The sequence below is a fragment of the Massilia forsythiae genome, assembly GCF_012849555.1.
GTDB lineage: Bacteria > Pseudomonadota > Gammaproteobacteria > Burkholderiales > Burkholderiaceae_D > Telluria > Telluria forsythiae.
In genome coordinates this window covers 4539148-4596818 of sequence record NZ_CP051685.1, presented here as the reverse complement: position 1 = coordinate 4596818, position 57671 = coordinate 4539148, and the positions used below count along the sequence as shown (strand labels likewise).

Below are 57671 nucleotides of genomic sequence, written 5' to 3'. Positions count from 1 at the left end.
GCGCACGTGGAAGCGGTCTGCAAGTCGGTGAGCATCGGCGTGGTGGTGTACAACCGCGCCCAGTGCCGCCTGAATGCCGACTCGCTGCAGAAGCTGGCCGACCGCTGCCCCAACCTGATCGGCTTCAAGGACGGCCTGGGCGACATCGAGCTGATGATGCAGATCTGGCGCCGCATGGGCGACCGCTTCAGCTACCTGGGCGGCCTGCCGACCGCCGAAGTCTACGCCGCCGCCTACAAGGCGCTGGGCACGCCGGTGTATTCGTCGGCCGTGTTCAACTTCATGCCGAAGCTGGCGATGGACTTCTATCAGGCCGTGGCCGGCGACGACCACGACGCCCAGAACCGCATGCTGGACGAGTTCTTCCTGCCCTACCTGGAAATCCGCAACCGCAAGCCGGGCTACGCGGTCAGCATCGTCAAGGCCGGCGCGCGCCTGGTCGGACACGACGGCGGTCCGGTGCGCCCGCCGCTGACCGACCTGACCGAGCAGGAATGCGATATGCTGCACAAGCTGATCCTGACGCAAGGCCCGCAGTAAGTCCTGCCGGCGCCGTCCGCGGGCGGCGCCGCGCGCGCCGATCGATCACCGATTTGAGCGATATTGCGCGCGCAAGCGCATTACAGTAGCGGCAGTACATCGGCGCGTCATCGTGCGCGCCCGCGGGTGGAGGAGACGCCGCCCGCGACCCACGTCATGCAATACCAACGATAAAGACGAGACCATGACCCGGAACGCTATCGGCAACTACAGGTGGACCATCTGCGGCCTGCTGTTCTTCGCCACCACCATCAATTACCTCGACCGGCAAGTCCTCAGCCTGCTGGCGCCATCGCTGACCAAGGAATTCGGCTGGTCCAACACCGACTACGCCAACATCGCCGCGGCCTTCCAGTTCATCTATGCGGTGGCACTGCTGTTCGCCGGCCGCATCGTCGACCGCCTCGGCACCAAGCTGTCGTATCACCTGGCGATCCTGGTGTGGTCGCTGGGCGCCGTCGCGCACGCGTATTCGATCGCGGTCGGCGAAGCCGTCAACAGCCTGTTCACGTCGATCGGCCTGGCCGCGGTGCCGGTATCGGTGGCCGGCTTCATCGTGGCGCGCGCGATCCTGGCGATCGGCGAGGCCGGCAACTTCCCGGCGGCGATCAAGGCCACCGCCGAATATTTTCCGAAGGCCGAGCGCTCGTTCGCCACCGGCATCTTCAATTCCGGCGCCAATATCGGCGCCATCCTGGCCCCGCTGTCGGTGCCGATCATCGCCTCGATCTGGGGCTGGCAGGCCGCCTTCATCTGGATCGGCGCGATCGGCTTCCTGTGGATGGTGTTCTGGGCGATCTTCTTCGACGAGCCGGCGCAGCAACGCCGCCTGAGCAAGACCGAGCTGGCCTACATCCAGGCCGACGTGGTGCAGCAGACCCAGGAATCGCCGCTGGTCGACACGCCGCAGCGCAAGCCGGGCTGGGGCGAGCTGCTCGGCATGCGCCAGACCTGGGCCTTCGCCGCCGGCAAATTCCTGACCGACGGCGTGTGGTGGTTCTTCCTGTTCTGGCTGCCGAAATACCTGTCCACCACCTACGGCATCAGCACCACCGACATGGTGCTGCCGCTGACGGTTCTGTACAGCATGACCATGGTCGGCAGCATCGCCGGCGGCTGGTGGCCCTCGGTGTTCATCCGCCGCGGCGATGCCGTGTTCGAGGCGCGCATGAAGGCCATGCTGCGCATCGCCTTCTTCCCGCTGGTGGTGCTGCTGGCGCAGCCGCTGGGCGCGATCAGCTACTGGCTGCCGGTGCTCCTGATCGGCGTGGGCGCCTCGGCCCACCAAGCCTGGTCGTGCAACATCCTGACCACCACCTCGGACCTGTTCCCGAAGCACAGTGTGGCCTCGGTGGTCGGCATCGGCGGCCTGGCCGGCGGCATCGGCGGCGTGCTGGTGACCAAGCTGGGCGGCCTGCTGTTCGATTACTACGGCGCGCTCGGACAGATCCAGACCGGCTACATGATCATGTTCACCTTCTGCGCCACCGCCTACCTGGTCGCCTGGTGCGTGATGAAGCTGCTGGTGCCGAACCGCACGCTGCCGACGCTGCCGGCGACGGAGCTGGCCAATGCGCGCTGAGCACGCGGCCGTGGCGGACGGCTGGCGCGGCATCGAGCGGGTCGACGCACCGGCCTGCGCGGTGGGCGAAAGCCCGGCCTGGAGCGCGCTGGAAAACGCCTGGTACTGGGTCGACATTCCGGCACGGCGCGTGTGGCGCCTGGATGCCGCAAGCGGCGCCGTGGCTTCCTTCGCCGCGCCGGAGATGGTGGCCTGCGTCACGCCGGCCGCGGGCGGCGGCCTGGTGGCCGGCATGGAAAGCGGCATCTTCGCACTACGCTTAACGCCGGACGGCGCGCTGGACGCCACGCTGTTGGCGGCGCCGCCGACGCTGGGCCCGGGCCGGCGCTTCAACGACGGCCGCTGCGACCGCCAGGGGCGCTTCTGGAGCGGCACCATGTGCATGGACATGGGCGCCGCGCGCGCCGACGGCCTGCTGTACCGCTACGACGCCGTGCGCGGCCTGTCGGCGCCGCTGGCCGAGGGCCTGGTCACGCAGAACGGCCTGGCCTGGTCGCCGGACGGGTGCACCATGTACCTGTCCGACTCGCACCCGTCGCGCCAGTTGATCTGGGCTTTCGACTACGACACCGTCGAAGGCGTGCCGCACAACCGCCGCCTGTTCGTCGACATGAACGCCTACCCCGGCCGGCCGGACGGCGCCACCGTCGATGCCGACGGCTGCTACTGGATCGCCGCCAACGACGCCGGCCGCCTGCTGCGCTTCACGCCGGACGGCCACCTGGACCGCGAACTCGCGCTGCCGATGGCCAAGCCGTCGATGTGCTGCTTCGGCGGCGCCGGGCTGGACACGCTGCTGGTCACTTCCATCGATCCGTCCGCGGCGGGCGGCGGCGCGCCGCAGGGCGGCTGGGCCGGCGCCACGCTGCTGCTGCGGCCGGGTGTGACCGGCATCCCGGAAACGCCGTTCGGCGGCTGAATCATCCTTTCTTTCTGCGATACCGATGACGAAACCCTTCAAACGCATCCTGATGACCGGCGCCGCCGGCGGCCTGGGCCAGCGCCTGCGCCCGCACCTGGGACAATTTGCCGACATCGTGCGCCTGGCCGACATCGCCGACCTCGGCCCGGCCGGGCCGGGCGAGGAAACCGTGCGCTGCGACCTGGCCGAGCGCGACCAGGTGCTGGCCATGTGCGAGGGCGTGGACGCCATCCTGCACTTCGGCGGGGTCTCCACCGAGGTCGAGTTCGCACCGATCATGCAGGCGAACATCCTCGGCATGGCCAACCTGTACGAAGCGGTGCACAAGCTCGGCATCCGGCGCGTGGTGTTCGCCAGCTCGAACCACACGATGGGCATGTACAAGACCACCGACACGGTCGACGCCACCATGCCGCCGCGCGCGGACGGCTACTACGGGCTGTCGAAGGTGTTCGGCGAATCGCTGTCGCGCTACTACTGGGACCGCTTCGGCATCGAGACCGTGTGCATCCGCATCGGCTACTGCTTTCCGGAAGCGACCAATCACCGCCAGCTGGCCACCTGGCTCAGCCTGGACGACCTGGTCCAGCTGCTGCGCCGCTCGCTGTTGACACCGCGCGTCGGCCACACCGTCACCTTCGGCATTTCCGACAACGACGGCAAATGGTGGGACGCGCGCCATTCGCGCTTCCTGGGCTACGCGCCCAAGGACAGCTCGGCGCAGTTCGCCGACCAGGTCTATGCCGGACAGGTCGACTGGCGCGACCCCGACGACATCACGCTGGTGTACCAGGGCGGCGTGTTTCTCAACAACGGCCCGAAATACAAACCCTGAAATTCGGGGTCAGAGCACAATTCGGGGTCGGAGCACATTGTAGAAACATGGTTTCCTGACCACGCCGCCATCGTCGGGCAGCGTGGAGGCGACAGTATGCAGGTAGCGCTTGCCCTGCACGACGCCATCCAGTTGGCAGCGTCAATGCAAGACACCGCTGGGAAAATTTCCTCGAATTGTGCCCTGACCCCGAATTGTGCTCTGACCCCGAATTACCGTTCACTCGTCCAGGCGGGCGCGCAGGGTGGCGAAGAAGCGGGTCTTGTCGAACAGGCTGACGACGGTGTCGGTGCCGTGCTCGCCGGGGACTTCGAGCACTTCGTCGAGGTCGCGGCGCATGTCGGCGGCCGGATCGCCGGTGCGCGCCAGGCGCGGGGCCGGGCGGCGCTGGCTGTCGGGCAGCGTCAGCAGGCTGTCGACGCGGTCGACCACCACGCCGTAGCACTCGCCTTCGTGCTCGAGCACCAGCACGCGCCGCTCGGCGCCGGGTTCGCCGGCCGCGGGTTCGCCGGCTGTCGTTTCGCCGGCCTGCGCTTCCAGCGGCGCCATGCCGTACAGCGTACGCAGGTCGATCACGCAGATCATCTGCTGGCGCAGCTGCACCATGCCGTGCACGAAGGCCGGCATGCCGGGCGCACGGACCAGCGGCGCGCCGTGCGCCACGATCTCGCGCACCTGGCCGATGTCGGCGGCCCACGGCGCGTCCACCGAGAACGCCAGGTAGACCCGGCGCCGGGCCGCGGCGGCGCCGCGCGCGGCTTGCCGGGCAGCGTCCAGCGCCTGCTGCTGGTACAGGCGGCGGTGGCCGGCGCAGATTTCCGCCGCCTCGCCTTCGCTGAAGATGCGCTCGTGCGACAGGAACAGCAAATCGCCGCGCTCGGCGTGCGGCAGGCAGCCGCGGAACATGGCGGCGCGGCGCGTGCCCAGCATCGGCACCGGCAGGATGTCGCTGTCGAAGTAGGCGCGCACGTCGTCGACCGAGTCGACCAGCAGCCCGAGGCGCTCCTCGCCCACGCGCACGACCACGATGCGGCGCGCCTCGGCGGCGGCGGCATCGTCGGGCGTGCGCGGCGCGCACTGCAGCAGCGCGCCGAAATCGACCACGCCGACGGCGCTGCCGCGCAGGTTGATCCAGCCCTTGCACAGCGTGCCGAACATGACGGATGCGTTGAGTTCCGGCACGCGCAGGATTTCCTGCACCGCCAGCATCGGCAGCGCAAACCCGAGCCCGCCCGCGCCGAAGGCGATGCACTTGTGGCCCTCGGCCTGGCGCAGGAAGCGGGCGCGCTCGGCGCTGCGCGCGGCCGCGCCCAGCGAACGCACCTGGGGCACGTTGTCGACCCGTACCAGCGCCGCCGCGTCCAGCACCTGCACCAGGCGCGCGCCGTCGTTCAGCAGCAGCGCGCCGCAGATGACGCCGCCGGCGCCGGGACCCGCATCGCGCATGTCCACCTCCGCCGGCGCCGGCGTGTAGTGCACGCTGCTGCGCTGCTCCGGCCGCACCCGCAGCACTTCGCCGGTGGCGTCGAACAGCAGGCCGACTTGCACGTCGTCGTGGTCGAGGATGGCGATGCGCTGGTCCGGGCGCGGCCCCGGCGCCTGCGCATCGAAGATGCGCGCCAGGTTCAGCACCGGGATGGCGGCGCCGCGCAGCGTGAAGATGCCTTCCAGGCAGGGCGGCGACAGCGGGATCGGCATGATGCGATCCGGCAGGCCGACCACTTCGCGGATCGACGCCGCCGGCAGCGCGAATTCTTGGCCGTCCAGCAGGAAGGTGCCGAACAGCTCCATGCCGGCAGCGTCGCTGAGCACGCGCGCGGCGGCGGCGCGCGCCGCGTCCAGCGCGGCCGCGGCCCGGCGCACCTCGGGCGCGGCGGCGTAGCCGGCCACGGCGCCGGCCGCCGTCAGCGGCGCGTTCACGCGCACGCTCCGGCCAGGGCGCGCACGCGCGCTGTACGTTGTGCTGTACTGCGTGCCGTACTGCGCGCCAGGGCGGCGCAATGGGCGGCGCAATGGGCGGCGCCGCGCGCGCCGGCCGCCGCGCGCACCTCGGCTGCAGCGCGCATGCCGGCCGCCGCATCGGCGTCGCCGCGGGCTTGGGCGCCCTCGCCCACCCGCAGCACCGTATAGGCATGGCCTGCGCAATCGATGTTCAGGCGCCGGCCCTGGTGGCCGCCGACGTCCAGGTGCACCACCCGCAGGCCGCGCTGCGCCAGCTGCGCCTGCGCCGCCGCCACGTTGCGCCGGCCCACGCCATCGGCGCCGCGCAGCCCGCCCAGCATGCTGGCGCCGCCGGCCAGCACCACCTCGACCTGCCCGTACTGCTCGCGGCGCACGCCCAGCGCATGCAGCAGGCGCGGCACGGCGGCGCTGACGTAGCGCGCGCCGTCGATGTCGTCGGCGCCGCCGCCGCATGCCGACGCATCGGGCAGCAGGCAGTGCGCCAGGGCGCAGCGCCCGCCCGCGCGCCAGATCATGCCGATACCGACGCAGGAGCCGAGCAAGGCGCTCAGGACGTCGCCGTCGCGTCCGACCTGCAGCTGGCCGCTCCAGACGTGGCGGGTATGTTCGATGGCGATGGCGCTCATGCATGCTCCTTGCGAATGCGGTAGACGTGCATCCGTTCGAACTCGAACGGGGTGTCGATGCGGGTGATGGATTCCTGCTCGCCCAGCAGCAGGCGCGCGTGCGGGGCCATGGCGGCGCGCACGCCGTGCAGGGCGCGACGCTGGTGCTCTTCGTCGAAATAGATCAGCACGTTGCGCAGCAGAACCAGGTCGAAGCGCGCCACCCTGCACGGCGCCGCCAGCAGGTTGTGCTCGCCGAAGCGGATGCGCTCGCGCAGCTCTGGCAGCACGCGCTGCCCCGTCCCTTCCGGGCGCAGGTACTTGGCCAGCAGCGCCGGATGGGTCTCGGCCAGGCGCGTGACGGAACGCCCGGCGTAATGGCCGGCGGCGGCGGTGCGCAGCACCGCGCCCGAGATGTCGGTGGCGTGGATCTGGAAGCGGAACTGCGGGTGCCTTTCCTGGAACTCGCGGCACAGCATGGCCAGCGAATACGCTTCCTCGCCGCTGGCGGCGGCCGCCGACCAGGCCTGCAGCACCACGTCGCCGCAGCGCGCCAGCCATTGCGGCAGGAATTCGCGTTCCAGGTAGCCCCACACCGCCGGGGTACGGAAGAAGGCGGTGTCGTTGGTGGTGACCAGGTCGACGAAGGCCTGCACCTCGGTGCCGCCGCCGCGTACGCGCGCGATGTAGTCGCGGTAGCTGGACAGCCCGAGCGCGCGCATGCGCGGGCGCAGGCGGCCCTGCAGCAGCACGCGCTTGTGCTCGTTCATGGCGATGCCGGTATGCTGGCGCACCAGCCCGATCAGGGAGGCCAGGTCGCCGCCGTCGAGTTCGAGGACCGCGTCCATGCGCTTACACCACGAAGCCGGAAACGATGCCGTTGAGCGCCTCGGCATTTTCATTGAGGCCCTCGGTGGAGCGTGCGATACTGTCGCAGGATCCGGCCGATTTCTCGGTTTCCTGGGCGATGTAGGCGATCGCCACCGCCACTTCCTTGGCGGTCAGCGACTGTTCGCCGGTGCTGCGCGAGATGTCGGCGATCGCCAGCGAGGTCTTGGCCACGCCGGCGGCGATGCGATCGAAGGCGTCGCTGGCCTGGCGCGAGATGTCGCTGCCCTGGGCCACGCGGCGCACCGATTCGTTGATCAGTTTCGAGATTTCCTTGGTCGCCTGCGACGAGCGCTCGGCCAGCTTGCGCACCTCGTCGGCCACCACCGAGAAGCCCAGTCCGTGCTCGCCGGCGCGCGCCGCCTCGATGGCGGCGTTAAAGGCCAGCATGTTGGTCTGGCTGGCGATCTCGCCGATCACCTTGACGATCTCGCCGATGTCCTCGGACGACTGGTTGATCAGCGCCATCGCCTCGATCGACTTGGACACCGCCTTGGCGCCCAGTTCCGCCTCGTTCTGGGTCGATTGCGCCATGGTGTTGGCGTCCTGCGTGCTGCGCGCGATGGTGCCGATCGACGCGGTGAGGCCGTCCACCGAGGCGTTCATCTCCTCGACGGTGGCGCCGAGCGCCTGCGCGCTGGCCGCCACCACGTTGGAGCGCTCGGCGATGGTGCGCGAGGAATCCGACAGGCGGCCGGCGGCGCCGACCACCTGGCCGATCACGCCGCGCAGGTCGACGATCATCTTCATCACGCCGCGCGCCAGCTGGTCGAGCGAATCGTCGCCGCACACCTCGGTGGCGCCGGTCAGGTCGCCGCGCGAGGCGCGCGCCACCTGGTCCAGCAGGCAGGCCACCTTGCGCTGCTCGGCGGCGGCGCGCTCGGCCTCCATCTGCTCCAGCGCCACCTGTTCGGTGATGTCGGTGGCGAACTTGACCACCTTGACCGGCTTGCCGTTGAGGTCGAAGATCGGATTGTAGGTGGCCTGGATCCATACCGGGCGGCCGTTGTTGCCGATGCGCTTGTAGCGGCCGCTGTCGAATTCGCCGCGCTGCAGCTTGAGCCAGAAGCGGCGGTAGGCGGCGCCGGCGGCGTACTCGTCCTCGCAGAACACGCGGTGGTGCTCGCCGCGCACTTCGTCGAGCGAATAGCCCATTACCTTGAGGAAGTTCTCGTTGGCGTCGATCACGCGGCCGTCCATGTCGAACTCGACCACCGCCTGCGACTTGTGGATCGCCTGCACCAGGCCGCGGAATTCGGCGGCGCGCATCTTTTCCTGGGTGACGTCGGTGGCGAACTTGACGATCTTGCTGACTTGCCCGTTGGCGTCGATCACCGGGTTGTAAGAGGCGTTGATCCAGATCTCGCGGCCGTTCTTGGCAAAGCGCTTGTACTCGGCGCGCTTGACGGTGCCTTCACCCAGCTCGCGCCAGAACTGCTGGTATTCCGCGGTCTGCGCCAGGCCGGCTTCGCAGAACAGCGCGTGGTGCTTGCCGGCGATCTCGTCGAGCGTGTAGCCGGTGAGCGCCAGGAAATTCTCGTTGGCGTGGACGATGGTGCCGTCCAGGCGGAATTCGATGATTGCCTGGGCGCGGTTGAGGGCGGTGTGGATGGCCTTCACTTCGTGCACGGCGCCGTGCGGGGCTTGCGGAGTCGGTTGCATAGTCCGGTCTGGGAGTGGATGGGGTGCGCCATGGTGCGGATTGCGGACAGGGCGCGGACGCTGTCGGATTCGGTAAATTCGATAATGTCAGAGAATTTTCCGCAAAGCAATAGCCATCTCGGCAAATCCGGTAAAAGCGATGCGAATATGCATCAGACATGCCTGAATCGCGTAGACAAAAGTTACACAATTCCTGCACGTAATGTCTCGTGTAAGGATATATACTTAAATATTCACACATTCTCACTTCGCAACGTCGTCATGGCGCGCGGTAAGACCGAATCGCCAGCTGCACCGTCCCGGTACCGAGCATGGCAGGCGCGCGTCTTGCTTGGCCATGTGGAGAACGAACGAACCATGCAGCTGAACTGAACTATGACAAACAAGAATAGCGGCGCTTTCCACGACATCGGAACGCCGAAGGAGTTTTACTCGACCGCCGAGGCGGCGAAGATCCTGGGCGTGTCGCACCGGACCGTGCAATTGTGGGTCGAGGCCGGCACCCTGCAGGCCTGGAAGACCGCGGGCGGCCACCGGCGCATCGCGGCGGCGTCGCTCGAACACGTGCTGGCCGGACGGCGCCAGGCGCTTGCCCCCGCCGCCGCCGAACCCGTCAGGGAAGCACCGCGCCTGACCAAGGTGCTGATCGTCGACGACGACGCCACCCTGCTGCGCCTGTACGAGCTGGAAATCGCGGGCTGGGGCCTGCCGCTGCAGATCATCAAGGCCGGCGACGGCTTCGAGGCGCTGCTGAAGATCGGCGAGCAGCGTCCCGACATCCTGATCAGCGACCTGAGCATGCCCGGCATGGACGGCTTCCGCATGGTCAACAGCCTGCGCGCCAATCCGCAACAGGAGGGCCTGCACATCATCATCGTCAGCGGGCTGGACGTGTCGACCATCAAGTCGCTCGGCCTGCCGGCCGACATTCCGGTGTTTTCCAAGCCGGTGCCGTTCGGCCAGTTGCGGGCGGCCGTGGAAAACGCCTTCCGCACCTGATCCGCCCTCTCCGCCACACCCCCTGAACGACGCCGCATCAAGCGGCGTCTTTTTTTTTGCGCCCTGACTTTGCTGCGCAGCGCTTCGTTTCCTCTCTCCCGCCGGCTCCCCTTCCTCGCCCTGGTATGCCCCTGCCGCTGTCATTCGTCCGGCTGCGCGCGCACGCCATGCGCAGCCTGACGCGAAAACGTCACATTGCCACAACACAACATTACCTAGTCGAAATAATCATTGTCTTGAATCAGCAAATTCAGTAATCTACCGAAATTGAACAAAGCAGCAAAAACAGCAAATCCCCGCCGATCCGATCCAGGACGGCATTCAACCGACAGGAGTGTCATGAACCGCTATCTCGTCATCGTCATCATGGTCGTGCTGCAGCTCGCAGCCACCCGTGTCTTCGCCGCCGCCAACGACGTCGTCGTCGCCCTGCATGCGTTCAAGGTCGTCGCCGGCGCCGGCGGCCAGAAGCTGGTGCCCACCACCGAGGCGCTGCCGGGCGACACCATCGAATACCAGGTCACCTACCGCAATGCCGGCGCCGGCGCGGCGCGCGACGTGCTGGCGACGCTGCCGGTGCCGCAGGGCGGCATGCACTACCTGCCCGGCAGCGCCTCCCCGGGCGAATTCCAGGCCAGCCTCGACGGCGCCCACTTCGCGCCGGCGCCGCTGACCCGGACCGTGGTCCGCGACGGCAGGCGCCAGGTCGAGACCGTCCCCCCGTCCGAATACCGTTTCCTGCGCTGGAAGCTGGGCGAACTGGCGCCCGGCCGCAGCGTCACCGTCAGTTCCCGCATGCGTCTCGACGATGCACCCGTCACCACCAACCGTTCGTAAAGGCTCGTAATCCATGAAACGCTCCATCGCTCCACGCCGCGCCCTGGCGCTCGCCATCGGCCTTGCCTGCGCCCACGGCATGCAGGCGCACGCCGCCACCGCGGCCGGCACGTCGATCACCAACCAGGCCTCGGCCACCTACGTCGATTCGACCCTGACGGCGCGCAGCGCCACCTCGAACACGGTGGTGACCGTGGTCCAGCAGGTGGCCAGCGTCAGCCTGTCCGCCGGTTCGGCCAAGAGCGCCGCCGCCGGCGCCCAGGTGACCTACGCGCACACCATCACCAACAACGGCAACGGCGCCGACACCTTCACGCTGGCCGCCACCAACAGCGGCGCGTTCTCGATGACGAGCGTGGTGTTCTACGCCGACGCCAACGGCGACGGCGTGGCCGACAACGCCACCCCGATCACCGCCACCGGCAGCATCGCACCGGGTGCCGTGTTCCACGTGGTGGCGGTCGCCACCCTGCCCGCCGGCGCCACTGCCGGCGCCGCCAACAGCCTGGTGGTGACCGCCACCAGCACCTTCAACGCCGGCGTGAACGCCAGCGCCACGGACACCACCACCGTCGGCAACGGCGCCACCATCGACATCACCGCCAACTCCGCCGGCGCCGGCGCGCCGGGCGCCGGCCCGGGCGTGGAAGCCAGCGCGGTGGTCACCAACACCGTATCCGCCGGCGCCACCACGCGCTTCACCCTGTACCTGAACAACGGCGGCGCCGCGGCCGACACCTTCGCGCTGCAGGCCAGCACCGACGCCGCCTTCGGCGCCCTGACGCTGCCGAGCGGCTGGAGCGTGGTGTTCAAGGATGCCGCGGGCTCGGTGATCACCAGCGCCACCGTCGCCGCCGGCGCCAACGTCGCGGTGTACGCCGACGTGGTGGTGCCGGCCGGCGCCACCCCGGCCACCACCGACCTGTACTTCCGCGCGTTGTCGCCGACCTCGAACGCCAGCGACCGCATCCACGACGCCGTCACCGTGGTCGCCGCCAGCGCCCAGCTGGCGCTGGCCAAGACACAAGCGCTGGACGCCAACTGCGACGGCGTCGCCGACACCGCCTTCAGCGCCGCCAACATCAGCGCCGGCGCCATCCCGGGCGCCTGCATCCGCTACGAGATCACCGCCACCAACGGCGGCAGCGGCAACGTCAGCGCGATCGTCATCAGCGACAACATCCCGGCCAACACGACCTACCACATCGCCACCCCGGCCGCGACCACCGTCGGCATCGTCACGGCGCCGGCCGCCGGCAACACCGGCGCGGTGCAGGCCACCGTCGGCGTGCTGACCCCGGGCCAGTCCGCCAAGATGTCGTTCGGCGTGCGCATCAACCCGTAACCCTTGCGCCGGCCCCGGCCGCGCTCGCGCGGCCGGGGAGGCTCCTCGTCCAGGTAGCAGCGCCGCCCGCTTCCGCCCACCGCCCTCGCCACCGCATCCGCCAGACCACGCCATGATGACGCGCCAGCTCCGCCAACTCGCCCTCTACGTCCTCCTCATCGTGCTCGGCTGCGCGTACGGCATCGCCTGCGCCAGCGTGACCAACCAGGCCAGCGCCAGCTACGCCGACGCGGCGCGCGGCAACGGCACGCTGCAGTCGAACCAGGTGACGGCGATGCAGGGCGAAAGCATCACCTACTTCACCGGTTCCGACTACCGCACCGCGGCCCAGGTCAGGCTGGCCGGCCAGCCGCTGTACGTGCAGGCCAGCGCGCCGGCCTGCAACAACGACCCGGCCGTGGCGGAAACCATCGTCATCGCGATCCACTCGACGCTCGGCCACGACACCGAATCCTACTCCGCCACCGAGACCGGTCCGGACACCGGCATCTTCCACATCACCGGCAGCCTGGTCGCCAGCCAGGTCGGCGACGAGGCGCCGCGGGAAGAGGACGGCGCCCTCGAAATCAAGAAGAACGACACCCTGACCGCCACCATCAAGAGCTGCGGCACCGGCACGTCGACCGCCTCGATCCTGATCGACCCGACCGGCGTGGTCTTCGACAGCAAGACCGGCGTGCCGGTGGGCGGCGCGCGCGTGACCCTGATCGACGTCACCGGCGCCGGCAACGGCGGCCTGGCAGGCGGCGCCGCGACCGTGTTCGAGACCGACGGCGTGACCGCGGCGCCGAGCTCGGTCGTCACCGATGCCGACGGCGTCTACCGCTTCCCGCTGGTGCCGCCCAGCCTGTACCACGTGACGATCGTGCCGCCGTCGAACTACAGCTTCCCGTCCAGGGTCGCGCTGGCGGACCTGCCCGGCGAGCACGACGTCTACGCATCGTATTCCTACGGCGGCGACTTCGTCGTCAGCGCGTCCACCGGCGCGGTGATGCTGGACCTGCCGCTGGATCCGGTGCCGGGCGCCCTGTACCTGGAAAAGGCGGCCTCGCGCGCCACCGCCGAGGTGGGCGACTTCGTCGACTACACGCTGCGCGTGCACAACACCGCCGAACAGGCGCTGGTCGGGGTCGAGGTCGAGGACCGGCTGCCGGCCGGCTTCAGCCTGGTGCCGGGCAGCGTGCGGCTGGGCGGCGTGCAGGCCGCCGACCCTGACGGGACGCGCGGCCCGGCGCTGCGCTTCGCCATCGGCAGCCTGGCGTCCGCCAGCGACGCGGTGCTGCGCTACCGCGTGCGCATCGGCGCCGGCGCGCTGCAGGGCGACGGCATCAACCGCGCCCGCGCCACCAGCGCGGCGCCGCTGGCGCTGAGCAGCGGCACCGCCGCCGCCAAGGTCAAGGTGAGCGCCGGCGTGTTCAGCGAAAAGGCCTTTATCGAAGGCACCGTGTTCGCCGACTGCGACGGCAACCGCCGGCGCGATGCCGGCGAACCGGGCGTGCCGGGCGTGCGCGTCTACCTCGAAGACGGCAGCTTTGCCCAGACCGACGCCGACGGCCGCTACAGCTTCGCCGAAGTGCGTCCGCGCACCCACGTCGCCAAGGTCGACGGCGCCACCCTGCCGCAAGGCGCCGCACTGGCGGCGCTGTCGAACCGCAACGGCGGCGACGCCGCCAGCCGCTTCGTCGACGTGCACGAGGGCGAACTGGCCAAGGCCGATTTCGCGCTGCACGCCTGCAGCCCGGCGCTGCGCGAGGCGATCGCGGCCCGCCGCGCCGCAGCGAAAGACATGGAAAACAGCGCGGCCAAGGCGCTGGAACGCCCGGCCGCGGCCGCCGCCACCGCGTCGGCCAAGGCCGCTTCCCAGGCCGACCTCGAATCGCTCGACAACAGCCTGGCCTTCGTCGGCCTGGACGACGGCGCCGTGCTGGCGCGCGCCGTGGCAACGGTGCGCGTGAAAGGCGGCGCCGGCGTCACCTTCACGCTGGCGGTGAACGGCAAGCCGGTGCCGGAAGCGCGCATCGGCAAGCGCAGCACGGTGGCGGCGAAGCAGCTGGAAAGCTGGGAATTCGTCGGCGTCGCGTTCGAGGCCGGCGCCAACGTGCTCGAGGTGAGCCAGCGCGACGGCTTCGGCAACCCGCGCGGCAGCCGCCGCATCACGGTGGTCGCGCCGGGCGCGCTGGCGCGCATCCGCCTGGCGTTCGACAAGCCGGGCGTGGCGGCCGACGGCAAGAGCCTGGCAATGCTGCGCGTGGACCTGGAAGACGCCGCCGGCGTGCCGGTAATGGAGCGCACCGCGCTGACCCTGGAAGCCGGCCGCGGCGAATGGCAACAGGCCGACCTCGATCCGCACCAGCCCGGCCTGCAATTGTTCGTCGAGGGCGGCCATGCCGAACTGGCCCTGCGCGCGCCGCAGGAACCCGGCGAAGCGGCCATCCGCGCATCCAGCGGCGCCGTGCAAGCCGCCGGCCGCGTCGACTTCGTGCCCGACCTGCGTCCGCTGGTGGCCGCCGGCGTGGTCGAGGGCGCCGTCAGCCTGAACCGCATCGCCGGCAACGTCGGCAATCCGGCGCGCGGCTTCGCCGGCTTCGAGGACCAGCTGCGCCATTTCTCGACCAGCGACGGCCCGAACGCGGTGCAGGTCGGCGCCCACGCCGCCATGTTCGCCAAGGGCAAGGTGGGCGACGACATCCTGCTGACCGCCGCCTACGATTCCGACAAGGTGGTCGAGCAGAAGCTGTTCCGCGACCTCGATCCGACCGCGTTCTACCCGACCGCCGGCGACAACGCCCAGCGCGGCTTCGACGCCCAGTCGACCAGCCGCCTGTACCTGCGCGCCGACCGCAACAAGTCGTGGCTGCTGTTCGGCGACATGACCCCGCCCGGCGTAACCCCGGCGCGCAACCTGGGCGCCTATAACCGCGCCCTGAACGGCCTGCGCCACCACTACGAGGAAGGCGGCTTGAGCGTGGATTCGTTCGCCAGCCACGACAGTACGCGCCAGATGGTCGAGGAAATCCCGGCCAACGGCACCTCCGGCCCCTACCTCACCGGCAGCGGCGTGATGGTCATCAACAGCGAGCGCATCGAGATCATGGTGCGCGACCGCAACCGCCCCGGCGTGCTGCTGTCCAGCCGCGTGCTGGCGCGCTACGCCGACTACGACATCGAGCCGCTCACCGGCCGCATCCTGCTGCGCGCCCCGGTGCCGAGCCTGGACGCCGACCTGAACCCGATCACGATCCGCATCAGCTACGAGATCGACCAGGGCAGCCCGGAATTCTGGGTGGCCGGCAGCGCCGTGCAGTACCGCATCGGCAAGCTCGCCGAAGTCGGCGCCAGCTATGTCGACGACCGCAACCCGGCGGCGCCCACGACCCTGGCCAGCGTCAACGCCACCGTGCGCCCCGACGACAACACCAGCATCACCGTCGAGGCGGCGCACATGGACAAGCAGCACGCCGACGGCCGCGCCGCGCGCATCGACGCCACCCGCAAGGACGGCAAGCTGGAAAGCCACGTGTATGCGGGCCGCGCCGGCGTCGATTTCGACAACCCGGCGGCCAGCCTGCCGAAGGGCCGCGCCGAGGCCGGCGCCCGCGTGGTGTACCGCGCCGACGAGCGCATCAGCTTCGGCGGCGAGATCATCCACAGCGCCGACCTGGTCACCGGCGCCAGCCGCGACGGCGGCCAACTGAACGCCGCCTACGCCTTCGGCAACGGCATCCGCGTCGAGGGCGGCGTGCGCCGCGCCCACGAGGAAGCCGGCAATGCCAGCACCGTGCTGGCCCAGCCCGATCTGACCAGCGTGCGCGCCAAGCTGGCGGCGCAGGTGCCGAACCTGCCGCAGGCCGGCGTGTTCGTCGAGGCCGAGCAGGACATCCACGACAACGGCCGCCGCATGGTGGCGCTGGGCGGCGACTACCGCCTGGCCGGCGGCAGCCGCCTGTACGGGCGGCACGAGCTGATCAGCAGCCTGGGCTCGAACTATGCGCTGAACGACGGCCAGCAGCGCAACGCCACCGTGTTCGGCGTCGATACCGACTACATGAAGGATGGCCGCATGTTTTCCGAGTACCGCGCGCGCGCCGCCGGCAGCGACGGCCGCCAGGCCGAGGCCGCGATCGGCCTGCGCAACCTGTGGAGCGTGGCCCGGGGCGTGCGCCTGAACACCGCCTTCGAGCGCGTCAAAGTGCTGGCCGGCGCCGCCGCCAACGAAGCGGTGGCCCTGGCCGCCGGCGTCGAGGTGGCGCGTAGCCCGGACTGGAAGGCCAACATGCGCCTGGAACTGCGCCACGCGGTGGACAGCGACAGCCTGCTGCACACCCTGGGCCTGGCCTACCGGCTGAGCGAGAGCTGGAGCCTGCTGGGCAAGAACACCCTGGCGGCCACGCGCAGCCGCGCCAACGACAGCCTGCGCCTGAACGAGCTGCTGCAGAGCGGCGTCGCCTACCGCGCGCTGGAAAGCCTGGGCTGGAACGGCCTGGCCAAGTACGAGTACAAGGTCGAGCGCGACACCGGCATCGCCAACCTGGAGCGCGCCGTGCACAGCATCGGCGTCACCGCCAACTGGCAGCCGCTGCGCGAGACCCTGCTGAGCGCGCGCTACGCCGCCAAGCTGGCGCACGACCGCTCGGGCGGCTACGACACCCGCTCGAAGGCGCAACTGCTGGCGGCGCGCCTGGTGCAGGAATTGCGCGGCGGCTGGGACGTGGGCGCCAGCGTGCGCGCGCTGGTCGACGGCGGCACCCGTGGGCGCCAGTTCGGCGCCGGCCTGGAAGCCGGCTACCAGCTGCGCAAGAACACCTGGATCTCGGCCGGCTACAACCTGCTGGGCTTCCGCGAGCCGGACCTGGCGGGTGCCGACGCCACCGCGCGCGGCGCCTACGTACGCCTGCGCATGAAATTCGACGAACGCCTGCTGGAGGGCCTGCTGCCCACGGCCGCCGCCAAGCAATGACGAGAACGAGGAAGTCCGCCATGAAACCGACCACGTCCCGCGCCGCGCGCGCCCGCAGCTGCCCACCGCCGGTGCCGCCCTTGTCCCCGCCGGCGCGCCCGCTGCCGACCCGGTCGCTGCCGGCCCTGCTGGCGCAGCGCCGCCGCCTGGGCTGGACCGTGCTGGCGCTGGGCGCGCTGCTGGTCTTGCTTGCCCTGCTGGCGGTGCCGGCGCGCGCCGCCTGCGTCAGCGGCGCCTGCGTCAGCGCCGGGCCGCGCCTGGCCAGCGTCAGCACCACGCAAGGCGCCCTGTTGAACCCCCTGCTGGGCGGCTTGCTGGGCACCAGCCTGAACCTCAGCGTGGCGGACTGGAACGCCGTGGCCCAGGGCGACGTCAGGCTGCTCGACTTCCTGACGGCGCTGCAGGCCTCGACCGGCGTGTCGACCCCATCGCAGGCGCTGAGCGCCGGCGCCACCCTGGCGCAGGTGAGCGCGGCGCTGCAGGCGGCGGCGCGCGCCCAGGCGAAAACCAGCCTGGCCGGCGCGCTGGCCAACCTGCAGTCGCAACTGGGCGGCGCCGCCGCCACGGTGCGCGTGGGCGATTTGCTCAAGGTGAGCGTGGACAGCGGCGCGCTGGCGGGCAGCACCATCAACGCGCTCGACATGCTCAGCGGCCTGGTGCAGCTGTACAACACCCGCAACGTGCTGACCACGCCTGCCCCGGTCGGCATTTCCGGCGGCGCGCTCGGCATGGCCGGCGTGATCAATGCCGTGCAACTCTACGCGCAGGCGATCGAGCCGCCGGTCTACGTGTGCGGCCCGAACGGCACCAGTTTTCACTCGGCGGCGATCCGCGTGCACCTGAAGCTCGACCTGGTCACGCTCAGCCCGGCCACCTCGGCGCTGACCGTGCTGCCCGGCGTGCGCAGCGCCAGCATCGCGATTTCCCAGCTCGATTTGTACCTGGAAGTGGCGCGTGCCGAGGGCAGCCTGGGCGCGGTGGACGCGGTCGGCAAGGCGGTGACGGTGCAGGCGGCGCCCGGCGTGGCCGACGGCTACCTCGGCAGCATCGACGACAGCGTGTTCTTCAACCGCAGCCGCGTCCTCAACGCCGCCACCGACCTCGGCTACGGCAAGATCGGCTCCCTGGTCCTGAACGGCAGCACCTTCGCGCTCGAAGTCAAGAGCAGCGCGCGCGGCGACGCCCCGTTTGCCACCAGCCTGAATTTCAGCGGCAGCTTCCCGCAGACGCGCACCGTCAGAAGCAGCACCACCTTCGCCACCAACCTGGCGGGCAGCCTGGTGAACAACCTGGCGCTGCGCACCACGCCCTCGCTGGGCCTGCTCGACAGCGTGGTCTCGCCGGTGCTCAAGACCGTGGTCACCGGCGCCGTCGGCCCGGTGGTGGCGCCGATCCTGGGCGGCGTGGCCGATCCGCTGCTGCAGCTGCTCGGCATCGGCCTGGGCCAGATGACGGTCACCGTCAACGGCATCTGCCAGGCCTGCGACGACTTCAAGCTGACCAAGGCGGTGGACCGGACCGACGCCACGCCCGGCAGCACGATCACCTACACCATCACCTACCAGAACAGCGGCACCACCAACCTCACCGACCTCAAGGTCACCGACGCCACGCCCGCGTTCACGGTGTACACCGCCGGCGGCTGCGGCGCCCTGGGCAGCGGGCTGTCGTCCTGCGCGGTGGCCGCCCAGCCGGCCGCGGGCGGCGCCGGCGCGCTCGAATGGCGCTTCGGCGGCACCCTGCAGCCCGGCGGCATGGGCAGCGTCAGCTTCACCGTGGTGGTGCAGTGAGGCCCGCCGCGCGCGCCTTCGCGCCGGGCACCGTGCACGGCGCGCCACACGCGCATGCCGCCCGGTTGTATTGACGTCGGTTTGTGTAAAAGATTCCTGTGGGAACTTGACACAAAGCCACAATCCCGTAAAATCGAAACCCATGAAAACCGCCGCCGATACCACCCTGCTGGAGCCCGTCTCCGGATTATCCGAATTCTGCTCGACCAAGCAGGCGGCCAGCGTCATCGGTGTATCGCACCGGACGATCCAGCTGTGGGTCGAAAGCGGCATCCTGCAAGCCTGGAAGACCGCCGGCGGCCACCGCCGCATCACCATGGAATCGATCGGGCGCCTGCTCGAGCAGCGCCGCGAGGCGCTGGCCCCGCTGGCGCCGGCGGCGGCGCCGGAACAGGCGCGCAAGAAGATGGTGGTGGTGGACGACGACGCCACCATGCTGCGCCTGTACGAGCTGGAAATGGCGGGCTGGGACCTGCCGGCCGACATGGTCAAGGCGGCCAACGGCTTCGAGGCGCTGATCAAGATCGGCGAGACCAGGCCGGACCTCTTGATCAGCGACCTGAGCATGCCCGGCATGGACGGTTTCCGCATGATCCGCACGCTGCGCACCGATGCCGCCTATGCCGACATGGCGATCATCGTGGTCAGCGGCCTGGACCGCGCTACCGTGGCGTCGATGGGCCTGCCGGCCGACATCCCGTTCTTTTCCAAGCCGGTGCCGTTCGCCAGCCTGCGCAGCGCGGTCGAGCGCGTGCTGTCCGTTCCCGCCTGAACCATCCCGCGCTGCCGCGGTGCGCGCCGTGCGGCGCGCGGCGCCGCGCACGCCTCCCGCCAGGCTTTTCTCCGATTAATGCATTCCGGTGGCATACTGCCACGAATGCCCTTTACTTTGGCCAATCCATGCCGGCATCCTCCCTGCCCCCGGATCAAGCGCGGCGGCGTCAAGCCCTGCTCGACCTGGACATCCTCGACACCGCGCCGGAAGAGCGCTTCGACCGCGTCACCCGCCTGGCGGCGCGCCTGTTCGACGTGCCCATCGCCCTGGTCAGCCTGGTCGACGCCGAGCGCCAGTGGTTCAAGTCGCGCATCGGCGTCGCGGTCGAGCAGTCCGACCTTTCCAGCTCCTTCTGCGCCCACGCGATCCTGCAGGACGGCGTGATGGAAGTCGCCGACGCGCTGGACGACCCCCGATTCGCCGCCAACCCGATGGTGTGCGGCGCGCCCAACGCGCGCTTCTATGCCGGCTATCCGCTGGCCACGCGCGACGGCAGCCGCATCGGCACCCTGTGCATCCTCGACGACAAGCCGCGCACGCTCGACGACGGCCAGCGCGCGCTGCTGCGCGACCTGGCCAACATCCTCGTCAACGAAGTGGCGGCGCTCGAACTGCAGCGCGCCAACGAGCGGCGGCGCCAGGACGAAGCCTGGATCCGCGTGCTGCTGCAGAATATCCCGGACGGGGTGCTGATGCTGGACGGCGACGGCAAGGTGCTGTCCGCGAATCCGGCGGCGGAGCGCATCTTCGGCGCCAGCCAGGGCGCCCTGGCCGGCCGCTCGGCGGTGGCGCTGCTGGAAGGCGGCACGGCGGAGGTGATCCGCACGCTGGCACTGGGCGACGGCGACCCGGCCGGCGACGCCCGGCCGACCGAGGGCGGCGGCCGGCGCCTGGACGGCTCGGCCTTCCCGCTCGAACTCAAGGTGTCGCCGATGCGCCTGGGCGCGCAGCAGCGCGTGGCGGCGATCGTGCGTGACGTCACGCTGCAGCGCGACGCCGAGGAACGCTACCGCGCCACCGAGGAGCTGCGGCGCAAGCACTTCACCACCGCCACCCACGAACTGCGCACCCCGATGGCCAGCATCCTCGGCTTTTCCGAACTGCTGCTCAAGCGCGAATTCGACCCGTCCACCAGCCGCGAGCTGCTGGACATCATCCACCGCCAGGCCGGACGCCTGGTCGACATGATCAACCAGCTGCTCGACCTGGCGCGCATCGAGGCCGGCGGCGTGCAGGGCCTGCACATCGCGCCGGTGGCGGTGGCCGAACTGGTCGAGCAGACCCTGGCCGGCCTGAACGGCCTGGGCCAGAACCAGCGCATCTGCCTCGACCTGCAGCCCGGCCTGCCCGAGATCGCCGCCGATGCGCAGCGGATGCAGCTGGCGCTGACCAACATCCTCAGCAACAGCATCAAGTATTCCGCCGAAGGCAGCCCGATCACGCTCGCCGCCTACGCGGTGCAGCGCCATGGCCGCCCGACGGTGGCGGTGCGCGTCGCCGACCGCGGCATCGGCATGACGCCGGAGCAGCTGGCGCACGTCTACGACGCCTTTTATCGCGCCGGCCAGAAGCAGAACGTGCAGGGCAGCGGCCTGGGCATGACCATCTTCAAGGAGATCGTCGACCTGCATGGCGGCGAGGCCGAGATCGCCTCGACGCCAGGCGCCGGCACCACGGTCACGCTGTGGCTGCGCACGGAGGCCCTCCATGGATAAGACCATCCTGATCGTCGAGGACCAGGACGACCTGCGCCTCTTGATCCGCCTGACGCTGCGTTCGCTGGGCCGGATCGTGCTGGCGTCCAGCGCCGCCCAGGGCCTGGAGATGGTGCGCGCCGAAAAGCCGGACCTGGTGGTGCTGGACGTCTGGCTGGGCCAGGGCGGCAGCGGCCTGGAAGTGTGCCGCGCGCTGCGCGCCGACGCCGCCACCCGCCATACGAAGGTGCTGCTGCTGTCGGCCTGCGGCCAGCAAAGCGACGTCGAGGCCGGCCTGCAAGCCGGCGCCGACCGCTACATGGTCAAGCCATTCAGTCCGCAGAGCCTGGCCGAGGCCGCCGGGACGCTGCTGGACGGCGCTTGAAGTTTCCCTGAAAAGCCGCCTCCAAGGATGAGCGGCATCGGCATCCGAGAGTGGCTTTTTCATTTCCCCTGCCTCCCTTTCCGCTTCCTCATCATTAGAGGAAATCCTCTAGCCTTAGCGGTTGTGCTTGCAATCCGGCAAAAGTGGCAGGCATGTGCTGCGCCGGGCACCGTCTTGCAGCCGGCGCTTGTGTCTTGTCGGTGCCTTCCTACACCGCACCCATGGGAAGCGGAAAATCCGGAAAATTGCCAGTTGCATAGCCAGCGTAAGCGTTTCGACACCTAAAATTTACCTTATGCAACTTTAGGATATGATCGATTCATGGGTCCGACGGACCGGTCGACGGCAAGGGAAAGGGGTGGTGTCATGAGCAGGATCGTACTGAAAGCGCTGCTGCTGTCCACCCTGCTCCTGGCCGGCAGCGCCGGGGCCGCGTCGGCCGGCGCCACCATGCAGGTCAGCTTCACGGTCCAGTCCAGCTGCACCGTGAAAGCCCCGGACGGCGCCGAGCCGACCGTGGCCTGCGGCCGCGACGTGCCGTTCCAGGTCGCCGCGCAGGCAGACCAGGCCACCGTACCGGCCGGCAGCGCCGCACCGGCAGCGGCCGTCGCCGGCGACACGCAGGCGCATGGCGCCGTCTGGCAGATTTCCTTCTGATCCACCGCGCTTCCCCCGCTCTTCCGGCAATGCCGGCGATCACGGCATTGGCGTTGCCCGATCACAACATTTCTCACAAAAGTTTCCCTACATAAAGTAAAGTTGGTGTTCTCGTTATCTTGCCGTCGCCGTCCCGGCGAACGCAATGTTCAGGAAAACCATGTTCTTCTTTTCAGGAATCGGTGCGCGCCGGGTGTTGGCCGGCATACTGGCCGCAAGCGCCGCCTGCGCAGGCACGCACGCCGGCGACATGCTGCCGGTAACAGCCAACGACGTGCTGGCACTGCCCGTGCACAGCCCGTTCGCCGGCGGCGCCGCGGCCGTCGACAGCGCCACGCTGTCGGCAACCGTCGCGCTCGCTGCCGGCAAGGGCAACGTGGCGCCGGCGCGCATGCAGACGCTGCGCGACCGCCTGGCGCTGCTCGCCGCCACCATGCCGCGCGGAGAGACCTACCCGGCGGGCACGCTGGACCGCAGCGAGCGCCTGCGTTCGCCCGGTGCGGCCCCTGCCGCGCCGCCGTTCGGCGCCATCGGCGTGACCCTGCCGCGCGATGCGGCGCATGCGGACAGGATCGGCGTGCACATCGCCCTGAGCAATACCGTCACCACGCCCGGCACCGTGATCCTGACGCCGCTGGGACAGGCCCCGGGCCGCTGAACGGCGCCGTTCAAAAGCCGAGCTTCAGTTTCGCCTTGAGGCCATTGCTGCTGGTATTCGCGCCCCACTTGGCGCTGTCCCCGTGGCGCTCGAAGGCGCCGCTCAGCGTAGCCTTGTCGCTCGGCCTGTAGCTGGCGCCGGCCGTGGCATACGCGCCGGTATCGGTCTCCCGGAACGAACCCGGCCTGGGGACCGGCCCCAACTCATGATGGTTGAATTCGCTGAACGACACGCCCAGCTTGCCGTAGGCCTCCAGGCCGCGCTCGAGCGGCAGCGTGGCGGTACCGGCCAGGTAACTGCTGAAGCCGGTGGTGCCCTGCCTGGCGGTGATGCCGTCGGCGCGGCGGTAGTCGACGAACACCGTGCCGCGATCGACCAGGCTTGCATAACCGGTCTCGACACCCAGGAACGGCGTCACGCGCACGCCGCCGACCAGCTTCGGATCGGTCACGAAGCGGCCCATCAGGTCGAGCGGCGCGGCGTGGTACACCGGATCCGCGTCGTTGTGGCACGGCTGGCGACTGCGACTGCGCCTGGGCGCAAGCGCTGGCCAGCCATCCTGCGAACACTGCGAAACGCCATGCGCTCATGGCTTCTCCTGTCGTTGTCCTGTCGACAAGCATTATAGTGGCAACGCACCCTGCGGATCGTCCTGCGCCGACTGCGCGCGTATGTCCGGCACTACATCGGCTTCGATACCGATGCACAGCCGGTAAGCGGGCTAGGCTTCCTGAAGCGGATACATGCCGTCACATGCTTCCAAGCAAGACGATGTATCATCGACACTTTCGATGCAGCCGCAATGAATAAGCCGTTGAACGCCGATGAACGATAGTCGCCCCCTGCCCAGCCCCGCCCCCGATCCAGCGTCATCGGCGCCGTTCCACCCGGACGGCATGCCCCGCTCGCCCTGGCTGCGCGCGCACGGCTGGGACGCGTCGCCGCTCGGCGATCCGGCCGGCTGGCCGCCGGCGCTGCGCTTCGCGGCGACGCTGGTGCTGGACGCCGCCGAACCGATGTGGCTGGCCTGGGGCGACCAACTGGCGCTGCTGTGCAATCCGGCCTGCGCGGAGATATTCGACGGCGGCCGGCGGCATGCGCCCGGCATGCCCCTGGCGGCAGCCTGGCCGGACGGCTGGCCGGCGCTCGACGCGCTGGCGGCCGGGGTGCGGGCGGGACGCGCGGCCCGCCACGACGGCGTGCCGCTGGCGCCGCAGGGCCGCGACCACGGCCACGCTGCGGCACGCCGCGCCACCCTGTCCTGTTCCCCGCTGCGCGACGCCGACGGCACGGTGCGCGGCCTGCTCGGCACGCTGCACGACACCGCACCGGCGCCGGCCGCTGCCGCCGTGCGCGACGATGCGCCCGCCGATGCGCTATCCCCGTCCGAACGCGAGACCGAGGAGCGCTACCGGCTGGCGCGCCTGGCCTCCAACGACGCCATCTGGGACTGGCGCCTGGCCGATGGCACCGTGGTCTGGAACCGCGCGCTGCACACGCTGTTCGGCCACGACCTGGAGCTGGCCAGCTTCGGCTGGTGGCTCGACCACGTCCACCCGGACGACCGTGCGCGCATCCACGACAGCGCCCGGGCGGTACTGGATGGCGCCGGCACGGCCTGGTCCGGCGCCTACCGCTTCCGCCGCGCCGACGGCAGCTATGCCGACGTGCTCGACCGCGGCACCGTGCTGCGCGACGCCGGCGGGCGCGCGCTGCGCATGATCGGCGCCATGCTCGACGTCACCGAGCGCAAGGCGGCCGACCGCGCGCTGCACGAAAGCGAGCGCCTGTTCCGCTTCCTGTTCGAATCGATCGACGAAGGCTTTTGCGTGATCGAGTTCCTGGACGGCCCACACGGTCCGCTGAGCGACTACGTGCACGTGATGGCCAATCCGGCCTACGCGTCCAACGCCGGCATCCAGAACGTGGTCGGCCAGCGCGTGCGCGAGATGGTGCCGCTGGAGGCCGACGGCTGGGTCGAGACCTACCGGCGCGTGCTGCTCACCGGCGAGCCGGTGCGCTTCGAACGCGAGCTCGAACGCACCGGGCGCTACCTGGAACTGTCGGCGCTGCGCATCGAACCGCCCGAGCGGCGCCAGGTCGCCGTGCTGTTCCAGGACGGCACCCAGCGCCACCGCGCCGAGCGCGCCATCCGCGAGATGAACGACACCCTGGAGCGGCGCGTGGCGGACGGCGTGGCCGAGCGCGTGCGCATGGAGGAAGCGCTGCGCCAGGCGCAGAAGATGGAAGCGGTGGGCCAGCTCACCGGCGGCATCGCGCACGACTTCAACAACATGCTGGCGGTGGTCTCCAGCGCGCTCGGCCTGCTCGGCAAACGCCTGGCGGACGGCGACGCGCGCGCCCTGCACTACGTCGACATGGCCAGGACCAGCGTCAAGCGCGCCGCCCAGCTGACCCAGCGCCTGCTGGCCTTTTCGCGCCAGCAGGCGCTCAAGCCGGAGGCGCTCTCGGTCAACCAGCTGGTGGCCGGCATGTCGGACCTGCTGGCGCATTCGCTCGGCGCCCACGTGCGCGTCGAGACCGCGCTGGCCGGCAGCCTGTGGCACACCCACGTCGACGCAAACCAGCTGGAAAACACCATCCTCAACCTGGCGGTGAACGCGCGCGACGCGATGGCCGACGGTGGCCGGCTGGCCATCGAGACCGCCAACTTCCAGATGGACGCGCGCTGGGCCGCCGAGCACCCCGGCCTGCCGTCCGGCCAGTACGTGATGCTGGCGGTTGGCGACAGCGGGTCCGGCATGACGCCCGAGGTGCTGGCCAAGGCCTTCGAGCCCTTCTTCACCACCAAGGAAGTCGGGCGCGGCACCGGCCTCGGCCTGAGCCAGGTGTACGGCTTCGTCAAGCAGTCGGGCGGCCACGTCGAGATCGATTCCGCGCCCGGCAGCGGCACCGTGGTGCGCATCTACCTGCCGCGCCACGCCGGCGCGCCCGATCCGCAGGCGCGCCCGGCCGCAGACGGCGCCACGGGGGCCGCCATGGCGCAGGGCTCGGCCGGCGAGACCATCCTGGTGATGGAGGACGAGGCGGCGGTGCGCGCGCTGTCGGTCGACATGCTGGGCGGCCTCGGCTACCGGGTGCTGGAAGCGGACGGCGCCGCCGCCGCGCTGCGCCTGCTGGACGCGCATCCCGGCGTCACGCTGCTGTTCACCGACCTGATCATGCCGGAGATGAACGGCCGCAGGCTGGCAGAGGAAGCGCTGGCGCGCCGTCCCGCGCTGAAAGTGCTGTTCACCACCGGCTACACCGGCGACACGCTCGGGGGCGGCACGGCGGGCGGCGCGCCGCGCCAAGACATCCAGCTGGTCGGCAAGCCGTTCACCATCGAGGAACTGGCGGCGCGCGTGCGCGCCGTGCTCGACCAGCGCGCCTGAGCTGGGCGGGCCGGGACCGCGCTGCGCCGGCGCGCCGTCAGAACACCAGCGTGGCGATCACGCTGTCCTTGTAGTCGCCCGGCCGCGGCGTGGCCTGGGCCGGCACCGCGCCGTACATCATGATGGCCTGCACGGCGCCGGTGCCGGTGCCGGAATACACCGCGGTACCATTGGCGCCGTCGCCCCATGGCGGTCCGTTCGGCGTGGTGCTGATGGTGTAGGCGATGGTGTCACCGGTGGCTGCGTTGGTCATCTTGCGGCCCAATACGGCGCCGCCCAGGCCGCCGAGCAGTACCTGGTAGGCGTCGTTGGCGGTGCATTGGACGTTGATGGCGGCGCTGGCGCGCACCGTGCCGCGCAACAGGCTGTTGGCGCCGAAGGCCAGGTTGCTGGTGTTGATCAGGCAGTTGTTGACCACGGTGGCCTTGGCCTGGAACGCGAACGCGGCGGTGGCGCCGGCCGTGCATGGCGCCGGCACCGAACCGTAGAACGCATAGCTGAGCAGCCCGGCGCCGGCGAAGCTGGCGGTGTACAGGGTGTCGGCGCCGGCCACGGTACGCACGCCGGCCAGCGCATTGCCCGGAATCTTGCCGTACACGGTGAAGCTGCGGGTGATGGCGCCCAGCGCCAGCAGCCCGCCCATGCTGGCCTTGAAGCCGTTGGCGCTGGCCGCCAGGCCGTTGCCGCCCCAGATCGACGCCGCCGCGTAGGTGTTGTCGGTGTACAGGTTGAACGGCAGCTGGGCGCTGCCGTTGGTCATCCAGCGCGGGTTGCCGGCGCCGCCGCCGCTGCCGGCGCCCAGGCTGGCGCACACCGCCACGTTGGGAAACAGCAGCAGCGGCGGCACCCCGGTCAGCGCGGTCCAGGTGCAGGTGACGTTGAGCACGCCGCTGGCATAGTAGTCGTTGCCGGACACCGGGCTGACGCCGGTGAAGACCACGTCGGTCATGGTGGCGCTGCAGCTGTCGGCACGCGCGTCCTGCGGCGCCAGCAGCAGGCAGGCCGCCGCCAGCGCCAGCGCGCGCCACAGCAGCGCCAGCCGGCGCGCGCCGCTTGCGGCAACGCTGAAACATCGGTTCATTTCGCTTCCTCGTTCGGTTGGGCGTTCGCTCGATTGCCCGGTTGCTGGTCGGCCGGCGATCCGGCGGCCGGCGATCCGGCGGCCGGCACGCAGCGCAGCGGGCCGATCGCCGGCAGCTCGCCGGGGGCGCCGGGGCGGTACGTGAAACGCACGCTGCAGGCGCCGGCGCCCTGCCCCAGCACGATCTCGTTGTCGTCGCCCAGGCCGTCGAGGAACACCACGCCGTCGTAGCCGACCAGCGAGGGCACGCCGCCGCCCAGCAGGCGCGCGGGGGTCCCGGCCGGCAGCGGCTTGCCGCCGGCGTCCTGCACGATGACGGTGGCGGCGCGGTAGCGCGCCACGCGGAAGGCGGCCACCGCCCCGGCGCCGGCGCGCGGCGCCACGGACAGCGAGGCCGCATCCAGGCGCACGTCGGCCGGCAGGCCGGACGGGTCGATCGCGATCAGGTTGTTCGAATACGGCACCAGGTCCGGCACCAGCAGGCGGCCGTCGGCGCCGGTACGGCCGATGACGCGGTTCTCGTGCAGCACCGGCAGGTCCGCGACGCCGGCCGACACCAGCGCGAAGCCGTTGCCGACGTGGCGCGCCGCCACCAGCGCGCCGTCCATCGCCACCACGGCGCCGCTCAGGCCGAGCGAGCTGCTGCGGGTGCTGCCGGCGCTGAACGCGGTGGCGGTCAGCTGGCCGGCGCTGCCCAGGTACTGGACCTGGGCCTGGGCGACATCGAGCGCGCCGCTCCTGCCCTTCTGCACGGCCCAGCCCCAGCCGCCGGAAAAATCGGGCGCGCGTGCCAGGCCCAGCGACGCGCCCGGCGCCCCGCCCTGGCGGCTGGCGCCGGCATTCGCCGCGATGCGTTCGCCGAAGGCGATGCTGAGTGTGGCCTGCAGGCCGCGCGTGGCGCGCCGCGCCAGGTCCTGGTAGGCGCCCAGGCTGAGAAAGGCGCCGTGGCCGACGCTGCGCGAATAGGCCGCCGACACCAGGCGCACCGCGGCGCCGCCCTGGGACGACGACGGCAACAGCGGCGCCCGGTAGTGCACCAGGCTGACGCTGGCGCTGCCGGCCCACGGCAGGCCGACGCTGAGGCTGGCGCGCTCGTCCACGCGCGCCACCGGCGTGCCCTCGAGCGTGCCGAGGTCGGCGTAGGCGCGGCTGGCGCGCCGGCTCTGCAGGTCAAGCGCCACGCGCGGCGCCACGTACTGGTAGCCGATGCCGGCCTGCACGCCGCCCTGGCCGCGGCCCTCGCCCTGGTTGCGGCCGCTGGCGGCCAGCGACGCGCTCAGCACGCCGCCGCTGGCGCCCAGGCGCAGCAGCGCGCCGGCGCCGCCATTGGCCAGGCCGCGCCCCAGTTCGGCGTGCGCTTCCAGCGTCAGCGCATCCGACCAGCCGCGCCGCAGCGAGCCGGTGGCGGCCGGCGCGCCGCCGTAGCCGAACGAGCGGATGCCGTAGTCGCGCCGCAGCGCGCCCAGCGAGAAGGCGAAATCGGACAGGCCGGACGCCAGCAGGCGCGTGTCGACGTACAGCGGCACCGACTGCGACACCGCGCGCCCGAGCGCATCGCGGGTGACGATGGTGGCCTGGCCGGCGCCGTTCAGGCCCGCCACCTGGTCGACCACGAACGGCCCGCCCGGCACCGGCGCATTGAATTGCTCGACGCCGTTGACATACAGGCTGACGTTGCTGGGCACCACCGCCGAGCCCTTGAGCGCGGCCAGCGGATAGGTCAGCATGTCCGGGCGCAGATCGAAGTTGCGGCGCCATTCGATGCCGCCCATGCGCAGCGAACGGGTCCAGCCCAGCGCCGGCGTGACGAAGTCGCCCACCTGCAGCGTCTGCAGGCTGTCCGGGCTGGACCAGGTCCAGGCGCTGTCGTAGCGCACGTAGCCGCAGCCGCGGCCGCTGCCGCCGTTGCCGCCATGCAGGATGGCGTTGCCGCTGCTGCTGAACACCCCGGACGGGCCGAAGACGCGCAGCTCGTTCAGCGCCGCCACGCGGGCGCCGGCGCCGGGCTGCGCGAACAGGTCGTAGTTGAGCAGCAGGCCCCGGTCCGCCCCGAGGACGGCCGGCGCGCGCGGGCGCACCGTGTCGGCGCGCGCGCGCAACTGCAGCGGCTTGCGCAGGGCGTCGCCCAGGCGCAGGTCGAGGGTCTGGGCGGCGGCGTCGTAGGCATAGGTCAACCCTGGCACCGCGTCGAGGGCGAAGCGCTCCTGGCCGGCCACGCCGAACAGCTGCGGGTCCAAACCGAGCTCGCGCAGGTCCTGCACGCTCCCCGTCAGGCCGTGCGGCCCCTGGCGGAACGGCAGCACCAGGCCGCTGGCGGCGCCGTTCACGCTGACTTCCAGGTAGAGTTCGGCCGCGGGCGCTGCCCCTTGCGGCGCGGCGGCGCGGGCGCCATCGGCGGCACCGGCAACATTGGCGGCATCGGCGGCGGACGGCGCAAGCTCGGGAAGCGCGGCGGCGCGGGCCTGCGCGCAGAAGCAGAGACAGAAGGCGCCGACGGCGCACAAGGCCGGCAACAGCAGCAGCGCCGCCGGCAGCGCCCGCAGCCGGCGCAGGCAGGCCGCCATGCGGCGCCGCGCCGCGCCGCCGTCCGCTCTCCGGCGCCGCGCGCCTGCCGCCATGCCCGCCACGCCGCCGTGCTCACTCCCGCCGCACGCTGGCGCTGGCGCTCACCGGCTGGGCATTCACGCTGGCGCTGACCGCCAGCGCGGCGCCGGGCGCGCCCATGTCCAGCGCGCCGTCCACCGGCAGGCGCCATTCGCGCGTCTTGCCGGCCAGCGCGTAGCCGAGCAGGCCCTTGCTGACCTGCAGGTCCTTGCCGTCGGCGCCGCGCAATACGGTGGCGCCGATCTGCGCATGCAGGGCGCCGTCGTTACGCACGCGCAGCATCCAGGCGCCGTCCTTGCGGTACACGTCCCAGGAAAGGCGCGGCGCGGCGCCGGCGTCGGCGGGAGCGGCGAACACCGGCACCGAGTATTGCAGGCGGATCGCCACGCCGCCGGCTTCCTCGCCGCGCGGCAGTTCGTCGATCAGGATGCGGTAGCTGCGCTCGGCAGCGTCGCCGCCCGCGGCCGCGCCGCGCCGCACCAGGCGGATGGTCTGGCTGCTGCGCGCGGCGATCTCCATCACCGGCGGGCTGGCCACCAGGTCGGTGGCGGGGGTGAGCACGTCCTGGCCGTCGCGCTGCTCCCACACGTACACGCGCGCCTGGCCGAACAGCGCATCGTCGCCCTGGTTCTGCAAGGTGATGCCGGCCGCGCCCTGGCCGCGCGCGAACTGGATCGAGACCGGCGAGATCTGCAGGTTGGCGGCGGCGGCCGGGCGCGCCAGCATGCAGGCCAGCAGCGCCGCCAGCAGCGTCGCCGCCAGGCAACCGGCCAGGTAGCGCAACAGGTGCGCGCGCAGCGGCGCCGGCGGCTGCGGCGCGGCGGGCGCGCAAGGGTGCGGGGTCGGGATGGCCATGACGGTGCGATCCTGCACGAACGGCATGCGGGTCAGAAGTAGACGGTGGCGGTGATGGTCGATTTGTAGCTGTCCGGCGCCGGCGACGCCTGCGCCGGGATTTCGCCGTACACGGTCAGCGTCTGCAGCGCGCCGCTGCCGGTGCCGGCCATGGTGTCGGTGCCCTGCGTGTTGCCCCACAGGGTGGCGCCCGGCGCCTGGTACAGGTTGAAGCGCACCGTGTTGGTGTTGGCGCCGGTGCCGCTCAGGTAGCGCGCGGTGCCGCTGGAGCCGGCGCCGGTGCCGGCGTTCAGGCCGACGTTGTACGGCGTGGTGTTGGTGCAGGTGACGTTGATCGCCGACGAGGCGGTGACGGTCCGCGCCAGCACGCCCTGGGTCTGGCCGAAATCCAGGCCGTTGGCGGCGATGGTGCAGTCGGCAACGATCTTCATGGTGACGTCGAAGCTCGACGTCTGGCTGCCGTTGCTGTAAGCGGCGGCGCTGGCCAGGCCCGGCAGCATTGCCACGGCGATTGCGCCGAATACGAACTTGCGGAAGGTCGGTGCCAACATGATGTCTCCTGTACGAGTGAACCGGGCATTAATTGCCGTACGACAACTATGACAGAAAACATTGAATTCGGCAAATGCGAAAACAGAAATTCCGATAAATCCGACAAATATGATGCATCAAGGCAACAGCGTTGGTCTTTTCGGCATTTCCAGGCCGGGTCATTCGCTTCCCGCCAAGGGCAGGTAGACGTGGAACGCGGTGCCGCCGCCCTCGCGGTCGCTGAAGCCGAGGTGTCCGCCATGCTCTTCGACGATGGTCTTGCTGATCGACAGGCCCAGCCCCGAACCCTGGCGGCGCACGCCCTCGTCGTCGGCCTGGGCGAAGCGCCCGAAGATCTGGCTGCGGAAATCCGCCGGGATGCCGGGGCCGCGGTCCAGCACCGCCAGGCGCAGGCCCTCGCGGTGGCGGCCCAGTTCGACCACGACGCGCTCGCCCGGCGGCGAGAACTTGATGGCGTTCGACAGCAGGTTGGTGATCACCTGGGTCAGGCGGTCGCCGTCGACCTCGGCGCGCAGCGCCTCGTCGCAGCTGCCGCCGCACACGATCTCGACGCCGGCCTGCTGCGCGTAGCCCTGCATCGCCGCCACCGCGTCGCGCACCACCGGCAGCACCGGCTGCATGCTGCGGTTCAGCTGGACCTTGCCCGATTCGATCTTCTGCACGTCGAGCATGTCGTTCACCATGCGCACCAGGCGCTCGCAATGGCGGTGGGCGATGTCGACCAGTTCGCGCGCGTCGTCCGGCACGCCGTCGATGGCATTCGAGGCCAGCAGCGACAGCGAGGCGCGCATCGAGGTCAGCGGCGTGCGCAGCTCGTGCGACACGGTGGCCACCAGCTCGTTCTTCATCTGCTCGACCTTCTTGCGCAGCGAAATGTCGTGCACGAAGATGCTGAAGAAGCGCGCGCCGTCGGCGCCGGCCAGGCGCACCGTCATTTCCACCGACAGCTCGTTGCCGCGGCGGTCGCGCACGATGCGCTCTGCGCGGCGCTCGAAGATGCCGAGGTGACCGGTGTCGTGGAAGCGCTGCAGCGCCTTGGCGAAACTGCACTGGAAGCGCTGCGGCACCACCAGCTCGCCCAGCGAGCGGCCGAGCGCCTCGCCGTGCGACCAGCCGAACAGGCGCTCCGCCTGCGAACTCCAGTCGATCACCATCCCCCGCAGGTCGATGCCGATGAAGGCGTCCTGCGCCGTCTCGATGATGGTGGCGATGCGCTGCTCGTTGCGCTGCACCGCGGCCAGCGCCTGGGCCAGCGCCTGGGTGCGGTCTTCCACGCGCTGTTCCAGCGTCAGGTTGAGCTCTTCCATCTGGGCCTGGCGCCGCTGCAGCACCAGCAGCAGGTTGTTCAGGGCGCGCGTCAGCGTCTGCACCTCGTCGTAGCCGCGCATGCGCGCCGTCAGCGCGGTGCCGTCGCCATCCTGGATGCGCGCCGCTTCCCGCTTCAGCTGCATCAGCGGGCGCGTGATCCAGCGCGCCAGGAACACGCCGGCCAGCGAGAACAGCAGCGCCAGCGCGACGCCGCTCCACAGGCCGTAGCTGCGCAGGCGCCGCACCGGCACGAAGGCGCTGTCCAGGTCCTCGCGCACCAGCACGGTCCAGCCCAGGCCGGGGTAATCGGCGTAGCCGCGCGAGCGGCTGAAGCCGACCATGTAGGTCTTGCCGTCCGGCCAGCGCTGCAGCGCGTAGCCGGATTGCGCGCCCGGATGGCGCACGCGCAGCCTGCCGACGTCGATGCGCGCGCCCAGCAGCTCCGGCGGCCCCAGCAGCACGGTGCCGTTGGCGCCGACGATCAACGCATCGACGTTGCGCTGGCTCTGCAGCGGCGCGATGATCGAGCGCTCGACGTCGCGCGCCCACTGCCACGACAGGTGCGCGCCCAGCACGCCGGTCGGCCGGCCGTCCAGGTCGTAAATGGGAAAGGCCACGTCGACGAAGCGCACCGGCTCGCTGCCATGCTGCGGCAGCAGCCTGGCCAGCAACAGCGCCTCGTGCACGTCGCCCACGTGGCCGCCGCTGCCGCCTTCCTTGAACCATGGGCGGCGGGAGACGTCGGCGCCTTCCAGCAGGCCGCCGGCCGAGACCATCACCTTGCCCTGCAGGTCCGTCAGCCCGATCCAGCTGTAGTAGGAATAGGTGTCGCGCACGTCGTCCAGCAGCGCGCGCAGGCCGTCGTGGCTGAGATCGGCGTCGGCGCGCGAAAAGCGCCGGGCGATCAGGCTGACCTCGCGGTAGCGCTCGAACATGCCACGGTCGAGCTTGTCGGATGCCTGCAACGCCAGTTCGCCCAAGCCATGCCCGATGGTCTGGGTGACGTGCCGGCTGGCTTCCCGTTCGACCACGGCGACCACGACCACCGTCAATACGATCGACAGGGCGGAAAACGCCAGGGCCAGGTAGCCGGCCAGGCCGCGCGGACGCAGTGCATGCAGACGATAAAGGAAGTCGGCCATAAGTCGGGAAAGTAAAGGCTTGCCCGCCTGGCGCCAGGTACATCGGCTCGGGATGGCCGGCCGCTGGTGCCGGCCATCGCGCTAGGTCCTGCAGCGCGGCCACCGTCGGCAGCCGCAGTTAAAATTCCATTTGGGCAAATATTTAACCGATACTAGCACCGGCGGGTGCAACCGTCTTGTAGCGATTTTACTGACTTGACGGTATTTTTCACATGCCCCTCGCATACCGCCGAATTTCTCATGCGTCCAGCCCGCGCACTTGCGGTTCCTTGCGCATCAACGTGGCCCCATGCTTTCATGGAATGCATGGTGCGCCCCATCGGCCGCTTCCACCGCGTGCGACGGCACGCCCAGCACCATCAGCGCACTGCCGCTGCCGGCGCCGCGCCGGTCCAGGGCCGGCCAGTGCGGCAGGCCGGCGCCGTTCGGGTTGCCGGTCTTGACGAAGTTGGCGAAATACGCCTGCGCCTGGCGCGACAAGGCCACGTCCGCCGGCGTCCAGGCATACACCGGATTGCCGTCCAGGTTGCCCAGCACGTACTCGATTTCCACCGAATGGGCGGCGCCGGTCGCCGCCGGCGCCCCGGCGCGGCTGGCCGGGCGCGGCTGGGTGTAGTAATAGCGGTACACCGGCTGGCCGCCGCTGCGCGCGTGCAGGTCGATCCAGCGCCAGGTGCCGAAGCCGATGAAGCGGTCGCTGGCCAGCTCGCGCGCTGCGCTGTCCACGTCGCCGGCGTAGGCGCGGCGCGCGTCCGCGGCGCGCGCGCCGTACAGGCGGCGCAGGCCGGCCATGAAATCGGCCTCGGTGGGCGCGGCGCCGCCCTTGCCGTCTCCGAGGATGCTGCCCGCGCCGCCCTCGGCCGAATTCCAGCCGGCCAGCAGCGGCACGTGGGCCTGGCGTCCGGCGCCGTAGATGGCCGCGGGCGCCTGCGGCAGCACGTAGCCGTCGACGATGGCGCCGGCGCGCACCGCATCCGGACGCGTGCCGGCGTCCAGCAGCGCCTGCGCCGGCAGCGCGCGCAGCTGCGCCAGCGTCGGCGCGCCCAGCTGGTTGCCCAGCTGGTTGCCCAGCTGGCGGCCGGCGGCTTCGGCCTCGGCCAGCGTCGGCAGCGCGTTCATGCCCAGCAGCGCGCCGCTCTCGCCGATGGCGCCGGCGATCAGGTCTTTCGCCAGCGGCGAGGCCATCTGCACGCTCACCGAATACGAGCCGGCCGATTCGCCGGCGATGGTGACGCGGCGCGGGTCGCCGCCGAACGCCGCGGCGTTGCGGCGCACCCATTGCAGCGCCGCCGCCTGGTCCATGAAGCCGTAGTTGCCGGACGCCCGGTGCGGCGACTCGGCGCTCAGTTCCGGATGCGCCAGGAAGCCGAACAGGCCGAGGCGGTAGTTGACGGTGATGGCCACGATGCCCTGGCGCGCCATGGCGGCGCCGTCGTAGCGCGGCTCGGAACCGTCGCCGGCCACTAGGCCGCCGCCGTAGAAGTACACCAGCACCGGCAAGCCCTGTCCCTCGCCGGTGGCGGCCGGCGCCGCCGGTGTCCACACGTTCAGGTACAGGCAATCCTCGCTGACGCCGTTCGAGCGGAACACCATGTCCGCGAACAGCGGCAGCTGCATGCAGCGCGCGCCGAAGGCATCGGCCCGGCGCACGCCGTCCCAGCGCGGCGCCGCCTGCGGCGCCTGCCAGCGCAGCGCGCCCACCGGCGCCGCCGCGTACGGGATGCCCTTGAAGGCGCGCACGCCGTCCGCGCCGGCGCGCCCTTCCAGCGTGCCGGTGTCGAGACGCACCTGCAGCCCGGCGCCGCCTGCCGGCACGGCGGCCGCGCCGGCGCCCGCGGTGGCGCACCCGGCCAGCAGCAGCGGCAGGCCGAGCGCGGCGGCCAGCGCTGCGGCCGCAGGACGGCGGCCCCGCGCGCCGTGGGCGCCGGTGATGGGTAATACGGCGAACGGGATGCGGTGTCTCATGGCGCGATGCTCCTTGTGTTTTTCATGCCGGGCCGGGCCGGCGGAGCGCCATCATGTCGCAATTCATGGCTACAGGCAATGGCGGCGCGGACGCGGCGGCGGCGCACGACGGCGCATGCGCGCGCCGGGCTCGTGCTCGCGCCGCGATCATGCGCGCGACCGAACCGCGCCTGTGACCGGCTCGAAACCGTGTTCGAATCAAGTGTATGAGCGTTTCGGTCCGCCGCGGTCTGCCGCCAGAAAGCTCCCCTACAATGCCGGCGATGGACAACGCCGCCGCGCCCGGCCCCGTTGCGCAAACATGACGATTAGTTCGGCGCGCGATCGAATTATCGCTATGATGATGGCGGGAATACAAAAAAACTTTGTTCGGCCCGGCAACATATGGTATTTTCGATAAGCTGTATGTAATCGATTACATGACGGCGGGCAGCGGCTGCCCCAGGACAGGTTCCTGGCGGCGCGCTGGCCGGCCTTTCGCGAGGCCGGCCGACGACATAACAAGCGCACGGGCCGCCCGCACCCATGCGCCCCGAGACATCCTGAGCGCATAATTCATGACTCCATTTTCCACCCTCGATTCATTCGTCTTCCTGGTCTACTTCGTGGTCGTCGCGGCCTACGGCATCTGGGTATACCGGCGCAAGAAAAGCACCTCCGGGCGCGCCTCGCACGACTACTTCCTGGCTGAAGGTTCCCTCACCTGGTGGGCCATCGGCGCCTCGCTGATCGCGTCCAATATCTCGGCCGAGCAGTTCATCGGCATGAGCGGCTCCGGCTACCGCATCGGCATGGCGATCGCCGTGTACGAACTGATGGCGGCGGCCACCCTCATCATCGTCGCCGTGTTCTTCATGCCGGTGTACCTGAAGAACCACATCTACACGATGCCCCAGTTCCTCGAGCAGCGCTACGGCAAGGCCGTGGCCACCACGATGGCGCTGTTCTGGCTCGGCCTGTACGTCGTGGTCAACCTGACCTCGATCCTGTACCTGGGCGCGCTGGCGATCTCCAGCATCGCCGGCCTGAACGTGTTCGCCTGCATGATCTTCCTAGCGGTGTTCGCCGCCATCATCACACTGGGCGGCATGAAGGTGATCGGCTACACCGACGTGATCCAGGTGCTGTGCCTGGTGGTCGGCGGCCTGGTCACCACCTGGATCGCGCTCGACCTGGTGGCCAAGCTGGGCGGCGGCCACGGTTCGGTGCAGGGCGCCAGCGAGCTGTTCAAGCGCGCCGGCGAACACTTCGACATGGTGCTCACCCGCGGCAATGCCAACTACATGGACCTGCCGGGCCTGTCGACGCTGATCGGCGGCATGTGGATCGTCAACCTGAACTACTGGGGCTGCAACCAGTACATCACCCAGCGCGCCCTCGGCGCCGACCTGCCGACCGCGCGCAAGGGCATCCTGTTCGCGGCGTTCCTGAAACTCTTGATGCCGGTGATCGTGGTGCTGCCGGGTATCGCCGCCTACGCGCTGGACAAGAGCGGCGCGCTGGGCGACGCCATGCGCCAGGGCGGCGAGCTGAATCCGGACCGCGCCTACCCGACCCTGCTGGCCCTGCTGCCGACCGGCCTGAAAGGCGTCGCCTTTGCCGCCCTGACCGCAGCCGTGGTCGCCTCGCTGGCCGGCAAGGCCAACTCGATCGCCACCATCTTCACCCTCGACATCTACAAGAAGAACTTCAACCGCGAAGCCAGCGAACAGCGCATGGTGTGGATCGGCCGCGTCACCGTGGTGGTCGCGATGATCCTGGCGGTGGTGATCGCGCCGATGCTGGGCATCGACAAGAAAGGCGGCTTCCAGTACATCCAGGAATACACCGGCTTCGTCTCGCCGGGCATCCTGGCCATGTTCCTGCTGGGCTTCTTCTGGAAGAAGACGACGTCCGCAGCGGCGATGTTCGCCACCGTCGGCGGCCTGGTGTTCTCGATCGTCCTGAAGTTCCTGCCGGGGATGATGGACCTGCACTTCCTGGCCCCGATCGGCTTCGCCGTGGACAACGGCGCCGGCGTGTACGAGATCCCGTTCCTGGACCGCATGCTGATCGTGTTCCTGCTTGTGGTCGCCGGCATGGTCCTGCTGAGCCTGAGCGGCAACCGCAGCGAAGCCGAAGCCAAGCGCATGGTCATCGACCGCCGCATGTTCCGCGTCGACGGCGGCTTCGCCGTGGGTTCGGCGATCGTGTGCGTGCTGGTGGCGGCGGTGTATATCGCCTGGTGGTAAGCAGCTGGTGAAGTACCCGCGGCAAGCCATTGACGCTGCCGCGAATCTCCCCGTCGTCCCCGCGAAGGCGGGGACCCAAGCTGACAGTAACGGAATCGAGGTGCGTGCATATTGACTTCGGTTACTCGGCATGGGTCCCCGCCTGCGCGGGGACGACGTTTTTGCGGCAACAACATTGCCTCATCCGGCGCGCCGCCGCAACGTCGGCAATCGCGGCAGGCCGGAACCAAAGCCGCCTCCAGCAACTCTGTACGGGGTGGACGCAATGGAGGGCATCATGGGCGAACCGGGCAAACTCGCGGGAAAGCGCATCGCCGTGCTGGCGGCGAACGGCTTCGAGCAGGCCGAGCTGGAAACGCCGGTGGCGGCCCTGAAGGCGGCCGGCGCCCAGGTCGAGGTCATCGCCCTGCGCGGCGGCCGCATCCGCGGCATGCACGTGCACCAGTCGGGCGAATTGCTGCGGGTCGACAAGGCGGTGGGCGATGCGCGCGTGGCCGACTACGACGGCCTGCTGCTGCCGGGCGGATTCATCGCGCCCGATTCGCTGCGCCAGTCGGACGCCGCGCGCGACTTCGTACGCCAGGTCGACGCCGCCGGCAAGCCGGTCGCCACGCTGTCGCAGGCGCCGCTGCTGCTGGCCTCGATCGGGCTGCTGCAAGGCCGCACCTTGAGCGCCTGGCCCGGCATCCGCGACGACCTGGTCAACGCCGGCGCCACCTGGCTGAACCAGGACGTGGTGCGCGACGGGCGCTGGCTGTCGGGCCGCGGTCCGCAGGACGTCGCCGCCTTCACCGCGACGCTGGTCGCGTTCTTCGCCGGCGAGGACGCCGCACCGGCGCAAAGCGAGGGCCCGTCCGACCCGCCGCAGCAGGAACCGTGCGAGACGCCGGGCCAGCCGCTGCGCTGGCTGTCGGCGCCCTCGGTGGGCGCGATGCTGAGCCTGGCACTGCTGGGCGTGGGCGTGGTGGCCGCCAACATGGGCCGGCGCCGGCGCCAGCAGGGCGATGCCGATGGCGAAGCGGATGCCGGCGCATCCACGCAGGCGGCATCTTCCGATCCGCCGTGAGCGGCCGCGCCGGCGCGCGTAGCGGACCCGGACGTACGCACATCGGCGCAATCGTTTATCGTGCGGTTTTCACCCGAGGAGCCCGCATGAGCGACACCATCCATTTCTACGAACCGCGCGCCGGCCACGGCCTGCCGCACGACCCCTTCAACGCCATCGTCGGCCCGCGCCCGATCGGCTGGATCTCGTCCAGGAGCGGCGACGGCATCCTCAACCTGGCGCCCTACAGCTTTTTCAACGCCTTCAACTACACGCCGCCGATCATCGGCTTCGCCAGCATCGGCTACAAGGATTCGCTGCGCAACATCGAGCAGACCGGCGAGTTCGGCTGGAACCTGGCGACGCGCGCGCTGGCCGAGCAGATGAACATCAGTTGCACCGCGGCGCCGCCCGAGGTCGACGAATTCGCGCTGGCCGGCTTGACGCCGGCGGCCTCGCGCCTGATCGCGGCGCCGCGCGTGGCGGAAAGCCCGGTGTCGTTCGAATGCCGGCTGACCCAGATCGTGCAATTGCAGCGCGCCGACGGCGCGACGGTGCCGACCTGGCTGGTGCTGGGCGAGGTGGTGGGCGTGCATATCGACCGCAGCCTGCTGAAGGATGGCGTGTACGACACCGCCGCGGCCGCGCCGATCCTGCGCGGCGGCGGGCCGGCGGATTATTTCAGCATCGGGCCGGAGCAGCTGTTCAAGATGTCGCGGCCGGGGTGATGCGGTTGGCGTGCATGCCACGCCGCAAGGCGCCGAAAAGCCGGCGGGCGCTCGGCAAAACGGGTAATGTGACGTGTCTGTCCCCTGATCCCTTTGTCATTCTTGGAGAACAAACATGGTCAGCAAGAACACGATCTGCCTCTGGTACGACGGCGCCGCGCTGGACGCCGCCCGGTTCTACGCCGAAACGTTTCCAGACAGCGCCGTTGGCGCCGTCCGGCACGCGCCCGGCGACTACCCTTCCGGCAAGGCCGGTGACGTATTGGTGGTCGAATTCTCGGTGCTCGGGATACCCTGCATCGGCATGAACGGCGGGCCGGGCGTGCCGCATACGCTGGCGTTCTCGTTCCAGGTGGCGACCGGGGACCAGGCCGAGACCGACCGCTACTGGAATGCGATCGTCGGCAATGGCGGTGAGGAAAACGAATGCGGCTGGTGCAAGGATAGATGGGGCATGTCGTGGCAGATCACACCGCGCGTGCTGACCGATGGGCTTGCCGACCCGGACCCGGCGGTGGCGCGGCGCGTGTTCGCGGCGATGATGACGATGCGCAAGATCGACGTGGCGGCGATCGAGGCTGCGCGGCGCGGATGACGGAAGCGATATGTTGGGCCACTGGTCTGGTGGTTGCTTTTTTGTGTTTTTCGATATTGTCGGTTAGTTGCACCTATATGAGAGATTGCGCTGGCTTGTTTGGCATCAAACCGGGGTCAGAGCAAAATTTTTGGTAATAGCTCAAGAAACATTTCGAGAAGGTGCAGCGGCTTGAACTGTGGAATTGTGCTCCGACCCCGAATTGCTGCTCTCCGTGGAGTTGTGCTCTGACCCCGAATCGCGTCTGAATTGCCGGTGGTTGAACGCGTGGACGGCAGAGCCGTCCACCCTACGCGGTTTGAGATCAGTAGTCGACCGGGTAGTCCTTGGGGAAGCGCTGGCCGGCGAAGGCTTTCTTCTGGGTCCAGTCCTGGGCCGGGCTGGTCCAGTAGCTGTCCTGCTCCGGCAGGCCCAGCGCCAGGAAGCTGGCCGAGGTGATGTACATGCTGCCGTTGTTGGAATACCAGTCGCCCAGTTCCGGGTGGTGGCCGACGAAGCCGATGGTGAGGAAGCCGTCGCGCGTGAAATTGGTCGGGTCGCTGAACAGGGCGCGGTGGACGGCGCCCAGCGCGGCGCGCACCTGCCCTTCCGGCAGGCTGGCCGGCAATCGCTTGCGCCAGGCCAGCAGCGCCAGCGGCTGGAAGGCGGCGCTGCGGTAGGTCAGCGAACGGCCGATCGGCGGGAAGGTGCCCTGCGGCGAGATGAAGCGCTCCAGGTGCTCGCAATAGCGGCCGATGCGCTTGTTCGCCTGCGCCAGCAGGTCGGCCGGCTTGGCGTTCCAGAACGGCCCCTTGTATTTGACCAGCACTTCCAGGATCTCGACCAGCATCGGCTGCATCACGAAGGCGTTGTAGTAGTCGAAGTGGAAGGCCTCGCCATCCTTGATCCAGCCGTCGCCCACGTACCACTCGTTGATCTTGCGGATAGCGACGTTCATGCGCATCGGATCCGCTTCCTCGCCGATCGACAGCAGCCAGGCTTCGTTCATGGCGGCGAACAGCAGCCAGTTGATGTAGGGCGGCTCGATGCGGCGCAGGCCCTTGATCTCGGCCACGATGCGCGCCTTGGTGGCGGCGTCGAGCGGTTCCCACAGCGCCTGCGGCGCGCGCATCAGCGCGTTGGTGTAGTAGGCCGAATCGACCAGCGCCTGGCCCGGCCCCTTCCACAGCAGTCGGTCCGGGCTGGCCGGGTCGACCGAATTCACGTAGCTCTGCAGCGCCATCTGGCGCAGGCGCTTGCGCACCCTGCCCTCGGCGCCGTCGTCGTCCGGCAGCGCCAGCCAGGGGGCGGCGCCGGCGATCAGGCGGCCGAAGCATTCCAGGTAGGCGACGCGGCGGTCGCGCCCGTCCCAGGTGGGGCTGAGTTCGAGCGGGAAGGTCTTTTGCAGCTCGCCCCTGGACATGGCCGCCAGCACCGGCTCGGCCATTTTCTGCAGCAGGCCGGCCATCCAGGCGCGCTCGCCGGCGCCGCCGGCGGATGCGGCCGCTGCGGCGCCAGAGGACGGGACCTGGGCCGAGGCCTGGCCGGCAACGGCGGCAGTGGCAGCGGCAGCGGCGGCGCCGGCCAGGCCTGCGGCGGCCGAACCGGCCGCCATATTGCGTACGAAGTCGCGTCGTTTCATCGGGTCTCCTGTCGTTCTCGTTATCGTTGTCGTCGTCTTTGTCTTCGTCGTCGGCGGGGACGCGGACCGCCGCCTCGTATCAGTTGCCCACCACCAGGCGCTCGCCGACGTAGGCGCGGAAGCGCCGGATGCGCCCGGTCACGCCCTCCTCTCCCTGGCGCGGCGTGTAGCGCAGGCCGGCCACCTCGGCGTCGCCGCCGAGGTCGATCACCAGCCGGTGCGGATGTACCGCATTGCGCGCAGCGGCGCCGGCGTAGGCCGTGTGCCAGTAGTCGCTGTTCTGGCCGTTGATCGCGTTCAGCGCGCCGCCGTCTTCCTTGCTGGCTTCCTCGCTGCTGACGTAGGCGATGGTCCAGTCGGACTGGTCGAGCGTCTTGCCGTCCCGGCCGAGCAGCGCGATCTCGGCCACCGCGGCGTACTGCTTGCCGTCGAAGGCGTCGAGCGACTCCAGGCAGAACTGGCGGCCGCGCGCCGGCGCCGCGAAGCGCACGTCCTGGGTCGCCGCGCCCGGCGCGAACTCGCCCTCGAACGCAGGCTTGACGCCGTCCAGCTGCAGGCGCGCGCTGCTGGGCGGGCGCGCCAGGTCGAGTTCCGGGCGCAGGCGGTCGAGCACCGGCTCGGCCAGGCCGGCGATGCGTGCCTCGCGCGGGCCGGTCAGGTCCAGCACCACGACCTCGTTGCGCCCGCGCCGGATCCACGGTCCGGGCAGGTACATGGTCTGGGTAGGCCCGATGCTCCAGTAGCGGCCCAGGCAGCGGCCGTTGATCCAGACGATGCCCTGGCCCCAGCCGGACATGTCGAGGAAGGTGTCGAGCCCGCGCCCGGCCTCGAAGCCGCCGCGCCAGAACGCCGGCCCGGCGGCGCGGCCGCGCTTGAAGGCCAGCGGCGGCAGCACGCCGTCGGCGTCGAAGTCGATGGCGCGGATTTCCCACTGTTCGACCGCCTGCGCGACCGGCTGCGCCGCCTTGGGCGTGAACGTCACCGGCCCGTGCAGGCCCTTGCGGTCGTGCACCTCGCGCCCGAAGTTCACACGCGCGATCGTGTACAGCAGGATCTCCAGCGTCACCGGCGCGGCGCGCGCCGCCAGCTCGACCTTGTAGCGGCGCTGGCGCGTGTCCATGGTGCCGACCGGGCGGCCGTCGACGAACACCCAGGCCAGGTCGCGCACCCTGGCCGCTTCCAGCGTGCCGGCCGGGCCGGCCGGCAGCGTCGTGCGGTAGCTCACCAGGCCGCGGCTGATGTCGTAGGCTTCGAGCGGGCGCGGCGAGGCGTCGCGGATCGTGCGCGCCGGCAGGTTGGCCAGCACCGCCGCCGATTCGGTGAGCGCGAACGGCGCGATCGTCATCACCGGGTTCCTGGCCGGCGCCGCCGGCAGTACCTCTCCCGGTGCCAGGAACGGCCGGATACCGGCGCGGTAGGCGTCGAACTTGGCGCCGGTCCAGCCGGCCTCGCCGATCGGCGCATCGTAGTCGTAGCTGGTGGTGTCGGGCCGGAACGGCCGGTCGCAGCCGCCCCACAGGCCGAAGGTGGTGCCGCCGTGCGCCATGTACAGGCTGAACGAGCCGTTCGCCCCCAGCATGGCCTGGATGTCGCGCACCGCGCCGTCCGCGCTGCCGCGCCGGTGCGGCGCGCCCCAGGTGTCGAACCAGCCGGAATAATATTCGCCGCACATCAGCGGCCCCTGCTGCACCGCCGCCAGCGCCTTGAAGCCGGCTTGCGGGTCGCTACCGAAGTTCGCCACCGAGAACAGTTCCGGGATGTGGGTCTTGGCCACCGCGTTGGTCGGATTGCACTGGAACAGCGGCACGTCGAAGCCGGCGTCCAGCACGGCCCGGCGCATCGTGCGCAGGTAGTCCAGATCGCTGCCGAAGAAGCCGTATTCGTTCTCGACCTGCACCATCAAGATCGGGCCGCCGCGGGTCACCTGCTGCTGGCCGAGCGCGCGCCCGACCTCGCGCAGCCAGCGCCGCGCCGGGTCGATGAAGGCCGGGCTGCGCGTGCGCAGAAAGGCGTCGCCCGGCTGCTTGAGCAGCCACCACGGCAGGCCGCCCATCTCCCACTCGGCGCAGGCGTACGGACCGGGACGCAGGATCACCCACAGGCCCTCCGCCTGCGCCAGGCGGCAGAATTCGGCCGCGTCGCGCTGGCCGGACCAGTCGAACTTCCCTTCGCGCCATTCGTGGTAATTCCAGAACAGGTAGGCGCACACGGTGTTCAAGCCCATCGCCTTGATCGCCTTCAGGCGGTGCGGCCAGTACTCGCGCGGCACGCGGGCGAAGTGCATTTCGCCGCAGCGGATCTGCAGCGGTTTGCCGTCGAGCAGGAAGTCCTTGTCGCCGATGGCGAAGCGGTGCGCGGCGGCATGGGTGGAGCCGGACAGCGGCAGCAGCGCGCCGCCGAGGGCCGCGCCGGTGGCGCCGGCAGTGGTTTTCAGTAGGCGGCGGCGGGGAAGATTGGTCGTCATTTGGATGCCAAGTGATACCGTCGTCCCCGCGCAGGCGGGGACCCATGCCGAGCATCCGGCGTCACATACGCAAACATGCCGTGGTGCGTCCAATATGACGATGTTCGATGCGATGTATGGGTCCCCGCCTTCGCGGGGACGACGGGGTTGATTTATCGGTTGGGGAAGCGCATCGTTTCCGGTCGGGTCAGCGGTCGAGAAAACGCACCATTTCCGTCCCCGCCAGCAGGAACGCGCCGACCCCGAACGGCGCCGTCGAATCCTGGTTCACCACCTGTCCGGGAATCGCGCGGTCGCCGATCGGCTGCACGTAGCCGAGTTTGCCGTCCGGCCCGAGCGCCGTGCGGCTGAGGAAGTCCCAGCCGCGCAGCGCCACCGGCGCGTAGTCGGCCCGGTCCAGATAGCCGTGGTTGATGCCCCACAGGTAGCCGTAGGTGAAGAAGGCGGTGCCGCTGCTCTCCGGACCGGGCGCGAACTGCGGGTCGAGCAGGCTGCGCGTCCAGTAGCCCTGCGGCTGCTGCGTGGCCTTGAGCGCCGCCGCCATGCGCCGGTAGCGCGCGACCAGCAGCGGACGCACCGGATGGTCCTGCGGCAGGTCGGCCAGCGTGCGCGCGAAGGCGGCGAACACCCAGCCGTCGCCGCGCGCCCAGAAGTCCTTGCCGCCGTTGCCGCTGGCGTGCTTCGGATAGACATAGCGCGCGTCGCGGTAGTACAGGCCGGCCTCGCGGTCGTACATCAGCTCGTCGGCATAGGTGAACCACTCCTGCAGCTTGTCCAGATAGCGGCGCTCGCCGGTGATGGCGTACAGGCGCGTCATCACCGGCATCGCCATGTAGATGCCGTCGGCCCACCACCAGTAATCGCGGTTGGAAGTCGCCATCTGGTATTCCATCACCTCGCGCGCACGCGCGATCTTGCGCGCATCCTTCACGGGGTCCAGGTTGTACAGGTCGGCGTAGGTCTGGAAGCACACCTGCCAGTCGCCGAACAGCACGTGGTCGCCGGTCTCGCCATAGGTGTACTTCCAGTCGGCCTTGACGTCGGAGGAGGCGCCGCGCCAGCGGTTGTGCTCGGCCCACGCGGTCGAGTAGGCGCGCCAGGATGCGTTCCCGGTCAGCGCATACGCGGCCATGTTGCCGGTGTGGTAGGCGGCGACGTCCCAGAACGGCCATTTTTCGGGCGGGTTGTGCGCTTGCCAGTAGCGGTTGGCGCGCTCCAGCGCTGCCAAGGCCTGGGCGCGGGTCGGACGCGGGGCGGCAGCGGGCATTCCTGCGGCCGGCGATCCGGCGGCCGGCGATCCGGCGGCCGGCGCCGAGGCCGCGCCTGCGGAGGCGCCGGGGCCGGCATCGGGGCTGGCGGCTTTGGGGGAGGTGCCGCAGGCGGCGGCCAGCGCGGCGATGCCGAGCATGGCCACGATCGGCGTCGTGTTCGGGCGGAGTCGTCTCGTCATAAGTAATGCGGTCCAGTCAGTCATGGATTGGAAGATCAAAAGCCCGGGCGCCAGCGCAGCACCCGCACCGGCGTCGGCGCGGCGTCCGCCAGGCCTTCGCCGTCGACCTGGCGCACCGCCTGCAGGAACAGATCGAGTACGCCGTCGCGGCGCCAAAGTTCGGTATCGAAGCTGGGTTCCCAGGCGCCCAGCGGCGCCGTGTCCAGGTCCTCGACGCGCCAGCGGCCGGCGGCGACGTCGTCGATGCGCACCGCCGACACGCCGTCGCCGCGGTCGCGGTCGCGGAACACCAGCAGCGCGCCGACCGGCGCACCGGCGCGGGATGCGTCGCCAGCGCCGCGCGCGCGCACCAGCAGCTGCGGGCGCGACACCGGAATCGCCTTGGTGCCGGCGCCGCTCAGCGAGAACGGCGTACGGCGGAAATCCAGGTCGAGCCGGCGCCAGGCGCCGCCGTCGGCGGTCTTGTACAGCACCCGGTATTGCGGCACCGCGCTGCCCGGCTCGCGCCAGTAGCTGGCGATGTAGGGCCGGCCCTGGGCATCGGCCGCCATCGACGTCTGGTTGATCAACTCGCTGCCCTGCGGGATGCGCGCGGCGTACTCCGCGCCGGCGGCCTTGATCGGCAGCGCGTACGGCTTGCCGCTGCTGTCTTCCCAGGTCAGGCCGCCGTCGCGCGAGCGCGCATAGGCCATGTCGTGGTTGCTGGCCACGTCGGGCGATTCGCGCCACACCCACGACACGTGGACGGTGCCGGCGCCGTCCACGCAGGCTTGCCAGTAGGCGTTGCGCCGCCCTTCGCCGTCGATCAGGTTGGCGTGCAGGCGGGTCCAGGACATCGTCGTCGGATCGTAGCGGTTCAGCACCAGGTTGCCGCGCCCGGAGCCGCCGTCGCGGTAGAAGAACAGCAGGCCGCCATCGGCCAGGCGGAAGAATTCCGGGTAAGACAGCGAGCCCTCGTCGCGCCCGGTCATCGGCGCCGTGCGCATCGCCAGGCTGCCCGGCGCCACGCTCCTGGCGTAGTGCAGCGCGTTGTTGTGGTGGTCCCAGGCCAGGTGCAGGTAGCCGGCGCCGTCGACCATGATGCTGATGGTGTTGTGGGCGTCGCGCACATTGCCCCGGTAGGGCGTACGCTGCACGTGCCACGGGCCGCCGGCCAGCTTGCGCTTGCCGAGCGTGACCACGCCGTCGCCGTCGTAGTACGCGATGTACTGGTCGACGCCGTCGCTGGCCAGCGCGTTCTTGCGGAACACCACGGCGTTGACCGAATTCGCTGCCCAGCCCGGGCCCACAATGGAGAGTTCGACCGCGCCGGCAACCGGATGCCGGTGGCTGTCCGCTTGCGGCCCGGCCGCGCCGGCGCAGCCGCCCAGCGCCGCCGCGCACGAGGCGGCCAAGCAGCCCGCCGCGGCGGCGCGTAACAGAGTGTGCTTCATCTAACCGCATTCCTTCGCCAACGATGGAGAACTGGCATCATACCGGCCGCCGCCCGCATGGCGGCGGCCGCGTCGCGTGGGCGGGTCACAGCTTGCCGCGGATGCCGATCTTGATGGTGCGGCCGTCGTACTTCGCATAGTCCATGCGCGTGCGCTTGCCGCTGCCGTACTGGCCGCTCGCATCCTCGAAGTAATCGTAGGACAGCGTGTTGGACAGGTTCAGCGCATCGAGGCGCAGTTCCAGGTTCGGCGTCAGCTGGTAGCTGATATTGCCGTCCAGGTAGCCGCGCGCGGCGCGCCAGCGGATCAGGTCGTCGCCGTTGTTCTTCGGGTTGTCGCCGTGCAGCGAGCGGCCCTTGTAGTTGTAGGACAGGCGCATCGCCAGCGGGCCGCGCTCGTAGTAGGTGGTCACGCTGTAGGCGTACTTCGGCACCGAGTTGACCTTGATCTCCTTGCCGGCGTTGGTGATCCAGCGCTGGCTGTTGAACGGGTCGATGTGGGTGTAGCTGGCCAGCGCGCCGAAGCCCTTGAACGGGTCCGGCAGGAAGGTGAAAGCCTGCTGGTAGGCCAGTTCGTAGCCCTTCAGCGTCTGCTTGCCGGCGTTGCTGTAGGTGCGCAACACGATCGGCAGGCTGGGGTCGACGCGGCCGTTGGCATCCTGGAAGATGGCGCCCAGCGAGCTGTCCGGCAGGCCCAGGGCGCCGAAGGTGGTGTTGGTGGTGCTCGACACCGTGGCGTCGCTCAGCTCCTTGCGGAAGTACGCGGCCGACAGCAGGCTGCCCGGCTTGAAGTACCATTCCAGGCTGGTATCCAGGTTCTTCGATTGCTGCGGCTTCAGGTTCGGGTTGCCGGCGGTGGCGCCGTTGTCGAACGGGTTCGGGATCACGGTCTGGGCCGCGATGATCGACAGCGAGGCGCGGCTGATGGTCTTGCCGTACGAGGCGCGCCACATCAAATCCTCGGTCAGGTCGAAGGCGGCGCTGGCGGCCGGCAGCAGGTTGCTGTACGCGCCCTGCTCCCGGTTCGGCAGGTAGGCGCCGCCGCTGCCGGTCTTCTTGTAGTTGTCGATATCCAGTTCGGTGTGCGAGTAGCGCACGCCGACGTTGAAGCGCAGCTCGCGCTCCAGCACGCGGCCCTTGAAGTCGGACTGGATGAAGCCGGTGCTGACCTTTTCCGTCGCTTCGAAGCTCTGCGCCGGGGTGAAGGCGGCATCGGTGTTGAAGGCGAGCGGATCGAAGGTCGAATAGGTGTAGCCGCGCGTGAAGGTGCCGAAGCGGCTCGGCCAGCCGGAGCCGATGTCCAGGTTCGAGATCGGCAGGGTCGCGGTCATGCCGCTCCTGATGCCGGCCGCGCCGAGCCCGTTCAGCTTGGCCGTCATGGCGGTGCTGGCGTTGCGCTTGTTGATGCCTTTCGTCGTCTCCACGTAGACCACGCCGCCCTTCAGGTGGCCGCTCCAGTCGCCGAACAGATCGTAGTCCCAGTCGGCCACCAGGCGGCCCTGCTTGCCCTTGTCGGTCTCGCGTGTCCAGCTGGTGGCGATGCCGAAGCCGGAAAAGTTGGCCGGGTTGGTGTAGTCGACCGGCGAGGACAGCGACGGGTACACGTGGTCGGAGCCGTAGTCGATGGTCGAGTCGACGCCGAAGATCTGGCCGGACAGCGTGTCCTGGTAGCTCAGCGCGCGGCTCTGGTTGGCGCTCAGCTGGCCGCTCAAGGCCAGCTTGCTGTTCACCTTCCACTGGCCGTTGGCCGCGACGTAGCCGAACTTGGTCTCGTCCTCGCCGTAGGTGGCACCGCTGCTGTACGAGGTATTGCCGAAGGTGCCGGTCAGGAGGTTGGTGGCCGGATCGATGTGGACGTTGATCGGCACCAGGCCGCTGTGGTTGCCCTGCCCGGCCGGCGCCGTGCGGTCGGTGGTCTTGCTGTTGCGGATCAGGATGCCGTAGTAGATCTCGTCGCGGCTGTTCTTCAGCTGCGAATACATGGTGTCCAGGCTCAGGTTGAAGCGCTCGTCCTTGTACTGCAGCGAGCCGACGAAGCCGTCGCGGGTGCGGTCGTTGGACGAACCGTAGAAGCGGTAGATGCGCGGCAAAAAGGCGCGGTCGATCTGGTCGCGCGTGTAGCCGGACAGGTTGGCGCGCGGGTCGGCGTAGTCCAGCGCCAGCGCGAAGTTGCCGAGGATCGGACTGCGGCTGCCGTTGTAGGAACTGTTGTAGCCGCCGGTGGCTTCGAAGCCCGAGCGGTTGTTGACGCTTTCCGAATGCGCCACGCCGGCCAGCACGCCCCAGTTGCCCCAGGTGTTCGAGTACAGCGCGAAGCCGGACGGATCGGCCTTCTTCGACATGGTGTTGTACGACTCCGAGAGCGCGTAGCGGATGGTGCGCTTCGGGTTGTCGAACGGACGCGGCGACTGCAGATCGACCACGCCGCCCAGGCCGCCCTCGGTCAGTTCGGCCAGCGGCGATTTATAGAAGTCGATGCGGCCGAACAGTTCGGAGGCGAACACGTCGTAGTTGAAGCCGCGCGCGGCGCTGCCGATGGTGCTGGTGGAAGTGGTGTTGACCGGCGCGCCGTTCAGGGTGGTGACGGAATATTCGGTCGGCAGGCCGCGGATCGAGATGCGCTGGCCCTCGCCCGAGCTGTCGTCGCGGTTCAGGATCACGCCCGGCACGCGCTGCAGCGATTCGGCCACGTTCGCCTCGGGGAACTTGCCGATGTCCTCGGCCACGATCGAGTCGCGCACGCCGATCGCCTGCTGCTTCAGGTTGAGCGCCTTTTGCAGGCTGGAGCGGAAGCCGGTGACCGTGACGGTCTGAGGCGACCCGGGCGCGCTTGCCGCCGCATCCGCCTGGACGCCGGCGGCCGACAGATCCTGGGCGCCGGCCGGCGCCGCCTGCTCTCCGGCAGTGCCGGCCTCCTGCGCCGCCGCATTGCTTCCATAGGCCGCGGCCAGCGCCAGCGGCAACAGGCTTGCCAGTATTTTCTTTTTCATCTTGTCTCCGTTGAACTGCCGGCGATCCGCCATGCCCGGGTGGTCGTTCCGTGTCGTGTTGTATTGACGAGCATATGGTTACGTTACCAGTAGCATTTGCCGACTTCAATCGACGATGTTCAAACGAGCAAAAACTTGATCGTTTGTTCACCGTCTGCGGCGCCGTAGCAACACTGGAAGAAATGGCGTGGTATCGTCACCACAAACCGGCGCCAAATGCCGCTACCATGACGATTTCCACGGACCCGACGCATGCGCAAAGCCAGCAAACTGAGTGAGGTCGCCAAGCTCGCCGGCGTCTCGCCGATCACGGCCTCGCGCGCCATCCGCGGCGAAGGCTACGTGTCCGACGGCGCACGCGAACGCATCATGGCGGCGGCGGCGCAGCTGAACTACACGCCGGACATGCTGGCGCGCCGCATGCGCGGCGACAAGAGCAAGCTGATCGGCGTGTTCGTCAACAACTACGGCCCGGTCGTCCTGCACGAGATCATCCGCCCGATCGGCGACGAGATCCGCCGCCGCGGCTACGACATGCTGGTGTATAACGCCGAGCGCTTCGACCGCCCCGGCCACGCCGCCACCTGCGACATGCTGGGTAAACTCTGCGACGGCATGCTGGTCCTGATGCCGACCGCGGACGATGGCTACCTCGACGTCATCGAGCAGCAAAAGGCGCGCTGCGTGCTGGTCAGCTTCGATGCGCGCCGCCTCGACCTGCCCTGCGTGGTGCCGGAAAACCGCATCGGCGCGCGCAGCGCGGTCGAGCACCTGCTAGCGCTGGGGCACCGCCGCATCGCCTTCATCGCCGGCAATCCGGGCAGCGGCCAGAGCGGCGAGCGCGAGCGCGGCTACCTCGACGCGCTGGCGGCGGCCGGCATCGAAGCCGACCCGGCGCTGGTCGAGAACGGCGCCTTCGTGCAGCCGGGCGGCTTTTCCGCGGCCCAGCGCCTGCTGGCCCTGCCCCACCCGCCGACCGGCATCTTCGCCGCCAACGACGAGATGGCCTTCGGCGCCATGGACGCCATCAGCAGCCGCGGACTCAAGGTGCCGGACGACGTCTCGGTGATCGGCTTCGACGACATCCCGACCTCCGGCTACGTGTTCCCGACCTTGACCACGATCCGCCAGCCGTTCGACACCATGGCCGTGCGCGCGGTCGGCGAACTGGTCGAACTGATCGACGGCCGCCAGGTGGACGCGGTCAAGATCGCCCTGCCGACGCGGCTGGTGGTGCGCAACTCGACCGGCCCCGCGCCCGCGGCCTGAGCGCCGCGCATGGCGCAGCTACCGATCGGGAGCCGGCCTGCAGCCGCGCGCAGCACGCGGGGCGATGCGCCGGACTGCGCGGCGGACGGTGCGGATAGCATGACGGACGGCGCGCAGCCGGCGCAGTTGCAGGCATCGTTGTCTGCGCCCGTGGTTGCGCCCTCGTCGGCGTCACTGCGTGCCGGCACCCTGCGCCACGGCGGCTGGGGCTTGCTGGCGCTGGCCGGCTGGCTGCTGGTGGGCGAACTCGGCATCGCCATGCGCGACCGCTGGGCGTTGTCGACGGCGCTGGTGGCGCTGAACCGCCTGGGCGCGTCCGACACCGGCGTCTCGCTGATCCTGTCCACGCTGCCGGCGGTGCTCAGCCTGTTCCTGGTCCCCTGGCTGGGTATGCGCTCGGACCGCCATCGCGGCCGCTGGGGCCGGCGCCGCCCGTTCCTGATGCTCACTGCCCCCATCGGCGCATTGGCGATGCTGGGCGTGGCGGCAGCGCCGGCGCTGGCCGGCGCCAGCCATGCCGCGCTGGGCAACTGGTCGCCCGGCCTGCGCCCGCTGCAGCTCGGCTGGTTCTGCGCGTTCTGGACCGTGTTCGACTGCGCCGCGGTCGCCACCATCGCCCTGTTCACCGGCCTGGTCAACGACGTCATGCCGCGCCGCTGCATCGGCCGCTTCTACGCGGCCTTCCGCGTGGTCGGACTGGGCGTGGCGATCGCCTTCAATTCGTGGCTGCTGGCGCTAACCGATACTCGCCAATTCGCCATCCTGGTGGCGATCGCGCTGATCTTCGGCCTGGCCACGCCGCTGATGTGCGCGATGGTGAGGGAAGCGCCGTCGCAGCCGGCCCCGGATGCCGATGCGGTCGCGGCGGCGCCCGCCCGCAGTGCCATCGCGCGGGCGGCAGCGAGCGTACGCTTCGGCCAGCGCCGCCACCTGTGGGCGGTGGCCGCGTTCATGCTGGCGGCGGTCACGTTCAGTCCCTTCAACACCTTTTCCATCAGCTACGCGCTGTCGCTCGGCATCCCGAAGGCGGAGCTGGGCGCGCTGACGGCGCTGGCCTACGCGGTGTCGATCGCCGCCGCCTTCGGCATCGGCTGGCTGACCGACCGCATCGGCGCGCTGCGCCTGTCGAGCGCGCTGATGGGCCTGTACTGCGCGACGGCGCTATGCGGCTGGCTGCTGGTCGACGACGCCGCCGCCTTCCGGCCGTTCTACCTGGCCCACGTGCTCCTGTCCGGCGCCTACTTCACGGCGGCGTCGTCGCTGCCGATGGAACTGTTCCCGCGCGCCGAGTTCGTACGCTACAACGCCGGCAAGGACGTGGTGGTGACGCTCGGCGGCATCCTGGTCAGCGCCTGCCAGGGGCCGCTGCTGGACTGGTCGGGGCACGCGTACCGGCTGACGCTGGTCAGCGGCGCGCTGTTTTCGCTGCTGTGCGTGGGGTGCATGGTGCGGTTGATGCGCGCGCCGGCCGTGGATGGGTGAACCGCGCGACGCTCAGGACGAGCGCGCCTTGGTCCTGGCCCGGGTCCATTCGCTGGCGGCGATGAGCAGCGCCAGCAGGATCAGCGGGACGAACAGCAACTGGGCCGCAATCCACACCCAGGCCGCCATGCCGACGCCGTACATCAGCCCGGCCCAGTCGACGCCGAGTACGGTGCATGACAAGTCGATTGCCCGCACGTGCGGCATGGAAGCAGCGCGTGCAATGTCCAGGATAAGCCGAGCGTTGCGCACATGAGGGCGAGGTCCAGTGCCGCGGTCCACAGGGCAAACCGTAGGGCGCCTTTGGGCCGGGAACGCTGCACATCCATTTTCGGTGAACCTGCCTTTCCAATTACACAACATGTTATGCTGGACCAAATCGACGAGATCGAAACCTGACAGGCGCCCTATTCACTGTTTTCGACGTGGTTCACCCTGTTAACTATATAAAAAATTGCTTTAGGCCAGAAGCCGGCATTCACAAATTCGAGCGTCTGACAGGTATAGGGCACTCCACAACAGCCATCCCGGTGGCTATAAGGGCACCTCGAAAAACCTGCTGCGCGTTGCATTTAAGCTTGCGATGCTTCGCACCGGCGGACCGGTCGTACGCCTGTACGACTGCGCTTCTCAGCCTAAACTGCTGCCACTCGCGACGGTTTTTCGAGGTGCCCATAACCGCGAATGTCAAGCAATGTTCAATCAAATTAGACCATGAAGTCCACCTATCTAGAAATCGAAGCGGTTTTGTGCGGTCTGCCAAGTTTCCTAGCGGGCTCCGTTGGTGCGCTGATCTTTTCTTACACCGGTTTCTCGATGCTTGAATATGCGCCTGCTGAAGGGTCTCGAGGAATCGTTTTAGCTATAGGAATTGTTCTAGCGTTATGGCAGTACTTTAGTCTGGCGGTACAGACGGTAAGCGGTGTTAAGTACCATTTAGGGCTTCTGTTCTGGACGGCAGCTTTCTTTGGCTCTTGGTGGGTGTGGTGCGCGTTTAATTTAGGGACGATATTCGGCAGCGTTATCGCTGTTCCAATCGTCACCGCTGCAGTTCATTTCATTTGGATCCAACTGCGGCAACAAGCTGGGAAGTGCGGCCCTACATAACACCTCGTCAGGCACTTGCCACTTAGCTTCTGGCATCGTCAGGGCAAGCCTGCCTGCGGAGATCCGCTTTAGGTCGGTTGCTGCCGGTCGTGACAGTCAGTGAACTCTCTGGCCGTGCAACTTGCTATGCTGTGTCGAACGGCCGAGATCGGCCAGAAGCGGACATTCAACGTAGCCATTTAGCTTACAAAGCGGCTTCAAACCTTCATTGAGGATTTAATATGGCAGAGTTGGATCTACGTTGGTTCGACAACCCGGAGGACGAAAGACAACTCAAGGAACTAGTCGATGCAATTGGTGTCCTTGACGCCAATATTTTGAGTTCGAATGACGTGCGCCAACTCCTCGACGTATTCGAGCGCTTCCCTAATGACGACGGATTCGAGTCGTTCTGGGGAATTGTCCATTTACTAGAGCGCGCGGGCGGCTACGAATCTCCATTGGTTGAGTCAGTGCGGCGCAGCCCTGGTGAATTTAACCTAACGATGATCAACCGTCTGCTCAACAGGGGCATTAAACACGTAGGGGATCAGTCGCTGCTGTCGCTATTGGAAGATTTGGCGCTATCAGAGCGAGGCAATCCAAACTCGGCGCGGTTAGCCATGCATTTCGTGAAATATCAGCGGAACAAGACCTGATCTGATTCGACAGAAAAACCAGCTATAAGCGCCTCCTACAACGTCCGCTTCGGGTCGATTCCCGTCCTTCGTGACTATGCGTGACTTTTCCAAGTTGGCAACCTGCTATGCTTGGCCAGAGAGAGTAGATCGGCCTAAAGCGGACACTTCAAATGACCTACCAGCCAGGGAGTTGCGTCCATGCGTCAGTCTCAACGATTCATGCGTCAACATGGAGATGATGACCACAGTTCTACCGCGCTCCGGCGTTTTCTATAAATGGCTCCGGGCGTGGTTAACCTGCTCTCTTTGGAGGTCCATCAAAAGGGCGGCTATCGGGCGGTTTTCGATCTAACGCCAGACTGTATCGACGCATTCATTGCCGCGCTCGACAAATCTCGCTGGATGACGGTGATCTAGCGTCCGCTTAGCGTCGGAGGCGATCGCAAATAGATAGGAAAACACGCAGGTGACGCCTACAACCGGTCAGTCCCGACACAAGGAAACGATGCCTTTGACTCTCAAAAAACTGCTCAGCTTTCTAATGTCAGCCGCGGCTGCCCTCGCCTTGCTCGCCGTGGCCGGTGCTGCAAGCGCTTCAACACCACAAGAGATGGATGCCGCTTTCAGGAAGTATGGCTTTGAATACCGCGAAGCGGAACGGCCATACGGCTTGCCGATAAAGGCCAAGCTGACCCGGGTAAAAATCGGTGACGAGACGCATGAACTTGACTTGGCAAACCCTCTCACCAGGCAGGGCGTGGATAGCGCGATCCACGACTATCTGTTGCGCCATGCGGCCAATGAACTGCACGTGATCGGCATGCTGGCAGGCGAAACGATGGGAAATATTGAAGTCGATCCGGACAAGGCATTTGTGCAGGAACTGCGCTCGGACCTTATCCAGCCACCCTTTGAATCATGGCGCGCCCAGCTTGCGTCTTTCGAAGACAAAGGCGTCACCTTCGAAGCGCACTGCGACTTTCACTATGTACGACTGGAGGGAAAGTACTATCAGCTGTACTTCAAGGACCAGGGTTCGTACAAAGCCAGCAATGAACCGAGTTGCGATGTCCGCAGCAGCGCCCACCGCCATACCGACTGAGAGTTCTCGCCTGCCAGATCGGCCGCACGCGAGGTTTCAAATCGTCAAAGCATGGTGTAATGCCGAAGTTTTTGCAACGTCAGCTGTAATGAAAAGAAAGGAAAGGAAATGAAATGAACACGATGCTCAAAAAAATCCTTGCTTCCACGTGCAGCGCGGCTGTTCTCATCAGCGCCGCCCTGCCGTTCGCCCAAGCGCAAACAGCGTCACCGACGATCCAGGACATGACTGGCGCGAACATGTGCCTGCAGTCGGCGAATTTTCCCAAGCCACACGGCGAATCGGATTTGAAAGGCAATGCCAAACTGCCGGCGTATTGCGACTGCTTCATGGCCAAATTCGGCGCGCGGGCGCAAAAGGCGGCGTTGGACATGCAGGCCAATCCGGGCAAGACGTCCAGGAAAACGTTGCAGGAATCGCATGCCGAAGAACTGGCGATGCGCAATAGCTGCCGCAAACAGTTCGGGCTGCCTCTGGTCGCCGATCACGGCAAGTAAAAATCCATGCGAGCAGCGCGGCTTTTGATTCCCGTCGTCTGCGCCACCGTGAGCGCCTGCTCCAGGCACGATGCGGCTGCCGAAGCGCACGTGCGGAACACGCGAGCGGTTGCACCGGCGCCGGCCAGGGGGACGTCGTATGAAATCGTGACGGTCCAGCGACCGGAATCCATCGACGACTATCACAAGCTCTACCGGGAATCCTATGACCTGTGCGCCGGCATCCGCAAGAGCAAATCCCTGCCGCCGCCTGCACCGCTCGTGCCGCCATCGCCGGGATATGTCATCCAGCGCGATACGTATGTCGGCGACGGCGCCGCCACCTATGTGAAGAACGAATACTTCACCTACAAGGTAGCGTCGGAAGGAGAAACACCGACCTGCGAATCGGGCGAACGCAAGGCCTGGGCGCTGGAGGTGACGCGCGACGGGAGCGTCTACCGCAGCGGCGCCGGCGAGGATGGCACCGCCTACACGAATCCCCCGGACGAAGCGCCGCCTCGGGAACAGGGCCGTGACGACGCCTACACCGAGCGCAAGGTGGTAAAGGGGTTCGCCGTCAAGTGCATGAAGCTCGGACCGGACACGGACAATCTGCTGACCGAACAATGTGCCGTGGACCTGCAGCCCGGCACCCTGTGCCAGGGGCGCAGGCCGATCGTGGTGGCGGGACGGGTCACGATCGTCGAGAAACTGCAGGGCGCGATCCTGACCGAACCCATGGTCGTCAAGGTCGGCCACCGGGTCGACAAGCGTCTTTTCGAAGCTGCACGCACGCCCTGACCGGGCGCCGCGAAAGACAAAAGGCAGCAGGCCCGCGACGGGCCTGCTGCATCGGCCAACAGGACGGTCACCACCGCAAGATCCTTGCAGCGGCGCCCGACCGATCAACCCTGGGTCGCCGGATTCGGCGCGATGTAGACGCGCACGTTCGGGGTCGTCACGCCTTCCGGTGCGATCACCGACAGGTCGACCACGTCCTTGTTCGGCCAGTTGTCGAAGGCAAAGGCGAACTGCTGGCCGTTGACGTTGAACTGCACGGT

At 69.1% G+C, this 57671-nt stretch carries 45 protein-coding genes (2 of these 45 only partly in view); 27 read left to right on the top strand and 18 right to left on the bottom strand.

Going from position 1 to position 57671, the window contains the following annotated elements; translation table 11 throughout:
* The 4 genes from kdgD to HH212_RS19405 all read left to right on the top strand — a co-directional run.
* Positions 1–540: the 3' portion of a 5-dehydro-4-deoxyglucarate dehydratase gene (gene kdgD / locus HH212_RS19420; RefSeq protein WP_170204010.1), read on the top strand. Its footprint begins 372 nt before the window's first position; the window shows 540 of its 912 coding nt (coding positions 373–912); its start codon lies beyond the left edge, outside the window; its stop codon occupies positions 538–540.
* A 184-nt stretch (positions 541–724) separates the two neighbouring features.
* Positions 725–2122: an MFS transporter gene (locus HH212_RS19415; RefSeq protein ID WP_170204009.1), complete on the top strand. Its 1398-nt coding sequence runs from the start codon at positions 725–727 to the stop codon at positions 2120–2122.
* Positions 2112–3041, top strand: a complete 930-nt coding sequence (locus tag HH212_RS19410) for an SMP-30/gluconolactonase/LRE family protein (protein WP_211172371.1) — start codon at positions 2112–2114, stop codon at positions 3039–3041. Before HH212_RS19415 ends, HH212_RS19410 begins: the two co-directional genes overlap by 11 nt.
* A 25-nt stretch (positions 3042–3066) precedes the next feature.
* Positions 3067–3879 (top strand): NAD-dependent epimerase/dehydratase family protein, encoded by an 813-nt coding sequence (locus HH212_RS19405; RefSeq protein ID WP_170204008.1) that lies wholly within the window; start codon positions 3067–3069, stop codon positions 3877–3879.
* Positions 3880–4098: 219 nt separating this feature from the next.
* On the opposite strand, the gene HH212_RS19400 is transcribed toward HH212_RS19405, so the two are convergent.
* From HH212_RS19400 to HH212_RS19385, 4 genes are read right to left on the bottom strand one after another with little or no spacing between them, the layout of a single operon-like run.
* A complete protein-coding gene (locus HH212_RS19400; RefSeq protein WP_170204007.1) occupies positions 4099–5799 on the bottom strand; it encodes a chemotaxis protein CheW in 1701 nt (566 codons plus the stop codon).
* Positions 5796–6467 carry a chemotaxis protein CheD gene (locus HH212_RS19395; RefSeq protein WP_170204006.1) on the bottom strand — a complete coding sequence of 224 codons (672 nt, stop codon included), beginning with the start codon at positions 6465–6467 and terminating at the stop codon, positions 5796–5798. Before HH212_RS19395 ends, HH212_RS19400 begins: the two co-directional genes overlap by 4 nt.
* Positions 6464–7294: a CheR family methyltransferase gene (locus HH212_RS19390; protein WP_170204005.1), complete on the bottom strand. Its 831-nt coding sequence runs from the start codon at positions 7292–7294 to the stop codon at positions 6464–6466. The genes HH212_RS19395 and HH212_RS19390 overlap by 4 nt, the downstream gene beginning before the upstream one ends.
* Before the next feature lie 4 nt (positions 7295–7298).
* The gene (locus HH212_RS19385; protein ID WP_170204004.1) at positions 7299–8996 is read right to left on the bottom strand and encodes a methyl-accepting chemotaxis protein; all 1698 of its coding nucleotides are present in this window, start codon (positions 8994–8996) and stop codon (positions 7299–7301) included.
* A 375-nt stretch (positions 8997–9371) separates the two neighbouring features.
* Between HH212_RS19385 and HH212_RS19380 the strand changes: the two genes are divergently transcribed.
* The 10 genes from HH212_RS19380 to HH212_RS19335 all read left to right on the top strand — a co-directional run bounded on the left by HH212_RS19380 (position 9372) and on the right by HH212_RS19335 (position 23093).
* Positions 9372–9995, top strand: a complete 624-nt coding sequence (locus tag HH212_RS19380; protein WP_170204003.1) for a response regulator — start codon at positions 9372–9374, stop codon at positions 9993–9995.
* 339 nt (positions 9996–10334) lie between these two features.
* Positions 10335–10832, top strand: a complete 498-nt coding sequence (locus HH212_RS19375; RefSeq protein ID WP_170204002.1) for a DUF11 domain-containing protein — start codon at positions 10335–10337, stop codon at positions 10830–10832.
* Between the two features lie 13 nt (positions 10833–10845).
* A complete protein-coding gene (locus HH212_RS19370; RefSeq protein WP_170204001.1) occupies positions 10846–12177 on the top strand; it encodes a DUF11 domain-containing protein in 1332 nt (443 codons plus the stop codon).
* Between the two features lie 112 nt (positions 12178–12289).
* Positions 12290–17134, top strand: a complete 4845-nt coding sequence (locus HH212_RS19365) for a DUF11 domain-containing protein (RefSeq protein WP_170204000.1) — start codon at positions 12290–12292, stop codon at positions 17132–17134.
* 20 nt (positions 17135–17154) lie between these two features.
* The gene (locus HH212_RS19360; protein WP_170203999.1) at positions 17155–18924 is read left to right on the top strand and encodes a DUF11 domain-containing protein; all 1770 of its coding nucleotides are present in this window, start codon (positions 17155–17157) and stop codon (positions 18922–18924) included.
* 142 nt (positions 18925–19066) lie between these two features.
* A complete protein-coding gene (locus HH212_RS19355; protein WP_170203998.1) occupies positions 19067–19696 on the top strand; it encodes a response regulator in 630 nt (209 codons plus the stop codon).
* A 128-nt stretch (positions 19697–19824) separates the two neighbouring features.
* Positions 19825–21414 (top strand): sensor histidine kinase, encoded by a 1590-nt coding sequence (locus HH212_RS19350; protein ID WP_170203997.1) that lies wholly within the window; start codon positions 19825–19827, stop codon positions 21412–21414.
* On the top strand, positions 21407–21778 hold the full coding sequence (locus HH212_RS19345) for a response regulator transcription factor (protein WP_170203996.1): 372 nt from the start codon (positions 21407–21409) through the stop codon (positions 21776–21778). Before HH212_RS19350 ends, HH212_RS19345 begins: the two co-directional genes overlap by 8 nt.
* Before the next feature lie 366 nt (positions 21779–22144).
* Positions 22145–22435 (top strand): hypothetical protein, encoded by a 291-nt coding sequence (locus HH212_RS19340; protein ID WP_170203995.1) that lies wholly within the window; start codon positions 22145–22147, stop codon positions 22433–22435.
* A 160-nt stretch (positions 22436–22595) separates the two neighbouring features.
* Positions 22596–23093: a hypothetical protein gene (locus HH212_RS19335; RefSeq protein ID WP_170203994.1), complete on the top strand. Its 498-nt coding sequence runs from the start codon at positions 22596–22598 to the stop codon at positions 23091–23093.
* A gap of 10 nt (positions 23094–23103) precedes the next feature.
* Here HH212_RS19335 and HH212_RS19330 read toward each other — a convergent pair whose 3' ends face one another.
* Positions 23104–23583, bottom strand: coding sequence for a hypothetical protein (locus HH212_RS19330; RefSeq protein ID WP_170203993.1), 480 nt, complete (start codon positions 23581–23583; stop codon positions 23104–23106).
* Between the two features lie 334 nt (positions 23584–23917).
* On the opposite strand from HH212_RS19330, the gene HH212_RS19325 reads away from it, so the two are divergent.
* On the top strand, positions 23918–26488 hold the full coding sequence (locus HH212_RS19325; protein ID WP_229217362.1) for a PAS domain-containing hybrid sensor histidine kinase/response regulator: 2571 nt from the start codon (positions 23918–23920) through the stop codon (positions 26486–26488).
* A gap of 37 nt (positions 26489–26525) precedes the next feature.
* Here the strand turns inward: HH212_RS19325 and HH212_RS19320 are convergent, their stop codons facing one another.
* From HH212_RS19320 to HH212_RS19295, 6 genes are all read right to left on the bottom strand, one after another.
* A complete protein-coding gene (locus HH212_RS19320; RefSeq protein WP_170203992.1) occupies positions 26526–27569 on the bottom strand; it encodes a Csu type fimbrial protein in 1044 nt (347 codons plus the stop codon).
* Positions 27566–30187, bottom strand: coding sequence for a fimbria/pilus outer membrane usher protein (locus HH212_RS19315; protein WP_170203991.1), 2622 nt, complete (start codon positions 30185–30187; stop codon positions 27566–27568). Before HH212_RS19315 ends, HH212_RS19320 begins: the two co-directional genes overlap by 4 nt.
* Before the next feature lie 19 nt (positions 30188–30206).
* On the bottom strand, positions 30207–31028 hold the full coding sequence (locus tag HH212_RS19310; RefSeq protein ID WP_229217361.1) for a fimbrial biogenesis chaperone: 822 nt from the start codon (positions 31026–31028) through the stop codon (positions 30207–30209).
* Positions 31029–31060: 32 nt separating this feature from the next.
* The gene (locus HH212_RS19305) at positions 31061–31528 is read right to left on the bottom strand and encodes a Csu type fimbrial protein (RefSeq protein WP_441295197.1); all 468 of its coding nucleotides are present in this window, start codon (positions 31526–31528) and stop codon (positions 31061–31063) included.
* 210 nt (positions 31529–31738) lie between these two features.
* Complete coding sequence (locus HH212_RS19300; RefSeq protein ID WP_170203989.1) at positions 31739–34030, bottom strand: sensor histidine kinase; 2292 nt, start codon at positions 34028–34030, stop codon at positions 31739–31741.
* A gap of 276 nt (positions 34031–34306) precedes the next feature.
* Positions 34307–35995: a carboxylesterase/lipase family protein gene (locus HH212_RS19295; protein WP_170203988.1), complete on the bottom strand. Its 1689-nt coding sequence runs from the start codon at positions 35993–35995 to the stop codon at positions 34307–34309.
* A 53-nt stretch (positions 35996–36048) separates the two neighbouring features.
* Between HH212_RS19295 and HH212_RS27625 the strand changes: the two genes are divergently transcribed.
* The 5 genes from HH212_RS27625 (at position 36049) to HH212_RS19275 (ending at position 40594) form a co-directional block, all read left to right on the top strand.
* Entirely contained in the window at positions 36049–36171 is a 123-nt protein-coding gene (locus HH212_RS27625) for a hypothetical protein (protein ID WP_255486839.1), read from the top strand.
* A 381-nt stretch (positions 36172–36552) separates the two neighbouring features.
* Positions 36553–38226, top strand: a complete 1674-nt coding sequence (locus HH212_RS19290; RefSeq protein ID WP_170203987.1) for a sodium/sugar symporter — start codon at positions 36553–36555, stop codon at positions 38224–38226.
* Between the two features lie 277 nt (positions 38227–38503).
* Positions 38504–39292, top strand: a complete 789-nt coding sequence (locus HH212_RS19285; protein WP_170203986.1) for a type 1 glutamine amidotransferase domain-containing protein — start codon at positions 38504–38506, stop codon at positions 39290–39292.
* A gap of 86 nt (positions 39293–39378) precedes the next feature.
* Entirely contained in the window at positions 39379–39999 is a 621-nt protein-coding gene (locus tag HH212_RS19280; protein ID WP_170203985.1) for a flavin reductase family protein, read from the top strand.
* 115 nt (positions 40000–40114) lie between these two features.
* Positions 40115–40594: a VOC family protein gene (locus HH212_RS19275; RefSeq protein ID WP_170203984.1), complete on the top strand. Its 480-nt coding sequence runs from the start codon at positions 40115–40117 to the stop codon at positions 40592–40594.
* 304 nt (positions 40595–40898) lie between these two features.
* Here the strand turns inward: HH212_RS19275 and HH212_RS19270 are convergent, their stop codons facing one another.
* From HH212_RS19270 to HH212_RS19250, 5 genes are all read right to left on the bottom strand, one after another.
* Positions 40899–42215 (bottom strand): DUF2264 domain-containing protein, encoded by a 1317-nt coding sequence (locus tag HH212_RS19270; RefSeq protein ID WP_170203983.1) that lies wholly within the window; start codon positions 42213–42215, stop codon positions 40899–40901.
* Between the two features lie 79 nt (positions 42216–42294).
* The gene (locus tag HH212_RS19265; protein ID WP_170203982.1) at positions 42295–44679 is read right to left on the bottom strand and encodes a beta-galactosidase; all 2385 of its coding nucleotides are present in this window, start codon (positions 44677–44679) and stop codon (positions 42295–42297) included.
* Positions 44680–44866: 187 nt separating this feature from the next.
* Positions 44867–46129, bottom strand: a complete 1263-nt coding sequence (locus HH212_RS19260; protein WP_229217360.1) for a glycoside hydrolase family 88/105 protein — start codon at positions 46127–46129, stop codon at positions 44867–44869.
* A gap of 35 nt (positions 46130–46164) precedes the next feature.
* Positions 46165–47562 carry a BNR repeat-containing protein gene (locus tag HH212_RS19255; protein ID WP_170203981.1) on the bottom strand — a complete coding sequence of 466 codons (1398 nt, stop codon included), beginning with the start codon at positions 47560–47562 and terminating at the stop codon, positions 46165–46167.
* Between the two features lie 85 nt (positions 47563–47647).
* Positions 47648–50551 (bottom strand): TonB-dependent receptor, encoded by a 2904-nt coding sequence (locus tag HH212_RS19250; protein WP_170203980.1) that lies wholly within the window; start codon positions 50549–50551, stop codon positions 47648–47650.
* A 252-nt stretch (positions 50552–50803) separates the two neighbouring features.
* On the opposite strand from HH212_RS19250, the gene HH212_RS19245 reads away from it, so the two are divergent.
* Together HH212_RS19245 and HH212_RS19240 are read left to right on the top strand one after the other, a co-directional pair.
* Positions 50804–51820 carry a LacI family DNA-binding transcriptional regulator gene (locus HH212_RS19245; RefSeq protein WP_170203979.1) on the top strand — a complete coding sequence of 339 codons (1017 nt, stop codon included), beginning with the start codon at positions 50804–50806 and terminating at the stop codon, positions 51818–51820.
* A gap of 99 nt (positions 51821–51919) precedes the next feature.
* Positions 51920–53302 (top strand): MFS transporter, encoded by a 1383-nt coding sequence (locus HH212_RS19240; protein WP_170203978.1) that lies wholly within the window; start codon positions 51920–51922, stop codon positions 53300–53302.
* Positions 53303–53314: 12 nt separating this feature from the next.
* Here the strand turns inward: HH212_RS19240 and HH212_RS19235 are convergent, their stop codons facing one another.
* Positions 53315–53485: a hypothetical protein gene (locus tag HH212_RS19235; RefSeq protein WP_170203977.1), complete on the bottom strand. Its 171-nt coding sequence runs from the start codon at positions 53483–53485 to the stop codon at positions 53315–53317.
* A 531-nt stretch (positions 53486–54016) separates the two neighbouring features.
* Between HH212_RS19235 and HH212_RS19230 the strand changes: the two genes are divergently transcribed.
* The 5 genes from HH212_RS19230 to HH212_RS19210 all read left to right on the top strand — a co-directional run bounded on the left by HH212_RS19230 (position 54017) and on the right by HH212_RS19210 (position 57411).
* Positions 54017–54409 (top strand): hypothetical protein, encoded by a 393-nt coding sequence (locus HH212_RS19230; protein ID WP_170203976.1) that lies wholly within the window; start codon positions 54017–54019, stop codon positions 54407–54409.
* 221 nt (positions 54410–54630) lie between these two features.
* Positions 54631–55047: a hypothetical protein gene (locus HH212_RS19225; RefSeq protein ID WP_170203975.1), complete on the top strand. Its 417-nt coding sequence runs from the start codon at positions 54631–54633 to the stop codon at positions 55045–55047.
* Between the two features lie 487 nt (positions 55048–55534).
* Positions 55535–56131, top strand: coding sequence for a hypothetical protein (locus HH212_RS19220; RefSeq protein WP_170203974.1), 597 nt, complete (start codon positions 55535–55537; stop codon positions 56129–56131).
* 113 nt (positions 56132–56244) lie between these two features.
* Positions 56245–56628, top strand: coding sequence for a hypothetical protein (locus HH212_RS19215; protein ID WP_170203973.1), 384 nt, complete (start codon positions 56245–56247; stop codon positions 56626–56628).
* Positions 56629–56775: 147 nt separating this feature from the next.
* On the top strand, positions 56776–57411 hold the full coding sequence (locus HH212_RS19210; protein WP_170203972.1) for a hypothetical protein: 636 nt from the start codon (positions 56776–56778) through the stop codon (positions 57409–57411).
* Positions 57412–57515: 104 nt separating this feature from the next.
* Here the strand turns inward: HH212_RS19210 and HH212_RS19205 are convergent, their stop codons facing one another.
* Positions 57516–57671, bottom strand: the end of a protein-coding gene (locus tag HH212_RS19205; RefSeq protein WP_170203971.1) for a CzcE family metal-binding protein. It continues 201 nt past the right edge of the window; 156 of the gene's 357 nt are visible here — the last part of the coding sequence; its start codon lies beyond the right edge, outside the window; the stop codon is at positions 57516–57518.

Excerpts from the sequence above, each read along its gene's own strand:
- HH212_RS19415 (WP_170204009.1), top strand. The coding sequence starts at position 725 with ATGACCCGGAACGCTATCGGCAACTACAGGTGGACCATCTGCGGCCTG.
- HH212_RS19410 (WP_211172371.1), top strand. The coding sequence starts at position 2,112 with ATGCGCGCTGAGCACGCGGCCGTGGCGGACGGCTGGCGCGGCATCGAG.
- HH212_RS19405 (WP_170204008.1), top strand. The coding sequence starts at position 3,067 with ATGACGAAACCCTTCAAACGCATCCTGATGACCGGCGCCGCCGGCGGC.
- HH212_RS19395 (WP_170204006.1), bottom strand. The coding sequence starts at position 6,467 with ATGAGCGCCATCGCCATCGAACATACCCGCCACGTCTGGAGCGGCCAG.
- HH212_RS19390 (WP_170204005.1), bottom strand. The coding sequence starts at position 7,294 with ATGGACGCGGTCCTCGAACTCGACGGCGGCGACCTGGCCTCCCTGATC.
- HH212_RS19385 (WP_170204004.1), bottom strand. The coding sequence starts at position 8,996 with ATGCAACCGACTCCGCAAGCCCCGCACGGCGCCGTGCACGAAGTGAAG.
- HH212_RS19380 (WP_170204003.1), top strand. The coding sequence starts at position 9,372 with ATGACAAACAAGAATAGCGGCGCTTTCCACGACATCGGAACGCCGAAG.
- HH212_RS19375 (WP_170204002.1), top strand. The coding sequence starts at position 10,335 with ATGAACCGCTATCTCGTCATCGTCATCATGGTCGTGCTGCAGCTCGCA.
- HH212_RS19370 (WP_170204001.1), top strand. The coding sequence starts at position 10,846 with ATGAAACGCTCCATCGCTCCACGCCGCGCCCTGGCGCTCGCCATCGGC.
- HH212_RS19365 (WP_170204000.1), top strand. The coding sequence starts at position 12,290 with ATGATGACGCGCCAGCTCCGCCAACTCGCCCTCTACGTCCTCCTCATC.
- HH212_RS19360 (WP_170203999.1), top strand. The coding sequence starts at position 17,155 with ATGAAACCGACCACGTCCCGCGCCGCGCGCGCCCGCAGCTGCCCACCG.
- HH212_RS19355 (WP_170203998.1), top strand. The coding sequence starts at position 19,067 with ATGAAAACCGCCGCCGATACCACCCTGCTGGAGCCCGTCTCCGGATTA.
- HH212_RS19350 (WP_170203997.1), top strand. The coding sequence starts at position 19,825 with ATGCCGGCATCCTCCCTGCCCCCGGATCAAGCGCGGCGGCGTCAAGCC.
- HH212_RS19345 (WP_170203996.1), top strand. The coding sequence starts at position 21,407 with ATGGATAAGACCATCCTGATCGTCGAGGACCAGGACGACCTGCGCCTC.
- HH212_RS19340 (WP_170203995.1), top strand. The coding sequence starts at position 22,145 with ATGAGCAGGATCGTACTGAAAGCGCTGCTGCTGTCCACCCTGCTCCTG.
- HH212_RS19335 (WP_170203994.1), top strand. The coding sequence starts at position 22,596 with ATGTTCTTCTTTTCAGGAATCGGTGCGCGCCGGGTGTTGGCCGGCATA.
- HH212_RS19325 (WP_229217362.1), top strand. The coding sequence starts at position 23,918 with ATGAACGATAGTCGCCCCCTGCCCAGCCCCGCCCCCGATCCAGCGTCA.
- HH212_RS19320 (WP_170203992.1), bottom strand. The coding sequence starts at position 27,569 with ATGAACCGATGTTTCAGCGTTGCCGCAAGCGGCGCGCGCCGGCTGGCG.
- HH212_RS19315 (WP_170203991.1), bottom strand. The coding sequence starts at position 30,187 with ATGGCGGCAGGCGCGCGGCGCCGGAGAGCGGACGGCGGCGCGGCGCGG.
- HH212_RS19310 (WP_229217361.1), bottom strand. The coding sequence starts at position 31,028 with ATGGCCATCCCGACCCCGCACCCTTGCGCGCCCGCCGCGCCGCAGCCG.
- HH212_RS19305 (WP_441295197.1), bottom strand. The coding sequence starts at position 31,528 with ATGCTGCCGGGCCTGGCCAGCGCCGCCGCTTACAGCAACGGCAGCCAG.
- HH212_RS19300 (WP_170203989.1), bottom strand. The coding sequence starts at position 34,030 with ATGGCCGACTTCCTTTATCGTCTGCATGCACTGCGTCCGCGCGGCCTG.
- HH212_RS19295 (WP_170203988.1), bottom strand. The coding sequence starts at position 35,995 with ATGAGACACCGCATCCCGTTCGCCGTATTACCCATCACCGGCGCCCAC.
- HH212_RS27625 (WP_255486839.1), top strand. The coding sequence starts at position 36,049 with ATGTCGCAATTCATGGCTACAGGCAATGGCGGCGCGGACGCGGCGGCG.
- HH212_RS19290 (WP_170203987.1), top strand. The coding sequence starts at position 36,553 with ATGACTCCATTTTCCACCCTCGATTCATTCGTCTTCCTGGTCTACTTC.
- HH212_RS19285 (WP_170203986.1), top strand. The coding sequence starts at position 38,504 with ATGGGCGAACCGGGCAAACTCGCGGGAAAGCGCATCGCCGTGCTGGCG.
- HH212_RS19280 (WP_170203985.1), top strand. The coding sequence starts at position 39,379 with ATGAGCGACACCATCCATTTCTACGAACCGCGCGCCGGCCACGGCCTG.
- HH212_RS19275 (WP_170203984.1), top strand. The coding sequence starts at position 40,115 with ATGGTCAGCAAGAACACGATCTGCCTCTGGTACGACGGCGCCGCGCTG.
- HH212_RS19270 (WP_170203983.1), bottom strand. The coding sequence starts at position 42,215 with ATGAAACGACGCGACTTCGTACGCAATATGGCGGCCGGTTCGGCCGCC.
- HH212_RS19265 (WP_170203982.1), bottom strand. The coding sequence starts at position 44,679 with ATGACGACCAATCTTCCCCGCCGCCGCCTACTGAAAACCACTGCCGGC.
- HH212_RS19260 (WP_229217360.1), bottom strand. The coding sequence starts at position 46,129 with ATGACGAGACGACTCCGCCCGAACACGACGCCGATCGTGGCCATGCTC.
- HH212_RS19255 (WP_170203981.1), bottom strand. The coding sequence starts at position 47,562 with ATGAAGCACACTCTGTTACGCGCCGCCGCGGCGGGCTGCTTGGCCGCC.
- HH212_RS19250 (WP_170203980.1), bottom strand. The coding sequence starts at position 50,551 with ATGAAAAAGAAAATACTGGCAAGCCTGTTGCCGCTGGCGCTGGCCGCG.
- HH212_RS19245 (WP_170203979.1), top strand. The coding sequence starts at position 50,804 with ATGCGCAAAGCCAGCAAACTGAGTGAGGTCGCCAAGCTCGCCGGCGTC.
- HH212_RS19240 (WP_170203978.1), top strand. The coding sequence starts at position 51,920 with ATGACGGACGGCGCGCAGCCGGCGCAGTTGCAGGCATCGTTGTCTGCG.
- HH212_RS19230 (WP_170203976.1), top strand. The coding sequence starts at position 54,017 with ATGAAGTCCACCTATCTAGAAATCGAAGCGGTTTTGTGCGGTCTGCCA.
- HH212_RS19225 (WP_170203975.1), top strand. The coding sequence starts at position 54,631 with ATGGCAGAGTTGGATCTACGTTGGTTCGACAACCCGGAGGACGAAAGA.
- HH212_RS19220 (WP_170203974.1), top strand. The coding sequence starts at position 55,535 with ATGCCTTTGACTCTCAAAAAACTGCTCAGCTTTCTAATGTCAGCCGCG.
- HH212_RS19215 (WP_170203973.1), top strand. The coding sequence starts at position 56,245 with ATGAACACGATGCTCAAAAAAATCCTTGCTTCCACGTGCAGCGCGGCT.